The organism is Pseudomonas sp. Y3 TE3536 (genome assembly GCF_053629175.1).
This window is the reverse complement of record NZ_JBRJHU010000001.1, coordinates 5,558,512-5,615,284: the sequence shown is the minus strand read 5'-3', so window position 1 is coordinate 5,615,284 and position 56,773 is coordinate 5,558,512. Positions and strand designations below refer to the sequence as shown.

Below are 56,773 nucleotides of genomic sequence, written 5' to 3'. Positions count from 1 at the left end.
CTTCCGTGGGAATCATCCTGGCAACGCGCAATGGGTTTGGGGCAACGGGGGTCAGTCACGACAGCGAATTGTACCTGTACCACAACCGCTCCAAGGATATTCACGGCAACAATCAGGTGCTCAAAGACCTGCTGCGCAACGTGGAACCCGGGGATATTGTCGCCATCAATCGTCAATCCGCCAACCCCGCAGTATTGAGCACCCTGCTGCCGTCCGTGCACGACAAGGCCTGGTGGACAGTGATGCAGCAACTGACCCAGCGCGGCGCTGTGGTGGTCAACGCGGCGGCCAATGGCAGCAGCAAGACCCTGGCGCAACAAGGGACTCAAGCCAACCAGGGCGTCGACCTTGCCAATTGGCCCTACTTCGACGACTACGGCGACGCCGGAGTCATCTTGATTGGCGCGTGCCAATCGTACAGCGGCAAGCCCCACACGTACTCCAACTACCGCTACCGCCATCGCATGCTCAATGGCTGGGGCGACAGCGTAGTGACCCTGTCCAGAGGTGACTTGCAGGACTTACCGGGTGAAAACAGGGACTACTCCGAGAACTACGCCGGCACCTCCAGTGCAACTCCCATGGTGACGGGCGCACTGAGCCTGATCCAGTCCTATGCCATGGAGCACCATCACGTCTACCTGAATGCCGACCAGATGCACCTGCTGGTCATGGCGTCCGGGTATGAAGACGCCACCGAGCCGGGTACCGATGTACTGCCGATGGGGGCCAGGCCCAACGTGCACGGTGCGTTGGTCATGCTTGATCGCATACTCGGCAACGGCCGCTTCGAACCTTGAGGTGAGGCCGGCAAGCGCCGGCCTCTAACGCATCAGACGCGGAATTGATCCATCAGCGCCTGTTGTTGATTGGCCAGGCTGTTGAGCGACTGGCTGACCCGAGCCGACTCGTTGGCTTGCCCTGACAGCGATTCAGTGACATCGCGAATGGTTGCGACATTGCTGTTGATCTCTTCGGCCACCGCGCTTTGTTCTTCGGCGGCCGAAGCGATCTGCAGGTTCATGTCGGTGATCACCGTCACTGCCTGGCCGATGCGCTGCAGTGCAGTAACGGCCTGGCCGACCTGCTCCACGCCACCCTGGGCCTGGCGATGGCTGTTGTCCATGGCACCGACCACTTCGCGGGTACCGGTCTGCAAGGCCTCGATCACCTGGCGGGTTTCTTCCACTGACTCCTGGGTGCGCCGGGCGAGGTTGCGCACTTCATCAGCGACCACGGCAAAGCCACGGCCGGCCTCACCGGCGCGGGCAGCTTCGATGGCGGCGTTGAGTGCCAACAGGTTGGTCTGCTCTGCAATCGAGCGGATCACTTCCAGCACCGAGCCGATTTTTTCGCTGTTCTGCGCCAGGCCCTCGACTTCGGCCATGGCGTTGTTCATGTCGGCGGCCAAGGCATCGATGCTGTGGGTGGTGCGGTCGATCACGGCCAGGCCCTCGCGGGTGGCCTGGTCGGCCTCGCGGGCTGCCTGCGCAGCCTGGGCAGCGCTGCGGGCAACGTCCTGGGCGGTGGCGCTCATTTCGTGCGAGGCGGTCGCCACCTGGTCAACCTGGCGGTACTGCTGCTCCATGCCAGCGCTGGTCTCGCTGGCGATCGCCGAGGACTGGTCAGCCGTGCCACGGGCGGCCTGCACCGAACGTTTGACCTCGGCAATGGTGGGCTGCAGCTTGTCGAGGAAGCGGTTGAACCAACCGGCCAACTCGCCCAGTTCGTCCTGCTTCTGGTAGGTCAGGCGGCGGGTCAGGTCACCTTCGCCACTGGCGATGTCCTTGAGCATCGCTGCCACGCCCAGAATCGGCCGGGTCACACCACGCGCCATCAGCCACACCAGCAGCAGGCCGGCGATTGCAGCGGCCAGGCCGAGGCCCAGCTCCAGCAAGGTGCCACTGGTGTTCAGTGCATCGAGTTCCTGTTTCAACGTTTCGGCGGGCCCGGTCAGGGCGTTTTCCGGCACGTCCAGAAGCACGCCCCAGGGCTGGGCGCCGGGGATCGGCTCGAAAGCCGCCAACACCTTGAGGCGTTGCTGGTCGTGCAGGATGCTCAGCTTGCCCTCGGCCAGCTTGCGCACCAGTTCGGCGCCCTTGGCCGTGTCGACCTGGTCGAAGCGCTGGGCCAGCTTGCCGGCATCGGCGCTGTAACCGGCCAACAGGCCCACCGGGCTGAGAATGCCCACGGTGGTGCGGCCTTCGTACAGGCTGCGGCTGGCATTCTGGGTCAAGGCCTGCAGGCTGTTGAGGTTGATGTCGATCGACAGGGTGGCGATCACCTTGCCGTTGACGGCCAGGGGGAAGACGATGCTGGTCATCAGCACCCGCTGGCCATCGATGTCATAGAAGTAAGGCTCCACCACGCAGACCTTGCCGCTGCTGCGCGGGCACACCCACCACGTGTTGGCGGGCTGGCCGCTGGGGCCGACCTCGGTATTGGCCATGTCATGTTCAGGCAGGGCCATGGCGGTCAGCTGGCCGGCACGTGGTTGCGACCAGTACAGCGCGAAACGCCCGGTTTCGTTGCTGCCCAGCTCTGGCTTGGCTGTGAACAGGTTGTCCTTGTGGTCCAGGGCGTTGGGCTCGAACACCAGCGACATGCCGAGCAGGTCGGGGTTGGCCTGCAATGCGGCGCGCACTTGGCGGGTCATGTCCTCGCGCAGGTCGTAGGCGTCGAGGAAGCGCTTTTCAGCCTGCTCGCGCAGGAACAGCACCTGGCGGGCGAAGCCGGCGCCGTACTGATAGGCGTCCATGAATTGACGGCGAATGTTCAAGGCTTGCACTTCACCTTGCGACTCGATGCGCCCCTGGGCCGCATCGGTGAGCATCTGCATGCTGCTCGCCTTGACCAGGTCCGAGCTGTGGTCCATGCGGTACAGCGAAAGGCCGACAAGCAGGGTGACGATGCCGGCCAGGCACAGACCGGCGAGCAGGGTGATCTTCCACTGGATGGAAAGTTGTCGCAAAGGCATGGGGCGAATCCCTTGTAATAGTTCTGGCTGTCGACTGTGTCGGCCATCGCGCTTTTTTCTTTATTCAAACGTTCAATTTAAATTAAGGCGGGGGCTGAGTAATGCGCCGCACCATGGCGCTTTTGACATCTGCCGCCCACTGCTTCAGAGTGCGCGCTTTTTTTCTGTCCTTATGAGGTAAGCCAACCATGAATGCAGTGATCGCCGCGGTCGGCATCATGCTGATACTCAGCCTGTCGCGGGTACACGTGGTCATCGCCCTGATCATTGGTGCCTTGGTCGGCGGCCTGGTCGGCGGCTTGGGCATCGAGGGCACGCTGAAGGCCTTCAATGGCGGGCTGGGTGGCGGCGCCACCGTGGCATTGTCGTATGCGCTGCTGGGCGCCTTTGCCGTGGCCATCGCCAAGTCAGGGCTGGCGCACGCCCTGGCCGATCGGGCCTTGGCCATGATCGACCGCCAGGGCCATGCCAATGGCGGCAAGGTGAAGTGGATGATGATCGGCCTGATGCTGGTGGTGGCGGTGTCGTCGCAAAACATCCTGCCCATCCACATCGCCTTCATCCCGCTGCTGGTGCCGCCGCTGCTGTATGTGTTGACGCGTCTGCGCATCGACCGTCGACTGATAGCTTGCGTGATCACCTTTGGCCTGATCACCCCGTACATGTTTCTGCCGGTGGGCTTTGGCAACATCTTCCTCAACGAGATCCTGCTGGCCAACGTCGCCCGCGCCGGGGTCGATGTGAGCGGCGTCAATGTCACCCATGCCATGGCCATTCCGGCGGCGGGCATGCTCGCCGGCCTGTTGTTGGCGGTGTTCTTCAGCTACCGCAAGAAGCGCGACTACGACCTGGCGCGTATCGAGCAGGTCGAGCAGGTCAGCGTGCAATATAACCCGTTGACCCTGATGGTCGCTGGCCTGGCGATCGCGGCGGCGTTTATCGTGCAGCTGTTGCTGGACTCGATGATCATTGGCGCCATGGTCGGGTTCCTGATCTTCTCGCTGTCGGGCATCGTGCGCTGGAAAGACACTGACGACCTGTTCACCGAAGGCATGAAGATGATGGCCATGATCGGCTTCATCATGATTGCCGCGTCGGGTTTTGCCGACGTGATGAAGGCCACCGGCGAGGTCAAGAGCCTGGTAGAGACATCGGCGCAGTGGATCGACCACAGCAAGGGCGTCGGCGCCTTGCTCATGCTGCTGGTGGGGTTGCTGGTGACCATGGGCATCGGCTCGTCGTTCTCCACCGTGCCGATTCTGGCGGCGATCTTCGTGCCGCTGTGCGTGCAACTGGGCTTCGACCCCGTGGCCACGGTGTGCATCGTGGGTACCGCCGGGGCATTGGGGGATGCAGGTTCGCCCGCGTCGGACTCGACCTTGGGCCCGACCTCGGGCCTGAACGTGGACGGCCAGCACCACCACATCTGGGACACGGTGGTGCCGACCTTCATCCACTACAACCTGCCGCTGCTGGCGTTTGGCTGGTTGGCGGCGATGACGCTGTAAGGCGGGGGAGGGCGTCAGCCCTTGTCGGGCGGCGGCGAGATCCTGTTGAGGACTGTGCTGCCGTCCTTGCTGCGGGTCAGGTAGACCGGCAGCACCTTGGGCAGGTTGTTGACCAGGCGCCCGACTTCGCGGGTGTTATAGATGCCGCTGATGCGGATCCGCCCGGTGCTGGCATCGGCCAGCAGCAGCGGGGCGTCGAGGTAGCGGTTGATCACCGGCAACGCCTGTTCCAGGCTCAGGTTATCGAGCACCAGCTTGCCATTGCGCCAAGCCAGGGCATTGCCGTAATCGTCGCTTTGCGCGAGTTGCGGCTCGAAATCGCCCTTGTGATAGCTGGCCTGCATCCCAGGGCCTAGGCGGTAGCCACCGGCACTGCCGTCGCTGGACACCAGCACCGAACCCTCCACCAAGGTGACCTTGACCTGGTCCTGGTACTTCCAGACGTTGAACTGGGTGCCGGTTACCCGGGTCTGGCCGCGGCCAGCGTGGACGATGAAGGGGTGCGCACTGTCGTGCTGGACCTTGAAGAACGCCTCGCCGCGCTTGAGGGTAACCTGGCGCTGGTCCTTGAAGTTGAGGTATGTCAGCTCGGTATTGAGGTTGAGCTGCACCGTGCTGCCGTCGCTCAGCTCTACTGTCTGCATCCGGTCGCTGGCTTCGAAGTGCTGGTAATGGTTGGGCAGCCAACCTTGTTCCCAGCCCATCCAGCCTGCCAACGGCAGTACCGCCAGGGCGATGGCAGCAGCCGAGGCCAGCGGGCGCCAGTTGCGAACGCGTGCGGCCTGGCGTGACGGCGGGTTGAAATCGACCACGGTCGCGTTGCGTGGCAGCAGGTCGGCGGTCTGCCAGATTTCCAGCATCGCTTGGTATTCCTCGGCGTGCCGTGGGTCAGCCGCTAGCCAGCGGGCGAACGCCTCGCGCTCTGCCGCCGTGCAATCATCGGCGTGCAGGCGCATGCACCAATGCGCGGCGGCGTCGGTAATGGCATCGTCTGGGCTGGGATTGAGGCGGTCGTGATTCATTGCGGCTCCGGGTTTTGCGCATTCTACCCTTGCTAGAGGGTTCCCGAGAACCGAGGTAATGGCGAATGACTATCAGTTGTGCCGGTTTTTCGTCGGATTTGCAATGGAATTTCAGCGTTTGAGAACCCTTCGCGGGCAGTGCCGGGGGGCGCTTTACGCCCCCACGCTGATCAGAACTGTGCCGCAGTCAACCCGTACAGGCTCGCGCTGCCGGCCTGGATACTGGCTTCCAGCCCCAGGCTGCGTGGCAACACGCGCTGGAAGAAGAACGCTGCACACGCCAGTTTCGCCTCATGGAAGGCCGGGTCTTGTTCGCGCTTGGCCTGCGCCACGGCGGCCATGCGCGCCCACATGTAGGCGTAGGCGGTGAGGCCGAACAGGTGCAAATACTCCACGGCCACGCTGCTGACCAGGTTGGCGTCCTGGCTTGCGCGTGCCCGCAGCCAGGCGCTGGTGGCTTCCAGACGCGCAACACTGGCTTGCAGGGCTTCGCGGTACAGTGGCGCGGCAACGCTGAAGGCGCGCACCTCGGCGGTGAAACTGGCCAGCGCCTGGCCACCGTCTGCCAGCACCTTGCGCCCGAGCAGGTCGAGGGCCTGGATGCCGTTGGTGCCCTCATAGATCTGTGCGATACGCACGTCGCGCACGCGTTGTTCCTGGCCCCATTCGCGGATGTAGCCATGACCGCCATACACCTGCTGGCCGAGCACGCAGCTTTCCAGGCCATTGTCGGTGAAAAACGCCTTGGCCACGGGCGTCAGCAGTGCCACCAGACGCTGGGCATGTTCGCGTTCTCCGGCGTCTTCGGCGTAGCGGGCCAGGTCCAGCTGTTGCCCCACGTACGCCGCAAAGGCCCGGCCACCCTCGGTAAGCGTGCGCATGGTCAGCAGCATGCGCCGCACATCGCCATGCTGGATGATCGGGTCGGCCACCTTGTCCTTCGCCTGCGGGCCCGTGGCGGCACGGCTTTGCAGGCGTTCGTTGGCGTAGCGTGCGGCGCTCTGGTACGACGCTTCGGCGCAGCCGATACCCTGGATGCCAATGGACAGCCGCTCGTAGTTCATCATGGTGAACATGGCCGCCAGGCCCTTGTTCGCATCGCCGACCAGGTGGCCGATGGCGCCATCGAAGTTCATCACGCAGGTGGCCGAGGCCTTGATGCCCATCTTGTGCTCGATCGACCCGCACTGCACGGCGTTGCGTTCGCCCAGGCTGCCATCGGCATTGACGTGGTACTTGGGCACCAGGAATAGCGAGATGCCTTTAGCCCCCGCCGGTGCGTCCGGCAACTTGGCCAACACCAGGTGGACGATGTTTTCGGTCAGGTCCTGCTCGCCGCCGGTGATGAAAATCTTGCTGCCACTGATGCGGTAGCTGCCATCGGCCTGGGGTTCTGCGCGGGTGCGGATCAACCCCAGGTCAGTGCCGGCGTGGGGTTCGGTCAGGCACATGGTGCCGGCCCAACGGCCTTCATAGAGCGGCGGCAGGTAGCTGGCCTTGAGTGTTTCGCTGGCGTGGGCATCGATTGCCAGGCAACTGCCGGCACTCAAGGCCGAATACAGGCTGAAACTGCAGTCGGCGGCGTAGAGCATTTCTTCGAACAGTACGCCCAGCATCTTCGGCATGCCCATGCCGCCATGCTCGGGGTTGCCGCCCAGGCCAACCCAGCCACCTTCCCGGTAGGTGCGCCAGGCGTCGCGAAAGCCATCCGGGGTGGTGACCTGGCCGGCTTCGAAGTGCACACCCTGCTCGTCACCGTTGCGGCTGAGCGGGGCGATCAGCTGGCTGGTGACCTTGGCCGCTTCTTCGAGGATGGCATCGGCGGTGTCGGCGTCGATGCGCTCGGCCAGGGCGGGCAGGCGTGCCCACAAGGCAGGGCCCTGCAACACATCGTGGAGGATGAAGCGCATGTCGCGCAGTGGGGCGGTGTAGTGGGGCATCGTCGGCTCGAAGAAGTGAGTTATAGGTTGTCTGGCCGTGCCTCTTCGCGGGTAAACCCGCTCCCACCGGTTTAATGCAGTTCCCAAGAACGGCGCTGTTCTTGTGGGAGCGGGTTTACCCGCGAAGAGGCAGTTACAGCCTTAAAGGGCTTTGGCGCGGTCGCGCAGGACGTACTTCTGGACCTTGCCGGTGGAGGTCTTGGGCAGCTCGCCAAAAATCACGGTCTTCGGCACTTTGAACCCTGCCAGGTGCTCACGGCACCAGTTGGTGATGTCGGCTTCGCGGGTGTCTTCCCGGCCAGGCTTGAGCGCCACGAAGGCGCAGGGCGTCTCGCCCCATTTGTCGTCGGGGCGCGCCACCACGGCCGCTTCCAGCACCGCTGGGTGTTTGTAGAGGGCGTCTTCGACTTCGATGGTGGAGATGTTTTCGCCACCGGAAATGATGATGTCCTTGAGCCGGTCCTTGATCTCGACATAGCCATCGGCATGCCAGACTGCCAGGTCGCCAGTGTGGAACCAGCCGCCGCGGAAGGCCTCGGCCGTGGCCTCAGGGTTTTTCAGGTAACCCTTCATCACCGTGTTGCCGCGCATGAAGATCTCGCCCAGGGTGTTGCCGTCGCGCGGCACCGGGGCGAGGGTTTGCGGGTCGGCGACCATGAGGCCGTCGAGCGTCGGGTAGCGCACGCCCTGGCGGGACTTGATGCGCGCGCGCGCTTCCAGCGGCAGCGCGTCCCATTCCTCATGCCAGGCGCATACCGTCACCGGGCCGTACACCTCGGTCAGGCCGTAGGTGTGGGTCACCTGGATGCCCATTTCTTCCACCGCGCCAATCACTTTGGCGGGCGGCGCGGCGCCTGCGACCATGGCCTGCACCGGGTGCTCGATGGCAGCCTTGGCGGCCTCAGGCATGTTGACCAGGGCGTTGAGCACAATGGGCGCGCCGCACAGGTGGGTGACCCGGTGTTCGCGGATCAGGGTGAGGATCTTTTGCGGGTCGACCCGGCGCAGGAACACGTGGGTCCCGGCCAAGGCGGTGATGGTCCAGGGGTAGCACCAGCCGTTGCAGTGGAACATGGGCAGGGTCCACAGGTACACCGGGCGGTGGCCCATGGCCCAAGTCATCTGGTTGCCCAGCGCGTTGAGGTAGGCACCGCGATGGTGGTAGACCACGCCCTTGGGGTTGCCGGTGGTGCCGGAGGTGTAGTTGAGCGAAATGGCCTGCCATTCGTCATCGGGCCATTCCCAGGCAAATTCCGGGTCGCCCTCGGCCAGCAGGGCTTCGTAGTCAAGCGCGCTGACCGCGCGGCCTTCGCCGTACTCCGGGTCATCGACGTCGACCACCAGGGGCGGGTGTTCGAGCAAGGCCAGGGCGGCTTCGATGACCGTGTGGAACTCGCGATCGGTGATCAGCACCTTGGCCTCGCCGTGTTGCAGCATGAAGGCGATGGCTTCGGCGTCCAGGCGAACGTTGAGGGTGTTGAGCACCGCACCGGTCATGGGCACGCCGAAGTGCGCTTCGAGCATGGCCGGGGTGTTTGGCAGCATCACCGCGACCGTGTCGCCACGGCCGATGCCGCGCCCAATCAGGGCACTGGCCAGGCGCCGGCAGCGTTGGTAGGTTTCCTGCCAGTTGCGGCGGATGGCGCCATGGATGACAGCCGGGTAGTTACCGTACACCGCAGCGGTGCGTTCGATGAAGCTCAGTGGGGTGAGGGCGACATGGTTGACGGCAGCGGGCATCAGGCCCTGGGCATAGATCGACATGCGGTAATCCTGTAGGGGAGGCAAGCGCAGCCTGTGCGCGTGACCCCCGGTGGCTGATTGTTAGCTCTGTTCAGGGTGTGGAAAAGCGTACGGTTAGCCGCTTTCCCCTGTCGCAGTTTTACGCGAGTCGCTATGGTAGATGGAATATCGACTATAGCAATATAGTAAAACTACTATAACAACGAGTTGCACGCCGTGGACAAGACCCTGTCTCCCTTGCTCGCCAAAGACCCACAGCCCAGCCTGTTGCTGGCCGCCGATGCCAGGCCGCTGGCCACCAACCCGGCCTTGCAGGCCTTGCTGCACGAAGGCCCGCCGCTGGCGGCCTGGCTACCGGCCAACTGCGCCGCGCTGGTGCGGGCCTGCCTGCGGCAGCACCGGGCAATTGCCGACGTGGAAGTACAGGTTGGCGAGCGCATCGTGCTGTGGACCTTCATCCCAGATGACCAGGGCCAGCAGGTGCTTGGCCGATGCCGTGACGCCAGCGCCGAACGCCAGGGTGCACGCGAGGCCAGCCGCGCCCGGCGCCTGTACCGTTTGATCATCGAGAACACCACGGACCTGATCTCCCGGCACAGCCCTGACGGGCGCTTCCTCGACGCCTCGCCGGCGGCCTTCCGACTGTTGGGCCGATGGCCCGAGCAACTGCGGGGCATGGCCGTGCGGACGTTGCTGCACCCGCGTGAACGCCGCCAGGTGCTGGCCCAGGCTGCTGCTGCCCTGGACCAGGACGGCTACCACACCATGACCTGCCGGGTGCGCCAGGCGGCGGGCGGCTACCGCTGGTTCGAGATCGCCAGCCGCGCTATCCGCGAGACCTACACCGGGGCAGTGGTGGAAATCGTCAGTGTCTCCCGGGATATCACCCTGCGCATCGAGGCCCAAGAAAGCCTGGCCCACAGCGCGCGGCTGGCCACTTTGGGCGAGCTGGCCTCGGGCATCGCCCACGAGATCAATCAGCCGTTGGCGGCGGTGGTCAACTATGCCAACGCCAGCCAGCGCTACCTGCAAGGCCTGGAGCGCGACCCGCAGGCGCGTGAGCGGGTCGGCCAGGGGCTGCAGCGCATCACCGAGCAGGCTACCCACGCCGCGCAGGTGATCCGCCGGCTACGTGTGTTCCTGCGTAAAGGGCCCCGCCGGCTGCAAGCGCTCGACATGCTCGATGTGGCCAATGAAGCCATGCGCCTGTGTGCCTGGGAGGCGGCGCGTGACCAGGTCAGCATCGAACTGCGCATGAGCGCGCAATTGCCGGCGGTGTATGCCGACCGGGTGTTGCTGGAGCAGGTGCTGCTGAACCTGCTGCGCAATGCCATCGATGCCAATCGCGAACAGCAGGGCGAACGGCCCTCACGTATCCTGCTGGGCGCCGTGCGCGAAGGCGACGGCGTGTTGGTCGAGGTGACGGACCAAGGGCCGGGCGTGGCGGCCGAGCGCCTGGATGAAATCTTTACCCCGTTCACCACCAGCAAGGCTGATGGCCTAGGGCTGGGCCTGAGCATGAGCCGCAGCCTCATCGAAGGCTTTGGTGGCAGCTTATGGGCACGTGCGGGCGCGAACGGTGGGTTGGTGTTGTGCTGCCGCTTGGCAGTGAGCAGGGAATAACGGGAGGTCAGGGTGCAAGCGAAGGTGTATGTGGTCGACGACGACCAGGGCATGCGTGATTCCACGGTCTGGCTGCTGCAGTCGGTGGGGCTCGAGGCTCTGTCGTTTGCCGGTGGGCAGGCGTTTCTGGATGCGTGCATCGATGACGGGCCGGCCTGTGTGCTGTTGGATGTGCGCATGCCTGGGCTGGGCGGGCTGGCGGTGCAGCAGTTGATGAAGGAACGGGGCTTGGAACTGCCGGTGATCTTTGTCAGTGGCCATGCCGACGTGCCGATCGTGGTTAGGGCGTTCAAGGCCGGTGCCTGCGATTTCATCGAGAAACCCTACAGCGACCAGTTGCTGCTCGACAGTGTGCAGGCGGCATTGGAGCGGGCAGGGCGCGCGCGTCAGGGCGACCAGGCGTTGGCGCAGGTTCAGGCGCGGGTCGATGGCCTGACGCCACGGGAGCGCGATGTGTTCGTGCCGTTGGCCCAGGGCTTGAACAACCGCGAGATCGCCGAGCGCCTCGGGGTTAGCGTGAAGACCGTTGACCTGTACCGGGGGCGGGTGATGAAACGGCTGCAAGCAGGAAGCCTGGCGGAACTGGTAGGCATGGCGATCGCCTGCGGCGCTGTGCCAGCGTTGAGGTAGGGGCGGCCCACAAAGGTCCGGGCTATGCAAATTCATGAAATTTTGCATAGCACCCTAATCAAAGCTTTGACATTCACTGCCTAGGCAGTAATATTTTTAAACAATTACCCGGGCAGACTCCATGGCGCATTTCTCTCCAGAAAACTTCCAGACCTGTGCCATCGGCATGCTGCTGGGCCGCGCGGCGATCCTCAAGGACCGCATTCTCGACTGGCACCTCGAATCAGAGGGCGTCACCGCCGCGCAGTTCAAGGTGTTGATCATCGTCACCCAGTATCAGGTGGACACCCCGGCCGAGCTGTGCCGCTACCTGGGCCTGGACAGCGGTTCGATGACCCGCATGCTCGACCGCCTCGAGCAGAAGGGCCTGATCCTGCGCAACCGCTGCGCCGACGACCGACGCCAGGTTCGCCTGGCCTTGACCGCCGATGGCCAGCGCCTGGCGGACCGGCTGCCAGAAATCGGTGCGGCAGCGATGAACGAATTGTGCGGCGCACTGCAACCCGAAGAGCTCAAGACGCTCGAGCGCTTGTTGGCCAAGGTGCTGCTCAGCGCTGGCGACCCTTTGACGATCCGCCGCTTTGGCGATCGTTGACCCCTGTTACGCATTATCCAAGGTATTGTCATGGCCACTTCCACAGACACCCCAACCCCTGCCGACGCGCCTGCGCCGTCGCGCAAACGCAAGGCCTGGCTGCTTGGCCTGCTTCTGCTGCTGATCCTCGGCGGTGTCGGCGCCTGGGCCTGGTATTCCCTGGTCGGGCGCTGGCACGAAAGCACCGATGACGCCTACGTCAATGGCAACGTGGTGGAGATCACCCCGCTGGTGACCGGCACTGTCACCAGCATTGGTGCCGATGACGGCGACCTGGTTCACGCCGGCCAAGTGCTGCTGCAGTTCGACCCGTCCGACAGCGAGGTGGCGCTGCAGTCCGCCGAAGCCAAGCTGGCGCGCACGGTGCGCCAGGTGCGCGGCTTGTACAGTAATGTCGATGGGCTCAAGGCCCAGTTGCAGACGCGCCAGGCCGAATTGCAAAAGGCCCAGGACAACTACAACCGGCGCAAGGTGCTGGCCGACAGCGGTGCGATTGCGGCAGAAGAAATCTCCCACGCCCGTGACGACCTGAGTGTGGCCCAGAGCGCCCTGGCCAGTGCCCGTCAGCAGCTCAACACCAGCACCGCGCTGGTCGACGACACCGTGGTTTCCTCGCACCCCGAAGTCATGGCAGCCGCTGCCGACCTGCGCCAGGCTTACCTCGACAATGCCCGCACCACCTTGGTGGCGCCGGTGACCGGGTATGTCGCCAAGCGCACCGTGCAACTGGGCCAACGCCTGCAGCCGGGCACCGCGACGATGGCGGTGATCCCCCTGGACCAGGTGTGGATCGATGCCAACTTCAAAGAAACCCAGCTACGCGACATGCGTATCGGCCAGCCGGTGGAAATCAGCGCCGACCTGTACGGCAGCGCGGTCAAGTACAGCGGCACGGTCGACAGCCTCGGTGCCGGCACTGGCAGCGCGTTCGCTCTGCTGCCGGCGCAAAATGCCACCGGCAACTGGATCAAGATCGTGCAGCGGGTGCCGGTGCGTATTCACCTAAGCCCGGACCAGCTCAAGGACCATCCGCTGCGTATCGGCCTGTCGACGCTGGTGGAGGTCGACCTGCACGACCAGAGCGGCCCGACCCTGGCCCAGCAACCGCCGCAGCAGGCCAGCTACACCACCCAGGTGTACGACCGCCAACTGGTCGATGCCGATAACCTGATCGCCCGGCTGATTCACGAGAACAGCGCATCCGGCAAGACGGCGCAGCGATGAACAACCAGGCTGCCGCCCAGTTCACGCCGCCGAGCCTGTTGCTGACCACCATCGGCCTGTCGCTGGCAACGTTCATGCAGGTGCTCGACACCACCATCGCCAACGTGGCCTTGCCGACCATTTCCGGCAACCTGGGGGTGAGCTATGAGCAGGGCACCTGGGTGATCACCTCGTTCGCCGTGAGCAACGCTATCGCCTTGCCGCTGACGGGCTGGCTGAGCCGGCGCTTTGGCGAGGTGAAGCTGTTCATCTGGGCCACGTTGTTGTTCGTACTGGCATCGTTCTTGTGCGGCATCGCCCAGTCGATGCCGGAGCTGGTGGGCTTTCGTGTGTTGCAGGGCGTGGTGGCGGGGCCGTTGTACCCGATGACCCAGACCTTGCTGATTGCGGTGTATCCGCCAGCGAAACGGGGGATGGCCCTGGCGCTGTTGGCGATGGTCACGGTGGTAGCGCCGATTGCCGGGCCGATACTGGGGGGCTGGATCACCGACAGTTACAGCTGGCCGTGGATCTTCTTCATTAACGTGCCGATCGGCCTGTTTGCCGCCGCTGTTGTACGCCAACAGATGCGCTCGCGGCCGGTGGTGACCAGCCGCCAGCCGATGGACTACATCGGGCTTTTGACGCTGATCGTGGGGGTGGGGGCGTTGCAGGTGGTGCTCGACAAGGGCAATGACCTGGACTGGTTCGAGTCGTCGTTCATCATCATGGGCAGCTTGATCTCGGTGGTGTTCCTGGCGGTGTTCGTGATCTGGGAGCTGACCGATCGGCATCCGGTGGTCAACCTGCGGCTGTTCGTGCACCGCAACTTCCGGGTCGGCACCATAGTGTTGGTCGGGGGCTATGCGGGGTTCTTCGGTATCAACCTGATCTTGCCGCAGTGGTTGCAGACGCAGATGGGTTATACGGCGACATGGGCGGGTTTGGCGGTGGCGCCGATCGGGCTGTTGCCGGTGATCATGTCGCCCTTTGTCGGCAAGTACGCGCACCGGTTCGACTTGCGGCTGCTGGCGGGGTTGGCGTTTCTGGCAATTGGCACGAGCTGCTTCATGCGGGCTGGGTTTACCAGTGAGGTGGACTTCCAGCATGTGGCGTTGGTGCAGTTGTTCATGGGGATTGGCGTGGCGCTGTTCTTCATGCCGACGTTGAGCATTTTGCTGTCGGACTTGCCGCCGCATCAGATAGCCGATGGCTCGGGGCTGGCGACCTTTCTGCGTACGTTGGGGGGGAGTTTCGCGGCGTCGCTGACGACGTGGATCTGGATACGGCGGGCGGATCAGCATCATGCGTATCTGAGTGAGAATATCAGCCAGTTTGATCCGGCGACGCGGCATACGCTGGAGCAGCTTGGGGGGGCCAGTGTGCAGAACTATGCGCGGTTGGAGCAGATCGTGAATGCGCAGGCTTACATGATGTCTACGGTGGACTATTTCATGATGATGACTTGGGTGTTTGCGGGGTTGATTTTGTTGGTTTGGTTTGCGCGGCCGCCGTTTACGGCTAAGGCTGGGCCTTCTGCGGGGCACTGATGGGATAGTAGTTGTTGGTGTTGTTCGTGTTGTTGGTGTTGAAGGTGTGGCAGGGGCCAGTTGCCAAGGCGACGCTTAGTCACCTTTCCGCCCTTACGGCGGGTCACTTTTTGGCAAACGCCCCAAAAAGTAACCAAAAAGGGCTGCGCTCCATCATCCGGCCCCTACGCTGCGCTTCGGGGTCCCCTCGCTCCGGCCTTACTCCCGGGAGGGCCGCGCTGCAGGGCCCATCCTGGGCCCCAGCGCTTGACGGGCATCCTTGCCCGTCACCTCCCTCCGCAAGGCCTGCGCTCGGCCTCCTGAGTCGCTGAAGGTCAAAAGCCAGATCAAGATCAAGATCAAGAGCTGGATCAAGAGCCGGATCAAGAGCTGGGGCAACGTCGCGTGCGATTGTGCGCTTTGGGAAGGGGTGGCATTCCCATGCGTTGGCATTTGTCCTATTGTCGAAAGCCCACTTTCAACAGCATTGGCAGGCCCATGGAGAATGTCATCGTCATTACTGGCGCCAGCCGAGGTATCGGCGCGGCGACAGCCCTGCTGGCCGCTCGGCAGGGGTATCGTATCTGCATCAATTACCACGCGGATGACCAGGCTGCCGAGCGCGTCCTTGGGCAGGTCCGCGCGCTTGGCGCCGAAGCGATTGCGGTGCGGGCCGATGTCAGTGTCGAGGATGAGATCATTCAGCTGTTCCAGCGTGTCGATGAGGCGCTTGGCCCGGTGACTGCGCTGGTCAACAACGCGGGCACCATCGGCCAGCAGAGCCGTGTCGAGGAGATGTCCGAGTTTCGCTTGCTCAAGATGATGAAGACCAACGTCGTTGGGCCCATGCTTTGCGCCAAACATGCGCTGTTGCGCATGGCGCGTCGGCATGGCGGGCAGGGCGGGGCGATCGTCAACGTCTCTTCAGTGGCTGCGCGCCTGGGCTCGCCCAACGAATACGTCGACTACGCGGCCTCCAAGGGCGCGTTGGATACTTTTACCCTTGGCTTGGCCAAGGAAGTGGCAGGCGAGGGCGTGCGGGTCAATGGCGTGCGCCCAGGCTATATACACACCGGCTTCCATGCGCTTTCCGGTGATCCGGACCGGGTCGCCAAGCTCGAACCCGGGTTGCCCATGGGCCGCGGCGGCCGGCCAGAAGAAGTCGCCGAGGCCATTGTCTGGTTGCTCTCGGACAAGGCCTCGTATTCCACCGGCAGCTTCGTCGATTTGGGCGGCGGGCGCTGAGGCGCCTTATCCTTCCAGTAACTGGCCGACCTGCTGGGCCAGTGCTTCGAGGCTGAAGGGCTTGGTCAGCACGCGCATGTCGGTTTCCAGGTTGCCGTTAGCCAGCGCTGCACTTTCGTCGTAGCCCGTGACGAAGAGCACCTTGAGCCCGGTGTAACGCCCGCGCAACGTGTCGGCCAACTGGCGCCCGTTGATCCCGCCCGGCAAGCCCACGTCGCTGATCAGCAGGTCGGGCGCGGGTTGCTCTGCCAAGCCTGCAAGTGCTTGGGGGCCATCTTCGAACATCATTACGTCATGGCCCAGGTCATGCAGCACTTCAGCAATCACCAGGCGCATGGCGCTGACATCCTCGACCACGGCGATTCGCTTTATCGCGCCTGTATTCGAGCGCGGTACCGGTACCGCGGGTTTGAGTACGGCAGGCGCAGGCTGCGCGTGGTGTCTGGGCAGCAGCAAGCGCACCGTGGTGCCTTGGCCCAAGGACGATGCGATGTGCAGTTGCCCGCCGGACTGGCGCACAAAACCGAAGACCATCGACAACCCTAGGCCCGTGCCGCGGCCAAGCGGTTTGGTGGTGAAGAACGGGTCGACGGCGCGGGTCAGGGTCTCATCCGTCATGCCACTGCCGTTGTCTTCGACGCTGAGGCAGAGGTAGTCGCCAGGCGTTAGCTCAAGCTGCGCAGCCTGCTCGCTGGCCAACGAGACATTGCACAGGGCGATACGGACCCTACCCCCGTCGGGCAGAGCATCGCGTGCATTGATGCATAAATTGAGCAGGCTGCTCTCAAGTTGAGGAGGGTCGATATGCACCGTCCAGCAAGGGTCGCTGCACTGGTAGTCGAGTTCGATGTGGGGGCCGGTGCTGCGGCTGATCAGTTCCAGCATGCCGGTGACCAGCACCGCGACGTCGGTGGCGCGTGGCTGCAAGGTCTGTTGACGGGAGAACGCGAGTAATCGATGAACAAGCGCCGCAGCCCGTTGTGCCGCACTATGGGCGCTTTCCAGCAAAGGGGTAATGGTTGCCTTGGGCTGGTCGATGGCCACCCTGTCCCTGGCCAGCTCCAGGGCACCGAGAATGCCGCCGAGCAGGTTGTTGAAGTCGTGCGCAACACCCCCTGTCAGCTGACCTACAGCCTCGACTTTCTGCGCTTGGCGCAAAGCCTCTTCGGCCTTCTGGCTCTGCGCCACGGCCTGTTCGACACGCTGCTCAAGCTCTGCGTTGAGGTCTTGAAGGGCACTCTCAGCGCGCTTGCGCGCTGTCACATCACGGAAGATCACCGCCACCTGATGGTTGTGGGCCGGTTCGATACGGATTGCCGCTAGGCCAAGGCAGCGGCCGGTGGCAAGCAACTCATGCTCGAAGTACAGCGGATTGCCAGTCCGCTCCACGGTGCCGAAGTAGTCCAGCCAGACATGGGCCTCGTCGGGTATCACTTCCCGCAGGGTCCGGCCCACGACATTGGGCAGCCCGGCATGCCTGCAGTAAGCCGGGTTGGCCATCAGGTGTACATAATCGCTCAACGGCCCAAGCGGTCCATCGATGAACTGGATGATGCAGAAGCCTTCTTCCATGTTCTCGAACAGAAAGCGGTAGCCTTCCGACGCCTGCGCGCGTGCGTTCAAGCGCAACAGTTCGCTGTTCAACTGGCTGTTTTGCTGTTCGAGCTGATCGATTCGCTGGCGTAAACCCTCCAGCTCATCGGTTGTATTCAAGCAATCACTGGGCATTCATTTCGCTCCATCGATAAACCACGGGCCGCTAATGCATCAGCAGCTGTGCGACCCTTTCCACGAGTGCCGCCAAGTCAAAGGGTTTGGTCAATACACTGGACGCTTCCAGGGGTTGGCCGTGGCTGAGTACTGCGCTTTCATCGTAACCGGTGATGAACAGCACTTTTATGTGCGGGTGCAGTACGCGGCATCGGTCGGCGACTTGACGCCCGTTCAGCCCACCGGGCAGGCCAATATCGGTGATCAGCAGGTGCGGCTGGGGGCACTGCTCAAGGTACGCCAGCGCGCTTGGGCCGTCGGCGAATGCCTGGACGTCATGGCCGAGCTCTTCGAGTACTTCGCTGATGACCAGGCGCAGGGGCTCCTGGTCTTCTACCAACACGATTTGCCCAGTCGGCAAGCTGTTGCCACTCGCCGGGAGTTGAGCCGGGGTTTCGAAACTGTTCATCGCTTGCCAAGCAAGGTGGCGGGGCAGGTACAGTTCGATCAGCGTGCCTTCATCGGGCTTGGACAGGATACGCATCTGCCCCCCTGACTGGCGCACGAATCCGTAGACCATGGAAAGCCCAAGGCCAGTGCCCTGGCCCATCGGCTTGGTGGTGAAGAACGGATCCACCGCGCGCGCCGCGACCTCTGCCGACATGCCTCGCCCGTTGTCCTTGACCCCAAGGCGCAGGTAATCGCCTGCAGCCAGGTCGAGCCCTTGGGCACGCTGCAAGTCAAGGGTCAGGTTGTCGCCGCTGAGGGTAATTACCCCACCTTCAGGCAGTGCGTCTCGGGCGTTGATGCACAAGTTGAGCAGGGCGTTTTCCAGCTGTGGCGGGTCGATGAACGTTGGCCACAGGTGCTGCGGGAAATGGCTGTGCAACTGGATGGACGGACCGATGCTGCCACGGACCAGCTGCTCCATGCCATTGACCAAGCGGGTGACATCGGTGGGCTGGGGTTGCAGCGTCTGCTGGCGCGAGAACGCCAGCAGGCGGTGCACGACAGCGGCGGCACGCTGCGCCGCGCCACTGGCAACGTCCAGCAAGCTGCCGAGTTGGTCGTGACGCGCCTGTTGCAAGCGTTGCTGCATCAATTCCTGGGCCGCCAGAATGCTACCCAGCAGGTTATTGAAGTCATGGGCGATGCCGCCACTCAGGTGCCCCACGGCCTCCATTTTCTGCGCATGCCGCAGTGCCTCTTCAGCGTTAAGCAGGCGCTGCTGGGCGGCGACGCGTTCGCTGATGTCATACGCGAACAAGTAGGCACCAAGAATCGCGCCATGAGGGTCGCGAAGGCAGTTGAAGCGCAGCTCGTAATGCCGTTGTGCAGCCCCCTTGCCGAAACGCTGGGTTATCGTGAACTGCTCGCCCGCCAGTGCACGCTGCCACATCGGCATGATCACGTTCAGGTCGGTGAGGTTATCGCCCATCAGCGCGGGCACAGAGTCGCCCACTTCCGGGGTGGCGCCATACAAGTAATGAAATTCCAGCTTGGCCTGCCGGTTGATCGCCAGCCAGCGCAAGTTGCTGTCGATCATGTGCACGTTGGCCAGGCTGTGCTCGACCAGCTCGGCAAACAGCTGACGTTCCGCCAGCGCGGCACTGACTCGCTGCTCCAGCTCTTCGTTCAACCGCTGCAGGGCCAGCTCTGCACGACGCCGTTCGGTGACATCCTTGAACAGCACCGCCACCTGGCGCCGCTCAGCGGGTTCGACGCGAAAGGTGGTGACGGACAGGACATGGCCAGTGGCAACCAACTCCTGTTCGAAGTGCAGCGGCTCGCCGGTGCGCAGCACTTCGCCGTAGCGGGCTACCCAAACGTCGGCCTCGTCGGGGACCATCTCGCGCAGTTTTTGCCCGACCACGTTGGGGATGCCGGCATGTTTCGCATACGCTGCATTGGCTACGACATGCACGTAGTCACTCAAGGGGCCATGTGGCCCATCGAAGAACTCAATGATGCAGAAGCCTTCGTCCATGGTGTCAAACAACGAACGATAGAGAATCTGATCGTGTTCCTGGTGGCTCGCCAACTGCGACTCCAGCAGTGCGTTACGGCGCTCCAGGTCTTCGACGTGTTGGCGCAGGGAAAGCAGGTCGCGGGAAGGCATGCCGACGTCCGACGAAATTAAAGGCCCAAACTCTAACGTGTTCACCCCAAGGGCGAAAACACCCTTAACGCAAATGCGCAGCCACGCCCAGCAAGCGATCGATGCGCTCACCCAGTGCCTTGAGCTCGAAGGGCTTGGACAGCACCTCGGTGCGCTCTGCAGGCCAGCCTCGGGCCATGCTGCTGGCAATGTCGTAGCCGGTGATCAGTATCACCGGGGCTTCGCTGGCAAGGCCCCGGTAGGCCTCTGCGAGCTGGTTGCCGTCGATGCCGCCGGGCAGGCCGACATCGGTGATCAACAAGTCAGGCAATGGGCCGTGCTGCAACGCCGCGTGTGCGCTGCGGCCATCCTCGAAAATCTGGACCTCGTGGCCCAGCTCTTTCAGCACTTCGCCGAGTACCAGGCGCAGGGTCGCTTGGTCTTCTACCAGCATGATCCGGTGTGGCCTGTGAAGCGGCCTGGCGTCAGCATGTTCAGGTGCAGTGCAAGGATGCTCGTGGGTGGTGCTTTCGTCCCGGGGCAAATACAGGTGGAGGCTGGTGCCTTGCCCAGGCGTGCTGTCGATGCGTAATTGCCCGCCAGACTGGCGCACGAAGCCATAGACCATCGACAGCCCCAGGCCAGTACCCTGGCCCATGGGTTTGGTTGTGAAGAACGGGTCGAGGGCACGCTGCATCACGTCCTTGCTCATGCCCATGCCAGTGTCGTCCACCCGTATGTGCAAAAATTGCCCTGGCGGCACGTCCAGGCGGCGGGCCTGCTCGTCGTCGAGCTCGGCATTCTCACAGCCAATGCGCAGGGTGCCGCCCAGGGGCATGGCATCGCGGGCGTTGATGCACAGGTTCAGCAGGGCGTTTTCCAGCTGTTGGGGGTCGATGCGGATCGACCACTGACCGGCCAGTGTCCGGTCCTGCAAGTCGATGTGCGAATCGATCGAACTGCGGATCAGGTCGTGCATTCCGGCCACCAACCGCTGTACATCGACCGGTTGCGGCAGCAGTGTTTGCTGGCGCGAAAAAGCCAACAGACGCTGCACCAGCGAGGCTGCACGCAGCGCGCTGTCCTTGCCGACTTCGAGCAGCCTGGCGGTGTCCAGCACGCGACGCTGGCTCAGGCGTTGCCCGGCCAGCTCCAGTGCGCCAAGGATGCTGCCAAGCAGGTTGTTGAAGTCATGGGCAATGCCACCGGTCAATTGGCCGACGGCTTCCATTTTCTGTGATTGGCGCAGCGCTTCTTCGGTTTGGTGCAGGCGTTCCTGCTCGGCAATGCGCTCGGTAATGTCGTAGGCGAACATATAGCCGCCCTGGATGCGCTGCTGCGCGTCGAGCAGCGGGTGGTAGCGGATTTCATAGTGGCGCAGGGCGTCAGGTGGCCCGAGGGCGATAGTTTCGATGAACGCTTCGCCGGCCAGCAGGCGCGGCCACACCGGGGCCAAGCGGCCCATGATGTCCGGTTGGTTGGCCAGAAACTGCGGGATGTAATCGCCGATCTGCGGCACAAAACCGCGAAACCGCTGGAAGGTTTCGCGGGCGGTCCGATTGATCGCCAACAAGCGCATTTTGCGGTCGGCTGCAAACACGTTGGCCAAGCTGCTGTCGACCAGTTCACCGAGCAGCTTGTTGTTTGCCAGCGCGATGTCATCGCGCTGGGCCAGCAGCGATTCCAGCTCTGCGACACGTGCCTGCAGTTGCTCGTAGGAAGCTTGCGTGACTGGCTGCATGGTGTCGAACCGGTGAGCGGATCGGGCAACTATAGTCGCGGCGCAGGCTAACAGCTATCAAAATGAACGAATGATTCGCCCCAGGGTCTCCATGGCCTTTTCGGCGCCGTCATGCCAGGGGCTGCCGTAGTTCAGGCGGATGCAATTACCGAAGCGACGGGTCGGTGAAAAGATGGGGCCGGGGGCGATGCTGATGCCCTGGGCCAAGGCCATGTGGAACAGCTTGAGCGCATCCATCTGCTCTGGCAGTTCAAGCCACAGGAAGTAGCCTCCAGACGGTTGGCTGACCCGCGTCTGCGCCGGGAAGTGGCGAGAAATGGCGGCGAGCATGTTAGCTTGCTGGCCTTCCAGCGCGTAGCGCAGCTTGCGCAAGTGGCGGTCATAGCCGCCGTGTTGCAGGTAGTCGGCGATGGCCGCCTGGGCCGGCATCGATGCGCACAGCGAGGTCATCAACTTGAGGCGCTCGATCTTCTGCGCGAAACGCCCGGCGGCCACCCAGCCGATGCGGTAGCCGGGCGCCAGGCTCTTGGCGAACGAACCGCAGTGCATCACCAGGCCTTGGGTGTCGAAGGCCTTGGCGGGCTTGGGTGCCTGTTGCGCGTAATAGAGTTCGGCGTAGACGTCGTCTTCGATCAGCGGCACCTGATGGCGTGCCAGCAACTCGACCAGCGCCTGCTTCTTGGCCTCCGGCATGCTGGCGCCTACCGGGTTCTGGAAGTTGGTCATGCACCATACGGCCTTGACCGGGTGCTTCTCCAAGGTCTGCGCCAGCACGCTCAGGTCCATGCCTTCGCGCGGGTGAACGGGAATTTCCACGGCTTTGAGTTTGAGCCGCTCCAGCACTTGCAGGCAGGCGTAAAAGGCCGGCGCTTCAATCGCCACCAGGTCGCCGGGTTCGGTCACGGCCTGCAGGCACAGGTTCAGGGCTTCCAGCGCGCCATTGGTGATCAGCAGCTCTTCCATCGGCAGCATCAGCCCGCCGACCATGTAGCGCAGGGCAATCTGCCGGCGCAGTTGGGGGTTGCCGGGCGACAGGTCGGTGACCACCATGCGCGGGTCCATCGCACGGCTGGCACTGGCCAGCGAGCGCGACAGGCGCTGCAGCGGGAACAGTTCGGGGCTTGGGAAGGCCGAGCCGAACGGCACCGTGTTGGGGTCCTTTATCGAGTCGAGGATAGAGAACACCAGCGCGCTGACGTCGACATCGGTGGACTCGCTGACCGGCTGCAAGGCCTGCGGTTCGCAGAACTGGCGCGGTGCATGGGCGTTGACGAAGTACCCCGAACGCGGGCGCGCGCGAATCAACCCGCGCCGTTCCAGCAGGTAATAGGCCTGGAACACCGTGGACGGGCTGACCCCGTGGGTCTGGCTGGCATAGCGCACCGACGGCACCCGCTGGCCAGGGCCTAGCACACCCGAGCGGATCAGTTCGGCAATGTCATCGGCGAATCGTTCGTAGCGTTTCATTCTGGCCTTCTGTCGAAGCCTGGCAGGCAAGGTGGAAAAACAGTGTAAGGGATCAGCGGTTCATCGGTGCGACGAAGCGGCTTTGAGCCACGCTGCGCACGGCAGGTTCGTCACTGTCCTGCACTTCGAAACTCAAGGTTTGCGAACTGCTGGTCGGGCGTTCTGCAAGCATCGCCACCGAGACCGGCAGTTCGCTCATTTCGCCAGCCGGGATGATGAACTCGGTCTTGCCCTGCAGGGTGAAGCCGTCAGCGTCCAGCAGACGCAGGTGATAGCGCTGGGTGCTTTCGGTCTTGTTGATGACCTTGAGCAGGTAGATGTTCTCGATCTGGCCTTGGGCGTTCTCGCGGAACAGGCCGCGGTCCTTGATCACGTCCAGCGACACCATCGGGCGCAGTTGCAAGGCAACTACCAGCGCGCCGATCATCACCACCAGTGCCGCGGCGTAACCCAACAGGCGCGGGCGCAACCAGTGGGTGGTGCCGCCCTGCAGGCTGTGTTCAGACTTGTAACCGATCAGGCCGCGGGCATACCCCATCTTGTCCATGACCCCGTCACAGGCGTCGATGCAGGCCGCGCAGCCGATACAGGCCATTTGCAGGCCATCGCGGATGTCGATGCCGGTGGGGCAGACCTGCACGCACATCGTGCAGTCGATGCAGTCGCCCAGGCCTTGGGCGTGGGCGTCGCTGCCTTTCTTGCGTGGGCCACGGGTTTCGCCGCGGCGCGGGTCGTAGGCCACCGCCAGGGTGTCCTTGTCGAACATCACGCTTTGGAAGCGGGCATAAGGGCACATGTGCAGGCACACCGCCTCGCGCAGCAAGCCGGCATTGATGTAGGTGGCGGCGGTGAAGAACAACACCCAGAACAGCGCGACGCCACCCAACTGCAAGGTGAACAGTTCTGCCGCCAGGGGCCGTATCGGGGTGAAGTAGCCGACGAAGGTCAGGCCGGTGAGCAAGCCGATGGCCAGCCACAGGCTGTGCTTGAGCGCCCGACGGGCCAGTTTTTCCAGGCTCCAGGGGGCAGCGGCAAGCTTGATGCGCTGGTTGCGGTCACCTTCGCTGACCTTTTCGCACCACATGAACAACCAGGTCCAGGTACTTTGTGGGCAACTGTACCCGCACCACACGCGCCCGGCGTAGACCGTGATGGCGAACAGGCCAAAGGCGCAGATGATCAACAGCGCAGAGAGCAGGATGAAGTCCTGCGGCCAGAACGTTGCGCCGAAGATATGGAACTTGCTGCTGCCCAAGTCCCAGAGCACTGCCTGGCGGCCGTTCCAGGTCAGCCAGGCAGTGCCGAAGAACAGTGCGAACAGCGCCCCCGCAAAACCGATCCGCAGGTTGCGGTACAGCCCGGTGAAACTGCGGGTGTGAAGGCCGCTGTCAACGTGGCGTTTGGCAGCTGAACTTGCGGGCGCGGCGATCTCGGTAAAGGGGATTCTATCGTTCATGGCTCGGTGCTCATCAGGCCTCGATCAGGCATGAGCACTATGGCCCCCGAGCTGTTATCAGCACAGGCTCAGGTTTGGCGATAAAAACCGTATCAGATGATCAGCAAAAGCACGCCAGGCCTTAGATTACCGAGCCTGGCACGCTGGTCTTCAGATGCCTGCGGCTATCCACCGCACCCGCTACGGTCAGGGCATCAGCTTCTGCTTCGGTGATCGGCACCCGTTCCCCCGCCAGCACCGCCACCGACATGCGCAGCTGCTCATCGGTGATGATTTCGATGGCAGGGCCATCGCCTTCGAGGTGCACATGGTCGCCGATGAGCGTGCAACGGCGGGTGCTTTCGTCGATTTCAACCGGCATGGGAATGTCCTCTTGGTGGCGGTTACAGGTGTGACCACTGTGCAGAGGTGGTTGCTGCATCGATCCGCTGGGCGGGATGTATCGCACTTGCCGGCGCTGCGCGAGTCAACTATCACAGAGGCAGCCCCAGCGCATTCTGATCAGGAGCGTCACGATGAACCCTTGGTGGCATCCGATTTGGCAAACCATTCAGGCCGAGTTCGCCGACCTCGGCGACGAGCGCGAAGTCACGCGAGTGCTGGTGCGCCTGCTGATGGCGGCCGTGCTGGGTGCGGTGCTGGGTTTTGAGCGTGAGCACAAAGGCAAGTCTGCCGGCGTGCGCACCCACATGCTGGTCTCGCTGGGCGCTGCGCTGTTCGTGTTGGCGCCGAGCATGGCCGGGGCCGACGAGCAGGCGCTAAGCCGGGTGATCCAGGGCATTGTCGCCGGTATCGGTTTTCTGGGCGCGGGTACCATTCTCAAGGGCAACGGCCAGGACACCAGCCACGTGAAAGGGCTGACTACCGCAGCAGGGCTGTGGATGACCGCCGCGATCGGTACGGCCGCTGGCATGGGGCGCGAAGCCACGGCATTGATCAGCACGGTGCTGGCACTGTTGGTGCTGGGCACGATGCCTATGCTGGTGGACAAGGTCGAGAAACAGGATGAGGAGAAACAGAGCGAGGAGGAGGGCAGGAAGCACTGAGGGGAGCCGAAGCTCCCCCCAAAGCGTTGTTGCCTGCTCTTTTTATTATTGAAGACGGCCTTTTGTTGTTTTTGTCAGCCTGTCTTTGTGTCGCGGGCGACCCCCATGCGGGGTCAAGAACAAACGTATTTTTTTGAGCGCTGACCTGCTTTCATCATGACTGATCCGATGCTGACTGCCGCTACCTAGAGGTAGTTTTATTGTTCTGTGTCAGACCGCGGGGCGTACCCCTGAAAAGCGTGTCTACTCCAAAAAAATCTGCTTGCTACGCCTCTGCCGTGTTGTTCTTGTTATGTCAGAGCCGTTACCTGTTGTTTTTATTGGGTGTCACATTTTTTTTGTTCTTGTACCAAAGATATAGCATGGCCCGTGCCAACTTTTTCAAACCCTTTAAAATCAAGCACTTAGGTGTTTTGGTTGAAAACGATCGACCTGAAATTTTGTCGATTTGTTTCCCTGTTACCCGATTTTTTGCTGCGAAACGTGGGGGAGGTAACACTCCACCCACATTCATGTGACACCCGTGTGACTACTGCGCGCTGCGTGCGCGTGCCACCCGCGACCCGTTGGTGCGGCGCAGCACCGTGCTGATGCGTTGCCCTGCGGCGATCAGGCGGCCCAGGTCGATGCCGGTCTCGATGCCCAGCCCCTGTAGCAGGTACACCACGTCTTCGGTTGCGATATTGCCGGTGGCGCCCTTGGCATAGGGGCAGCCACCCAGCCCGGCCACCGAGCTGTCGAATACATTGATACCTTCAAGCAGGCTGGCGTAGACGTTGGCCAAGGCCTGGCCATAGGTGTCGTGGAAGTGCCCGGCCAACTGCTGGCGGGGCACCTGGGCCGACACCACGTCGAACAGCCGGCGAGTATCGCCCGCAGTGCCGGTACCGATGGTGTCGCCCAGCGATACCTCGTAGCAGCCCATGTCATGCAGGGCGCGGGCGACCGGGGCGACCTGTTCGGCGCTGACCTTGCCTTCATAAGGGCAGCCCAAGACGCACGACACATAGCCACGCACGCGCACGCCGTGGCTGCGCGCAGCCTCCATGATCGGCTCGAAGCGCTTGAGGCTGTCGCTGATCGAGCAGTTGATGTTGCGCTGCGAGAACGCCTCGGATGCTGCGGCAAATACCGCCACCTCTTTCACCCCGGCAGCCAGGGCATCCTCGAAGCCGCGCAGGTTCGGCGCCAGGGCGGCATAGGTAACACCGGGGCGCTGCACGATGCCTGCGAACACCTCTGCGGAACCGGCCATCTGCGGTACCCACTTGGGCGAGACAAAGCTGCCGACTTCGATGTAGGCAAGGCCTGCTTCGGTGAGGTCGTCAACCAGGCGCACCTTGTCGGCGACGCTGATGGGCTGGGCTTCGTTCTGCAGACCGTCGCGGGGGCCTACTTCGACCAGACGGACTTCTTTAGGCAAGGGCATGGCGGGTTTCCTGTGGCGGGTCAACGGTTGTCTTTGTTGTTCAAGGTCGCGGCAAGGGCCTGCTCGCAGCGCTCCTGGGCGGTGTCGAGCTCCAGTTGCATCTGATGAATGTCGAGCATCTGCTGCTCCAACTGGGCACGTCGTTCGGCGATTTTCACCAGCATGCTGTTGAGCTGTTTCAGGTTGCCGCTGGTGGGGTCGTACAGCTCGATCAGTTCACGGCATTCGGCGAGGGAAAAACCAATGCGCTTGCCGCGCAGGATGAGCTTCAGGCTGACTTTGTCACGTGCCGAGTAGATGCGTTCCAGGCCACGTCGCTCGGGGCTCAGCAAGCCCTGTTCCTCGTAGAAGCGGATGGCACGGGTGGTGATGTCCAGCTCGCGGGACAGGTCGGAGATGCTGTAGGTCTGGAGGCTCATGCGGGGGCTCGGCGTGGAGTATGGGGCTATCCTGAATGCAGGTTGACGTTTACGTCAAGCAGGGGCGCTATTCAGGCACCCCCACCCGGCGATAGCCATTGGGCGTCTGCCCGCTCAGCCGCTTGAAAAACCGCGCGAAGTAGGTGGGGTCGGTGAACCCCAGGCTATCCGACAATTGCCCAATGCTCATGCGCGTATAAAGAAGGTTGCGCCGCGCCTCCAGCAGCAGCCGCTGATGCACCACCTGCAAAGCCGTTTGCCCGCTCAGTGCCCGGCACAGCTGGTTGAGCTGCAGGCTCGAGACGTTCAGGCGCGCGGCGAAGTCCTCCACGGACAAATGCTCGCGGTAATGCGCCTCGACCAGGCGCAGGTATTGCCCGAGCAACTGCCGGTCCCGTTCGTCACGGTTACGGGGCGCCTGGCCCAGTTGCTGCCGGCGGCTGATCCAGACCATCAATGCGGTCACCAGCGCCTGCAGCATCGTCGCCCGTGCCGGGGCATTGCCCTGGTATTCCTGCTGCAGCGTGTCGATCAGGCTGCGTAAACGCTGGCGGTCCTTGCCCAACGCATAGCACGCCGGCGTGGCCAGCATGCCCAGCGGCGCGCCCAGTTGCTGTTCCAGTTCGGCCACCAGCGCGGTGCCGAAGGTCAGTACATGCCCCTGGATGTCGGCACTGAAGCGAAAGCCGTGCACGGTCAGTGGCGGTACCACCTGGATAGCGGCCTGGCTGATTGAGCTGCGGACACCTTCGATCTCCACCTCGGCCTGGCCACGCTGCACATACAGCAACTGGAACAGCTCGGCATGCTGGTGCGGCTTGATCTCCCAGTGGTGCAAGCGGCTGCGTGCCGGGATCGACTCGCAGTGCAACAGGTCGGTGCCGGGCCACGCCTGGTTTTCGCCGTACAGCTGGAACAACGGAATGCCGGGGAGGGTGGATTTCATGCGGTTTTGCCTGTCCGTTAATCGAACGTTTTTTGTAAAAGTGCAGATTTTGCATGGAATAGCACACTTAACCGGCAGCCTTTGCCAGTAAAAATGCAGGTGTAAACCCTAACAGCAGATGCCATGCCACTGCCAGTTCAGGGCCGGCATCGCCCGACTAGAGACAACAACAATGAAAACTCAGGTTGCAATCATCGGTGCAGGTCCGTCCGGCCTGCTGCTCGGTCAGTTGCTGCACAAGGCCGGCATCGAGACCGTCATCGTCGAACGCCAGACCCCCGAGTACGTGCTCGGCCGCATCCGTGCCGGCGTGCTGGAGCAAGGCACGGTCGACCTGTTGCGTGAGGCCGGCGTGGCTGCGCGCATGGACCGCGAAGGCCTGGTGCATGAAGGCGTCGAGCTGCTGGTCGGCGGGCGTCGCCAGCGACTCGACCTCAAGGCCCTGACCGGTGGCAAGACGGTGATGGTCTACGGCCAGACCGAGGTTACCCGTGACTTGATGCAAGCGCGTGAAGCCAATGGTGCACCGATCATCTACGCGGCGAGCAATGTGCAGCCGCATGAGCTCAAAGGCGAGCGTCCGTACCTCACGTTCGAGAAGGACGGGCAGGTTCACCGCCTGGACTGTGACTACATCGCCGGGTGCGATGGCTTCCATGGCGTTTCTCGGCAGAGCATCCCCGAGGGTGTGCTCAAGCAGTACGAGCGGGTGTATCCGTTTGGCTGGCTGGGCTTGTTGTCAGATACCCCACCGGTCAATCACGAGCTGATCTATGCCCATCACGAGCGGGGCTTCGCGCTGTGCAGCCAACGCTCGCAGACCCGCAGCCGCTACTACCTTCAAGTGCCGTTGGACGACCAGGTCGAAGCTTGGTCCGACGAGCGTTTCTGGGACGAGCTCAAGGCCCGCTTGCCCGAGGACGTGGCGGCGAGCCTGGTGACCGGCCCTGCGCTGGAAAAAAGCATTGCCCCGCTGCGCAGCCTGGTGGTCGAACCGATGCAGTACGGGCACCTGTTCCTGGTCGGCGATGCCGCCCACATCGTCCCGCCTACCGGTGCCAAGGGCCTCAACCTGGCGGCATCGGACGTCAATTACCTGTACCGGATCCTGGTCAAGGTCTACCACGAAGGGCGTACCGACCTGTTGCAGCAGTACTCGCCGCTGGCCTTGCGCCGGGTCTGGAAGGGCGAGCGTTTCAGCTGGTTCATGACCCAGTTGCTGCATGACTTTGGCACGCACAAGGACGCTTGGGACCAGAAGATGCAGGAGGCTGACCGCGAGTACTTCCTGTCGTCGCCGGCGGGGTTGGTGAACATTGCCGAGAACTATGTGGGCTTGCCGTTCGAAGAGGTGGCGTAGGGGTAAAGATCGAGCGCCGCTGGCGCAGCGCTTCGCAGCACAAGGCTGCTCCTACAGTTTGTATCGGGCCGGTGAGTCCACAGGCATAATTGGCCCGAATTAAACTGTAGGAGCAGCCTTGTGCTGCGAAGCGCCGCGCCAGCGGCGCTCGACCTCAAGAGCGAAAAAAATCCATCGCCATGCACTCAAGCCTCTCATCACGTCCCCGGCAACTGATAACCGCCCTGTGCCTGGCCGCCACCGCTGGCCCGGCCTGGGCTGACCAGGTACTACCCCCACCCCCAGAATTGCAGTCCGGCTACCGCAGCGCCTTGCTACCCGTCCACGCCAGCCGGCACATGGCCGCAGCTGCCAACCCGCTGGCCAGCGAGGCGGGGCGTGCGATGCTGCGCGACGGTGGCAGTGCCATCGATGCGGCGATCGCCATGCAGATGGTGCTCACCCTGGTCGAGCCACAATCCAGTGGCATTGGTGGTGGGGCCTTCATCCTCTATTGGGACGGCAAGCGTGTGCAGGCGTTCGACGGCCGTGAGGCGGCGCCTGCAACGGCCACGGAATCACTCTTCCTGCAAGCCGACGGATCGCCGATGCCATTCAGGGCGGCGCAAATCGGCGGGCGCGCGGTCGGCGTTCCTGGCGTGCTGCGGGCGCTTAAACTGGCCCATGAACAGCATGGCAAGCTGCCGTGGCAGGATTTGTTTGCGCCTGCGATAGCGCTGGCGCAAAAGGGCTTTCCAGTCTCTGAGCGTCTACACACCTTGCTGGCAGCTGACCCTTATGTCGCCCGCTCACCCAGCATGGCCCGCTACTTCCTTGGCGAAAACGGCAAGCCACTTCCGGTCGGCACGATGCTGCGCAACCCCGAGCTTGCGCAGACCCTGGCGCGCATCGCCGCGCAGGGGCCTGATGCGTTCTACACCGGCGAGGTGGCCGAAGCGATCGTTGCCCAGGTGCGTGGGCATGCCAATGCCGGGCAACTGTCATTGCAGGACCTGAGCCAGTACCGGGCGCGCGAGCGGGAGCCGGTCTGTGGCCCGTACAAACGGTGGCGTATCTGTGGCATGCCGCCGCCTTCTTCGGGCGGGGTCGCTGTACTGCAGACACTGGGCATCCTTGAAGCGCTACAGCGCGCGTCGCCGCACTATGACCTGGCGAAACGTGCGCCACGCGCCACGTCATCGCCCGCCGGCCTGGAGCCCACGCCGCTGGCGGTTCACATGATCGCCGAAGCCGAACGCCTGGCCTATGCCGACCGCGCCCAATACCTGGCCGACAGCGACTACGTGCCGGTGCCGGTCAAAGCCCTCATCGACCGTGCCTACCTCGCTGGGCGTGCCGCCCAGATCGGCACCTACAGCATGAAGCGCGCCCGCCCCGGTACCCCGCAAGGCGGCGACCTGGCCATGGCCCCCGACCGTTCGCCGCTGCGTATTTCCACGTCGCACCTCTCTGCCGTGGACGACAGTGGCCAGGCCTTGGCCATGACCACGTCAGTGGAGGCGGCGTTCGGGGCGCATTTGATGGTCAAAGGTTTTTTGCTGAACAACCACCTGACCGATTTCTCGTTTTTGCCACAGGAGCAAGGTAAGCCCGTGGCGAACCGGGTCGAGCCGGGCAAGCGCCCCTTGTCGGCCATGGCGCCGACCTTGGTGTTTTCGCGGTCATCGGGTGAACTGGTGGCCAGCCTCGGTTCCCCCGGCGGCTCGCAGATCATCGGCTACGTGAACAAAGCGCTGGTCGGCCTGCTGGACTGGCAACTAAACCCGCAACAAGCCAGCAACCTGCCCAATTTCGGCAGCCGTAATGCCGGCACCGAGGTGGAAGCGGGGCTGACCAGCCCGGCGCTGATCCGGCAACTGGCGGCCTGGGGGCACGAGGTAACGCCCATGACCATGACCAGCGGCATGCAGATCATCCAGCGCACTGGCGCTGGCTGGTCCGGGGGCGCCGACCCGCGACGCGAAGGCGCGGCACTCGGCGATTGAGCAAGCGCGTTGCGGGGTGTGAGGTGGCGTGATAGAACGCTACCTTGCCATTCAGAAGTTGAATACCAAGATGTCTATCAGCGTGAAATCGAATAGAGCACTGTTCGACCTCGACTTGCTGCGCGCGATCGTCGTGGTGGCCGATTGCGGCAGTTTCACCACCGCCGCCGCGCGCCTGCACTCGACCCAGTCCACCATCAGCCAGAAGGTGCGCCGACTCGAAGAAATGGTCGGCCACCGTTTGCTCGTGCGCGGCAACCGTGACGTGCTGCCCACCGACGCTGGGCAGACCTTGCTTGGCTATGCCCGCCATATGCTGGCCTTGAACGACCAGATGCTCGAAGCGCTGGCAGGGGCGATGGTCGGTGTCACCGTGCGCCTTGGCGTGCCCGAGGATTTCGTCGGTGGGCGCACCACCAACGCCCTGTCGGCGTTCAGCCGGCTGCACCCGCAGGTCAAACTGGAAGTGACCAGCGGGCTGTGCCGCGACCTCAGCCAAGCCTACGACAATGGCGAGCTCGACTTGGTGCTGCTGAAGCAGCGGCGCAACAGCCGCGAAGGGGTGGCCTGCTGGCCAGAGCGCCTGCAGTGGATAGACAGTGCGCGCACGCCGGCTTTTGAACTCGACCCGATCCCGTTGGTGACCTTTCCGCCACGCGGGCTGTACCGCGATGACATGATCACCGCCATCGAAGGCATGGGCCGGCGCTGGCGCATCAGTTTTACCAGTTCCAGCCTCAGCGGCATCCAGGCTGCAGTCGCCGATGGCATGGGCATCAGCCTGCTACCGCCGCGGGCGGCAACGCGCGAGCACCGGGTGCTGGGGGGCGAGCAGGGGTTGCCCGAGGTCGACAGCTACGAAATCGTCATCGTCCATCGGCCCACGGCAGACGTGATGGTCAAGGCACTGGCCGAGGTGATGACGCAATTGTTGGCTGGAGGTGGGATCTAAAAGCAATTAGAATCAGTCGCATTCATACCTTTAGCCCGCTAGCGTGCCCTTGAATGACCGACTCCACCCCGGCAGACGAAACCTCCTTCGGCACGCTTTACCGCGACCATCGCAGTTGGCTGGAAGGCTGGCTCTCGCGCCGCCTGGGCGATGCCTGGGAGGCCGCCGACTTGGCCCAGGACACCTTCTTGCGGGTGCTCGCCGCGCACCCCGGGCAGACGCTACCCAGTCTGCGTGAGCCCAGGGCCTATCTACTGACCGTGGGCAAGCGGCTGCTGATCAACCATTACAAGCGACGCAGCCTGGAGCGCGCTTACCTGGAAGCCCTGGCTAACCTGCCCGAAGCGCTGGCGCCCTCGCCGGAGCAACGCTGGATACTGCTTGAAGCCTTGCAGGCCCTGGACGAACTGCTCGACGGCCTGCCACGCGCCGTGCGCCGGGCTTTTTTGTGGGCGCAGTTGGAAGGGGTCGACTACGCAACCATTGCCGAGCGTTTGCAGGTTTCTGAGCGTACGGTCAAACGCTACATGGTCAAGGCGTACGCGCATTGCCTGTTGGTGGCGTTGTGAGCGCGCCCGTCGACGCCCGCGCTCGGCAACTGGCCCGCGAGGCCGCGCAGTGGCTGGCCTTGCAGGACGCTGGCCCACTGGATGATGGCCAGGTCGACGCGCTACAGCGCTGGCGTGCACGCAGCGCGGCCCATGAAGCGCTGTGGCAAAAGGCCGAGGCCCTGCGCACGCAGTTTTCCGCCGTGCCATCGTCGCTTGCGGTGGCCTGCCTGGACCGCCCGAACCCCGACCGCCGCCGGTTGCTGGGCCAGGCCTTGGCGATCGGCACGCTGGCGCCGCTAGCTTGGTATAGCTACCGTCAGCTACCCGTGGACAGCTGGCGCGCCGACCTGCACACCGCCACCGGAGAACGGCGTGGCCACGTGCTGGCAGGGGGAGGGCGCGTGCATTTGAACACTGCCAGTGCGGTGAACCTGTCTGTGCAGGGCGGCCAGCACGTTGTGCAACTGGTACGGGGTGAGATTGCCGTGGACTGCGTCGGCCCGTTGCAGGTGCAGACCGCCCAAGGCGCTGTCTTTGCTACCCAGGCGAGTTTTTGCGTGCGTCAGCAAGGGCAGCACTACCGCGTGTCGGTCAGCGATGGCGCCGTGCGCCTGCAAACGGCCCAGGGCGGCGCGCTGTCATTGCAGGCTGGGCAGAGGGTAACCCTTGCTGCCAGCGGGGCAGGGCCTATAGAGGCGTTCGACGCGCAGTTACCGGGTTGGCAGCAAGGCCTGTTGATGGTCGACAACCAGCCCTTGGGCGATGTATTGCGCGAACTCGACCGCTATCGCCCCGGGCTGCTGCGTTGGGACCCGGCCCTGGAGCGCCTGAGCGTGACCGGCACCTTCCAGCTCGACGACAACGACCGCATCCTTGCCTTGTTGGCTGCCAGCCTGCCGCTGCAGGTGCATTACCGGACCCGCTACTGGGTGTCGCTGACACCGCGTAAGCAACCTGCCTGAGGGTACACCGCACACGTGTAAGTGTTTCAGTCTGTGGCCAAATGGAATACCTGGCGGGCTGCGCAGTCCCAACTGTTACCTGGGTACGACACCCGTCATCCCACGCCATGGAGAACCAACATGAAAGCAGCGCTTTTCGTTGCATTGCTGGCCAGCACCGGCCTTGCGCAGGCCGCCCAGACGGTGGAACTCAAGCTGGCAGGCCCCGACGGCCCAGGCAAGTCGATCGGGACCATCAGCATCGAGCAAAACCAATACGGCACCCTTCTGACCCCTGATCTCAAGGACCTGCCACCCGGCGTGCATGGCTTCCACCTGCATCAGAATGCGTCGTGTGCTCCCGCGGAGGAGAACGGCAAGCCGGTGCCTGCTGGCGGGGCGGGTGGCCACTGGGACCCGGATTCGACCCAGGCGCATAAAGGCCCCTACGATGACAGCGGCCACCGGGGTGACTTGCCGGCGCTGTACGTGGGTGCCGATGGCAAGGCCAGCTATCCGGTGCTGGCACCACGCCTCAAGGCTGCAGACTTCAAAGGCCATGCGTTGATGGTGCATGCCGGTGGCGACAACCACAGTGACCACCCGGAGAAACTGGGCGGTGGTGGTGCGCGGATGGCATGCGGGGTTGTGCAGTAACGGCGGGTAGGAGCAGCCTTGCGCTGCGAAGAGGCCATTGCAGGCACATCATCTGCAACAGCTGTACCGGCCTCTTCGCAGCACAAGGCTGCTCCTACAGGTGGCTTGCAATTAATTGATCGAAAGCGGGCGTGAGCTTCTCGGTGACAGGTGAATCCCGGCGATCATGCAGCGCACCGAGCCCCCGGCCATCTCGATGGTCGGCACATCCAAAGGTACCAGCCGCGCCGAACGCTCGATGCGCTGACGCTGCTCACCTGTAAGGCTGTCGAACGCTTTGCGCGAAAGCGCAAGGATTCGACCATCGCGCCCAGAAAGCTCGATGGCGTTGCCGGCAAACTGGCTGATCTGCTGGTTGCTCAGGTCGATCACATCACGGCCTGACTCGATCAGGCGCATGCGCACCTCCTGTGCACGGCTCGGGTTGGTGAACGTGTCAAACCCCACCAGTGCAAACTCAGTCGCCACGCACATCAGAACGTTGGTGTGGTAAATCGGCGTGCCTTGTTCGTCGGCCGTGTCGAACACCATGGGCTCGAAGTTGAAGTGCGTGCTGAAACGCTCGAGGGCGATCGGGTCGGCGCGGTTGGAGCGGGCGGTATAGGCGACCCTGGACAAATGGTCGAACACCATCGCCCCAGTACCTTCGAGAAACAGCTCGTCCTGTTCCAGCCCGGAATAGTCGATCACATCCTGCACCCGGTACTCATGCTTGAGCATCTCGATGACATCCGCCCGCCGTTCGCGGCGGCGGTTGCGCGAGTACATCGAATAGATCGCGATGTGGCCGCCCGGGTGGGTGGAAAACCAGTTATTCGGGAACACCGAGTCCGGCGTGTTCTGCTCGCCAAAGTCGTCGAACAGGTGCACCCGCACGCCCTCGGCTTCAAGCCGCCCCGCGGCCTGGGTGACTTCGTCGCGCGCCACATCGGCCACGGCCTGCGCGGCGACGTCAGGGTGGGTGCTCTGAAACGAATTGTCTGCCGCTGTTTCCGGGTTGGGGGTGAAGGCGTGTGGCCTGACCATGACCACTGCCGCAGGTGCTTGAATCGAACGCGTTGGAAATGCCATCTGGATTACCGAAATTAAGAGCTGACCGTAGGGTTATGCAACGCGTCGGATGCGGCTTTTGGCAGCGCGGCCGCGGGTGTGGCTGAACAGGTCTTTCGGGTCTTCGTCCACCCAGGGCACCAAGTCGATTTTTGAACCCAGGCCGCGTTTTTCGGCTTCCTGTAGTACATACCGTAGTACGGTGTAGTCTTCGAGTGCGAAGCCCACCGAGTCGAATACGGTTACCTGGCTGTCGCTTTGGCGGCCTTCGGTTTCACCCCGCAGTACACGCCAGAGGTCGACCACCGGGAAGTCGCCTGGCAATTGCTGGATGTCACCTTCGATACGGGTCTGCGGTTCGTACTCGACGAACACCCGGGCTTTACGCAGTACATCGGCATGCAGTTCGGTCTTGCCTGGGCAGTCGCCGCCCACTGCGTTCAAGTGCATGCCGGGTTCGAGCATATCGGGGGTGATGATGGTCGCGTAGGCCTTGTCGGCGGTCACCGTGGTGATGATGTCGACGCCTTTGACCGCCTCGGCAACAGAGCGGGCCTTGCGAATGGTAAGGCCGCTGTACTCCTTGAGGTTGGCGATCAGCTTGGCGGTGGCCAGCGGGTCGGTGTCGAAGGCGACGATTTCTTCGATACCCAGGTGTTTGTGGAAGGCCAGTGCCTGGAATTCGCTTTGCGCGCCGTTGCCGATCAGCGCCATTTTTTTCGCGTTCGGCCGGGCCAGTGCCTGGGCGGCCATCAACGATGTGGCGGCAGTGCGCAGGGCGGTGGCGATGGTCAGTTCAGACAACAGCACCGGGTAACCGGTCGCCACGTCGGCCAACACGCCAAAGGCCATGACGGTATGAAGGTCTTTTGCTGTATTGGCAGGGTGCCCGTTGACGTATTTGAACGCATAGCGATGCGTGTCGGCGACTGGCATCAATTCGATCACACCCACTTCCGAATGGCTGGCAACACGGGCGGACTTATCAAAGTCCTGCCAACGTTTAAAGTCTTCGCGCAGGGCCGCGGCCAGTTCGCCAATGAAGGGCGCTACGCCAATGTCATGGACCAAATCGGACATGGTTGGAACATCAATGAAATACGTCATGCTCTTGCACCTTTTATGCGCGCGCTCTCACCTCAAGGCCTGCAGGGTGAACGCTTAAGATTGTTGAGGGGTTGCCAGCACGAAGAGTTTGATGAAAGGTTGCGTCAAATTGAAGAGAGCAGGTTGCCAGTTTCGTCATCTTTCTAGACAATCTGCGACCCCCGAATAACAATCTGATTAATGGGCAGGCACCATGGACACTGTAGACCGGGAACTGATCGCGCTGTTGCGTGATAATGCACGCACGCCGATCCTCACCCTTGCCAAGAAACTCAAGGTTGCCAGGGCAACGGTGCAGAACCGCATCACCAAGCTTGAGGAACAAGGGGTGATCATGGGCTACACGATTCGCCTCAGGTCAGATGCCCTGGAGCAAGGCGTACGGGCAATTACCAGCATCGGCATCAGCGGCCACCATGCTGCGGAGGTCAAGCACGCGCTGCGCGGGCACCCCAACGTGGTGGCCATCCACACCACCAATGGCCGCTGGGACCTGATGGCCGAGCTGCGGGCGGACACCCTCGAGGCCTTCGACCGAGCGTTGAACACCATTCGCTCGATACAGCACATCGAGAACACCGAGACCAGCATTTTGCTCTCCACCTTCAAGATGTGATCACTGCGATAGCCGGAATGGGCAGGCGCCTGGCGCAAACTGTCACCCCGGCCTTTCACAGTGCAACAAATCCCATTTCGTGTGTGCAGTCTGTAGCGTTCCGATTGACCACAACGGCTGGCAAAATGAAACAGCGTCAGCACCCTGTGTTTCACGTTTAAACGTCTTGCCGGGCATGACCAGATTAATCGGCGTGCACGTGTGATGGGCTTTCATAATTAATTAAGCCTGATGAGAAGTTTCATCGGGGCGTGTATTTCCGTCTGCGTTAATACCCATGCCTGCTGCGCTTGTTATTACAACACGTGTGCACGTGCGTACCAATTAAAGTGCGCAGTGAAGGGATGTGGTTTCACAGAAAAAGAATAAGAGGTCAACTATGCAGCAAACGTGCAACTCGCAAGACGCGACTGGGCAGCCTGGCCGTACGCTGAAGCGACGGCTGGAAAACAGGCACATTCAGCTCATTTCGATCAGTGGTGCGATCGGCACCGGGCTGTTCATGGGCTCGGGCAAGATCATCGCGCTTTCCGGCACTTCGATCATTCTGGTGTACGCCATCATCGGCTTTTTCGTGTTCTGCATCATGCGTGCGATGGGCGAGATGCTGCTGGCCAACCTGCACATGGAGTCGTTCGCAGACCTGGTACACAACTACCTGGGGCCGCGCGCCGGTTTCATCCTCAGCTGGTCCTACTGGCTCAGTTGGGTGGTAGCGGCGGTGGGTGATGTGGTCGTGGTGGCAGGCTTCTTCCAGTACTGGTACCCCGATGTGCCCACCTGGCTACCGGCATTTGCCACGATGTTCCTGCTGCTGGGCCTGAACATGCTGGCGGTAAAGGCGTTTGGCGAGGTCGAGTTCTGGTTCGGGCTGATCAAGATCGTCGCGATCGTGCTGCTGGTGGTCACGGGGCTGGTGATGGTGGCCACGTCCTACACGTCGCCAGCCGGGGTCACGGCGTCCTTCAGCCATCTGGTGGCACCCGGCGTGGTCATGCCCCATGGCATTCTCGGCTTCCTCGCCGGCTTCCAGATCGCGATTTTCTCGTTCGTGGGCACCGAACTGATCGGTACCGCGGCCGCAGAGGCCAAGGACCCGGAAAAGACCCTGCCCAAAGCGATCAACACCATTCCCGTGCGCATCCTGCTGTTCTACATCTGCTCGCTGGTGTGCATCATCAGCGTGGTCTCGTGGGCGAATGTGCCGGCAAACCGCAGCCCGTTCGTCGAGCTGTTCCTGCTGGGCGGCCTGCCGGCTGCGGCCGGCATCATCAATTTCGTGGTGCTGACGTCTGCCGCCTCGTCGGCCAACAGCGGTGTGTATTCGGGGTCGCGGATGCTTTACGGCCTGTCCCACCAGCAACAGGCGCCGACCGCGTTCGGGCGGCTGTCCGGGTCGGGTACGCCGGTCAGGGCGCTGGTGTTTTCGGGGGTGTGCATGGCGATTGCGCTGACGCTGTTGTTCGTGATCCCGGAGGTCATGACGGTCTTCACGTTGGTGTCGACCATTTCGGCGGTGATGATCATCGTCACCTGGTCGCTGATCCTGATGTCCTATTTTGCCTACCGCCGCCAGAACCCCAAGGCGCATGAGCAGTCCAGGTTCAAGCTGCCAGGGGGCAAAGTGACGGCGGCATCGGCGCAGCTGTTCCTGATCTTCGTGTTGTGCCTGTTGGCGCTCGAGCCTGACACACGCACCGCGCTGTATGTGATGCCGCTGTGGTACATCGGCTTGCTGCTCGCCTACCGGCGCCGGGTTAAGGTGTGCGCGCGGCAAGTAGCGGCTACGGCTTCCTGAAACGCAGTGCAGTTGGCCGTGGGGTAACGCCCACGGCCATTGCCGCTTTCAGCTGTCGCGCAGCCAGTCCACCAAGCCCAGAGTGGTCGGGGTAGTGCTGCGGCCATGGGGCACTACCAAGTAGTAGGCCTCGCGGGGTTTGACCACCAGGTCGGTCAGGCGCACCAGCTCACCGGACGCCAACAGGTGATCGACCATTCGGCCCCACCCCAGCGCCACACCATGCCCATGCAGCGCTGCCTGGACGGTGTCGGCGTACAAGTGGCAACGCAGGCTGTAGCGAAGTTTGGGCGGGTGCCCACCCGTTTCGCGGAACCAGGTAGGCCAAGTCATCCAGCCCTCGGTCGTGGCATCGGCATCGAGCAAGTCGGCGCCGTACAACCCTTCTAGTGACTCCGGCAGGCTGTTGCGGGTGAGCCAGTCGGGTGAACACACCGGAAATATTTCTTCCTCGAACAGCTGCACCGCGGTGCCGTCTTCCCAGCGCCCGTTGCCATAGCGCACCAGCAGATCGACATCGTGATTGCGCAGGTCGCCCATGAACATCTGTGTGGCCAGGCGCAGGCGCACGTGGGGCAGGGCGGTGCGCAAGGTGCCCAGGCGCGGCATGACCCGCAGCTGGGAAAACGTCGCGGTGCAGCTCAGCACCAGTTCTTGCTCGTTGCCACCCTCACTGAGCCGGTCGAATACCGAGGCGATCTTTTGCAGCGAGTCGGAAATGACTGCATACAGGGCCTGGCCCTCGCTGGTCAGGCGCACGCCCCGGTGCAGGCGCTGGAACAGCTGGCTGCCGAGGGTTTCTTCGAGCTGCTTGACCTGTTTGCTCACCGCTGCCTGGGTCACGCCCAACTCCTGCGCGGCCAGGGTGAAGCTGTTGTGCCGGGCCACGGCTTCGAATTCGAGCAGTGCCGTCATCGACGGGATGATGCGCCGGTAGCCTTTGTGTTTGTTGCCGTATTCTTGTGTTTTCATGCGACGTCCTGGCAAGGCGCGACGCGCTGGTCCGCGTCGCGCCCAGACAGTGGCAGAAAAACCGCCAGGGTGGTAGTCGCCAGCAGGCCTTCAGTGCTGGCGCTCGGCCACCGCCCGCAGCGTGCGCAACGTCACCACCGGTGCATCCACCACAAAGCGGTTGGCCAGCCACCCCGGCACATCCCCGGCCGGGTCTGCCTTGAGCTGGTACGTGACTTCGGTCTGCTTGTCACCCAGCGGTTTCATCACCCACTGGCCACTAAGGCGCTGCACGCGGATCAGCCCCTCCACTTCGGGGATCTTGCCAGGGTCGGCGCTCAGGTGGCGCAGCAGGGTGCCGTCGTCGCGCTGTTCGGTGGTCACCTTGACCACGATGTCCCGCGGCAGGGTCGGCCACGGCAGGTTGGTGGTCAGGTAGACCCAGGTACTGTCGCCGTCGACCTCCAGCAAGCGCATCTCGGCGCAGGCATACAGCCATTTGCAGGCCACGCGCAGGTTTTCCTGCAGGTCTGTCAACGTGCGTACGCTGGCCTTCATGGTGCTGACACCGCGAAACTGCTGGTAGGGGGAATCGCCGTCGCCGCTGAGGTAGACACGGATGCCTTCCCTGTCGTAGGCCAGGTTCCAGTCGTCGGTCGCCTGAACGGTACTGGACAGCGCCAGCAACAAGGCGGCAAGCAGGCGGTAGCGGTTCATGGTGAGCACCGCGCAGGGCAGGATTGTTCAGTATGAGCGGCAAACAGAAAGCCCGCCAGGAGGCGGGCTTCGGTCCAACAGGCTGGCCTAACTAAACGCTTAGCGCTGTGGGTTGAGCGTCAGGTGCACGTGGCGGTTGACGTCCTTGTACAGCAGGTAGCTGAAGTTGCCTGGGCCACCGGCGTAGCAGGCTTGCGGGCAGAAGGCGCGCAGCCACATGAAGTCACCGGCTTCGACTTCGACCCAGTCCTGGTTCAGGCGGTACACCGCCTTGCCTTCCAGCACGTACAGGCCATGTTCCATGACGTGGGTTTCAGCGAACGGAATCACGCCGCCCGGCTGGAAGGTCACGATATTGACGTGCATGTCGTGGCGCATGTCGGCCATGTCGACGAAGCGGGTGGTTTTCCAGCGGCCTTCGGTGCCCGGCATTTCGATGACGGTGGCGTTGTCACGGTGGGTGACGAAGGACTCTGGCAGGTCCAGGCCTTCAACCTTCTGGTAGTGCTTGCGCAGCCAGTGGAAGGTGACGTTGGCCTTGCTGTGGTTGCGCAGGCTCCATTCGGCGCCTGGGGCGATGAAGGCGTAGCCGCCTTGCTTCAGGGTGTGGTGCTTGCCTTCCAGGGTGATGTCGAGCTCACCCTCGACCACGAACACCACGGCTTCGGCGTTTACGTCCAACTCTGGGCGCTCGCTGCCGCCTTCCGGGGCCACTTCGACGATGTATTGCGAGAAGGTCTCGGCAAAACCGGTCAATGGGCGGGCGATGACCCACATGCGCATCTTGTCCCAGAACGGCAGGTGGCTGGTGACGATGTCACGCATCACGCCCTTGGGGATGACGGCATAGGCTTCGGTGAACATGGCACGGTCAGTCAGCAGCTCGGTTTGAGCTGGGTGCCCACCGTGGGGGGCGAAGTAGGAATGATTCGACATGGACGATCTCGACTTGTTGTTCTCTCCCCGTGCCGTGAACCGCACCGGCCGGTGCGGCGCAGGGGATGTGCCGACAGAATAGGGTCGAGCGCGTGCCATCTACAAATTAAATGTTGGAATACCCGGTATTTGCTTGCTGAATGCTAACTTGGCGCCCTGCGTGCTGCTCCGGCAAGCGGTCGCCCTGGCCGAACAGCTTGTGGCGCAGGGTGCCGTCCTGGTAGTGCAAGGGGTAGCGGCCGCGGCGTTGCAGCTCGGGCACCAGCAGCTCGACGACGTTGGCCAGGTCATCCGGTTGCACCGCGTACGTGAGGTTGAAACCGTCGATGCCGGTCTCGTCCAGCCATGTTTCCAACTGGTCGGCGATGTCACTGGCAGCGCCCACCAGGACCGGGCCACGGCCCCCCAGGCCGACGAATTCGGCCGCTTCGCGCACGGTCCAGCGGCGGTTGGGGTCGGCGGCGGTGAAGGCGGCCAGGGCGGCGCGGCCGGCATCGTTCTCGACATACTCGATCGGTGCGTCGGGGTCGAGGCCGGCGAAGTCGATGCCGGTCCAGCCCGACAGCAGGGCCAACGCGGCGTCCAGGTCGACATAGCCCCGGTACTCGGCAAAGCGGGCTTCGGCCTCTTCACGCGTGGGGGCGACGATCAACAGTGCCTGGGCGTAGATCAACACCTCGTCGCGGCCACGCCCGGCCACTTCGCTGGCCTGGCGAATGCCATCGGCATAGCGGCGCAGTACCGTAGTCGTCGGCCCGCTGATGAACACGCACTCGGCATGCTGCGCGGCAAACTGCTGGCCGCGTGCCGAGGCGCCAGCCTGGAACAACACCGGCGTGCGTTGCGGCGAGGGCTGGCACAGGTGCGTGCCGGGCACCTGGAAGTGGTCGCCGACGTGGCCGATCGGGTGGACCCGGGAAGGGTCGATATAACGGCCGCTGTCACGCTCCAGCACCACCGCGTCGTCGTCCCAGCTTTTTTCCCACAGTTTGTACAGCACCTGCAGGTATTCCTCGGCCAGGTCGTAACGCTGGTCATGGCCCAGTTGGCGGGCCAGGCCCAAATTACGCGCGGCGCTGTCCAGGTAACCGGTGACGATGTTCCAGCCGACACGGCCATTGCTCAGGTGGTCGAGCGTGGACATGCGCCGGGCAAAGGGGTAGGGGTGTTCGTAGGTCAGTGAAAAAGTCACACCAAAGCCCAGGTGCTCGGTTACGCCGGCCATGGCCGGGACCAGCAGCAGCGGGTCGTTGACCGGCACCTGCACACCCCCGCGCAAGGCCGCTTCAGGGCCGCCCTGGTAGACGTCGTAGATGCCCAGTACGTCGGCAATGAACAGCGCGTCGAACAGGCCGCGCTCCAGCAGGCGGGCCAGGTCGGTCCAGTAGCCCAGGCGGTTGAAGGCCACACTGGTGTTACGCGGGTGGCGCCACAGGCCGGGGGACTGGTGGCTGGCGGCGTTCATGCTGAACGCGTTGAAGCGGATCGGGCGGGGCATGGCGGTCAGTCTCCGGTCACGGCAGCACGGAAGCCGGGTAGACCGCATCGGCTACCTGCAACTTGCGCGGGATCAGGCCCAGGCCCTGGAAGGTGTCGGCCAGCTTTTGCTGTTCGGCGACGATCTGTGGGGTGATGGCGACGGCGTTGTAGTTACGGCGCTCGCTGGCCACTTCCAGCACATCGGCCTTGATCCCCAGCTGCGGCGCCAGCAGCGCGGCGACGTCGGCGGGCTTGGCGTTGGCCCATTGGCTGACCTTGCCCAGTTCGGCGAAGAAGGTCTTCAGCAGGGCGCGGTGCTGGTCGGCGAATGCCGCAGTGGACAGGTAGAAGGTGCGGTTATTGGACAAGCCACTGCCGTCACGCAGGTTCTTCAGGCCCGGCTGGCTTTCTGCCGCGGCGAGGAACGGGTCCCACAGGGTCACGGCCTGGACGCTGCCCGATTGCAGGGCGGCCACGGCATCAGCCGCGTTATTGACGTAGGCGGGGGTGATGTCCTGGTAGCTCAGGCCAGCTTGCTCCAGTGCGACGGCCAACAGGTATTGCGCGTTCCAGCCACGGCCGGTGGCTACCCGTTTGCCTTTAAGGTCCTGCACGCCTGTGAGGTGGTCCTGTTCGCGCACCACCAGGCCGATACCGCGCGGGTAAGGTTGCTCGGCGGCCAGGTAAACCACTGGCTTGCCGGCGGCCTGGGCAAAGACCGAGGGGGCGTCGGCGGCGTGGCCGAGGTCGATAGCGCCGGTGCTCAGCGCTTCGAGCAGTTGCGGGCCCGCGGCGAACTCGTGCCAGCTGACGGTCACCCCCTGCGGGGCGAGGGCCTTCTCCAGGGCACCACTGCCCTTGAGAATATTGATGCTGTTGAATTTCTGGTAGCCGATGCGCAAGGTTTTGGCGTCTTCGGCGAGGGCGTTGGACCAGGGCAGCAAAGCGCTGGCGACACTGGCCAACAGGCCGCCGATCAGCAGGCGGCGCAAGGGGGAAAAGGCACGGGTGGGCATGAGGGGGCTCCTGGAATGGGGTGATAATCCGTGCGCCCAGACTAAGGAGGTGGCGTTTGGCTTTCAATTTTTTAATTCCATTTGGTTAGAATGTTTAGTTATTTTTATATCCTTTTTGTAGTTTAGAGGCATGCGCTTGCACATAAGGGCACTGTGCCATCACTTTTTTTTCACATCTCTTTGTTAGGATCCCGATCACGTTTGAGGAGCCTTTTTCATGCCGCACACCCTGCGCAAGCGCAGCACCCGCATCGCCCTGACCGCTACTGCCAGCCTGCTCGCGGCCACGCTTGGCTTCTTTGCCTGGCAGAGTTTCTATCCGGTCCAGGCTGCCAGCGGCTGGGACGTCGAGGTGTTGCACCGCGACGTGGCCAAAGCAGCCTCGTTGCTGCCGCAAGCCGACGGCAGCCTGCTGGTCAGCCGCGAACTGGACGACGGCAAAGGCAGCATCCTCAAGATCACCGCCCAGGGCGACCGGGTCGTGGTGATCGACAACCTGTCCAAACCTGATGGCATGGTCGCCGTCGACGGCGGCTGGGTGTTCAGCCAGGAAGGGGGCTTCGCGCCGGTCAGCCTGTCGCGTGATGGCCAGGTGACCCGGCTGTTCGACGGCGAGAGCGTGCAAGGGCTGTGGAACGAGGGCGATCACCTTTATGCCATCGAGGACCGCAAGGGCAATGGCCGCTTGATGCGCTACGACTGGCGCACTGGCCAGCTTGACGTGCTGCGTTCCGGGCTTACCGAAACTGAAGGCCTGACCCGCTGCAGCGATGGCCGCCTGCTGTATACCGAGAAAGCCAACGGCAAGGTCCGCGCGTTGTCCGAAGACGGCCAGGACCCGGTGGTGGTCGATGGCCTGCGTAACCCAACCTTCCTCTTCTGCGACCAGCGCGGTTTGTGGATCAGCGAAGACAACACGCACCGCGCCCGCTTGCTGCGTATTGACGCTGATGGCTCGCGCCAGACCGTGCTGTCGTTCCTCAAGGCGCCGCAGTCAATCGTCGCCGATGGCAAGGGCGGCTACCTGCTGGCTGAGGGCGGGCGCAACCGCGTGCTGCACCTGACCCCACCGGTGGAGCGCAGCACCGCGCAGCGTGACTGACCAATCGTTCAGCTCGGCAGGCGTTGCTTGCGCCCGGGTAGCAAGCCCAGCACCAGCATGCAGCCGAGCAGGATCACCCCGCCGCCGGCGACCTGCAGCAGGCTCAAGGTTTCATCGAGGAACAACGCCCCCACCAGCACCGCCACCAGGGTGACCACGAACTCTACGCTGATGGCGCGGGTGGCACCGATACGGGCGACCAGGCCGAAAAACAGCACATACGTGGTAGCGCTCATGACCCCGCCGCTGATCAGCAGGTAAAGCCAGTCGCTGGCCTGGGGCACGCTAGGCACGGGCACCACCAGCAACAGCGGCAAGGTCATCAGGCCGCCGGCCAGGAACGCGCCGCCGGTCACCGTCCATGGGTCCTGGCCACGCACGTGCAGGCTGGCGTAGTTGCTGCCGAACGCAGCGCTCAAGGCCCCGAACAGCGACGCGATACAGCCGTGGATGAAGACATCGTTGACCGGTTGGGCCGGAAAGCCCACCAGCATGGCGATGCCGACAAAGCCCAGCAGCAGGCCGATGAGGCCTTGCAGGGTGATTTTCTCCAGCCCCCAGACACGGCCGATGATCATCGAAAACAGCGGGATGGTGGCCACGAAGATCGCTGCCATGGCGGTGCCGATCCGTGGCGTGGCATAAGACATACCGATCAACTGCCCGGCCACGGTAGTGGCGCCGATCACCAGCAGCGGTTTCAGCAATGGTCGCAGGCGCAAGGCACGGCCGCACACCGCACCCAGCACGGCCAAGGTACTGCCGGCAATCAGCGAGCGCAGGCTGACCGCGCCGACCCAGCCAAAGGCGTGCACCGTCTTGAGCACCACCAGAAAAGAAAAGCCCCAGGCAATGGCCAGAAACAGGTAAGCGGCAAGGTCGCGCGGTTGCATGCGGCAGGGTCCGTCCGGGGCAGAGAACGCAGGCTAGCGGGTTGAAGGGCGTGACTACAAGCGCCGCCAGTGGTTTGCCTGTAATGCCCTTTGATGGCTACCCGACCAACAGCGTGCTTCCCTGCATGGCCGCGCTCACGGATAATCCCCTCATTCCAATAAACAGCCTGTGAGTGGGTATGAGTGATTCCGTAGTCAGCCTCGGCCAGCCTGAAATCGAAGGGGTGCGCAAGTCGCGCAAGAACAACCCCGAGAAAACGCGCGAGGACATCCTTCAGGCCGCCATCAACGAGTTCGTCCAGCAGGGCCTGGCCGGCGCGCGCGTCGATGCCATCGCCGAGCGCACCGCCACCTCCAAACGCATGATTTACTACTACTTCGGCAGCAAGGAGCAGTTGTACGTCGAGTGCCTGGTCAAGCTCTACGGTGATATCCGCAAGACCGAACAAAGCCTGGACCTGGAGTCGCTGCCGGCCGAGCAGGCGATCCGTCGCCTGGTGGAGTTCACCTTCGATCACCACGACCGCAATGTCGATTTCGTGCGCATCATCTGCACCGAAAACATTCACTATGGCGAGTACGTCAAGCAGTCGCCGGTCATCCGCGAAATGAGCAGCCTGGTGCTCGAAGCGCTCGGCAGCACCCTGCGTCGGGGCGAGCAGGAAGGTGTTTTCCGTTCCGGGATCGAGGTCATCGACCTGCACATGCTGATGAGTTCGTTCTGCTTCTACCGGGTGTCGAACCGCCACACCTTCGGCGAGATCTTCCAGATAGACCTCGCCGACGACGAGATCAAGCAGCGCCACAAGAACATGATCTGTGACGCAGTCATCCGCTACATCCGCGCCTGAGCGGGGTCATTCGCCCAGCCGTTGCTCGCGTGACGGCGGGTAGCCGAAGTACGCCGCATAGCACTTGCTGAAGTGCGACACCGACACGAATCCGCAGGCCACTGCCACTTCCATCACCGACAGGTCGGAATACTGCAGCAGCCGGCGGCTTTTGGTGATGCGCAATTCCATGTAGTAGCGCCGCGGCGAGGTGCCCAGCTGGGCCTGGAACAGGCGGTCGATCTGCCGGCGTGAGCGCCCACTGTAGGCGGCCAGTTGATCGAGGCTGAGGGTTTCTTCGAGGTTGTTTTCCATCAGCTCGACGATGGTGCGCATGTGCAGGCTCATGGACTTTTTCGCCCCGGGCCCGACCTGGCGATAGCGCGCGCCGGAGAACGACAATATTTCTTCGACGCCTTCGGCCAGGCCATCGCCGTACAGCCTGCGGACCAGGCCGAGCATCAGCTCCATCGCGCCATTGGGGCTGGCGGCGCTGAGGCGGTCGCGGTCGAGGGTGAAGCTGGCCGGGGTGATGCGGGTTTGCGGGCTGCGTTCGGAGAGGCTGGCGCGTTGCTCGGGGTGGATGCTGCACCCGTAGTCGTCCAGCACGCCTGCGCGGCCCAGGAACCAGGCGCCGTTCCACAGGCCGCCCAGGGCCATGCCATGGGCGGCGCAGTCGTCCAGCATGCGGTCGAGTTCAGGGTACTTGAGCGGGGTGCGCAGGCCACCGCAGATGATCAGCAGGTCGAGTTCCTTGAGCGCTTCGGCGGACAGTTCGCTGGCGACCAGCTCCAGCCCCAGGTCGCTCAGCACCCGGTCGCCGTCCAGCGACAGTGGGGTGAACTGGAAGCTGTCGGCGCGCAGCAGGTTGGCCGTGACCAGCACATCCATGGCCACGGTGAAGCTGGCCATGGAGAAGTGTTCGAGCAATACGAAGTCGACCCGATAGGGCGCTTGGGCATTTCCGGTGGTGGACTTTAGCCTCAGCATGTTGCTGGTGCTGGTCTTCTTGCTGAACTGGCGTGGGGTGGGCACTATGGACTCCGCTTCCTGGCTGGCCAGGCGGAGTGTGGCGGGTGGCCGGGGGAAAGACAATCTCTCGGGTGGGCATGTCGTATTTCAGGTCGTGTTCAGGCAATGGGTTGAAGGGTGGTTGTGAGGTGCAGGCGCTGCAAGCCCAAAAACACGCTCCCCGGGAAATCAATCTGAACCCTCAGCGCCCAAGGCAACCCAACCCATTACATGCCAAATGGGAGAGCGCTCATGGAAATCGGAACGATCTGGATCATCATCGCGGCCTTTGTGATCCTGCTGGAAATCTGGGCCATCTGGCACATCATCGGCAGTGACCGCCGCGCCGAGCGCAAGATGCTGTGGGTCGTCTTCGTGGTCTATGCGCCGTTTCCCGGCCTGTTGTTCTGGGCGTGGCGCGGGCCGCGAGCGGTGAAGGGCAGGGCAGTGCTGCAAGAAAAGTGATGGCCATGGCACCAGGCGCGGGGGCGCCTGGTGCGGTCACTGCTCGCGGCTCAGGGCACGATGCTGAAGTGAATGGCCTGGCCCAGGCCGTCGACCATCAGGCTGCCGTGAAACTTCACCCGCGACACCACACGCAGGCTTTTGAGCTCTTCGTGTATGCGGTCGCGAATCTGCTTTTCGGCTTCATCGACACGGGCTGCCGTGGTGCCTTGGTAAAGCTGGACCACGCCTAGCAGGGTGGTTTCGATGTGGTCCACGGTGTCCCAGCCGATTTTGCGCAAGTGCAGCCGGGCGCGGGCGGCCTCGTCGTCATCGCCGTCATGCCGTGGGTTAATGGTGTAGGCAAGTTGAAAGTGGTGCTTGGTCATTGTCGCTTTCCTTGTTGCGGGCAGGCCTCCGTGCCGGGTTTTGCACTCTAGCGGCAGGCAGACGCCGCTGAAAACACACACGTGGTTCAACACGCTGACCGCGTCATGTGAAAAGTCCTACAGCGCTTGACCTCAAGCTAACTCGAGGTCTGATACTCGGCGGCACTTTTCTCCGTGCGAGTATTCACCGTGTCCCGTTCAGCACCTTTCCAGCTGTCCAACCCTGCAGGGCTGTATGACCCCAGTGGCAATGCCTATTCCCATGTCGCAGAAGTGCCTGCCGGCAGCCGTTTGCTGTATATCGCCGGCCAGGGCGGCGAGGACGTCAGCGGGCATCTGTCGCCGGCATTCGCCGACCAGGCCCGACAGGCCCTGGCCAACCGCGAGACGGCCCTGGCCTCCAAAGGCGCCAGCCTGGCACAGGTGTTCAAGCTGACCTTGCTGATCGTCGATCACAGCGAGGCGCGTCTGCAGCAATGGGTGGCCGAGGCTGACAGGGCCTGGGGCCCGCTCATGAAACCGACCTGCACACTGATACCCGTGCCTCGGCTAGCGCTGGGCGGCATGCTGGTGGAGATCGACGCGGTGGCAGCGCTGTAGCGGCTGCCACTCGGGGGTGGCGCCAGGGAAACACTCTGTTGTATATCGGTAGCTGCAGGGCCGATATAACAACAATAACCCTCTCAGAGGTGACCCCACCATGAGCACCGGCACCACCACGCTTACCGACCGCAAGGCCAGGGCCTGGCTCTGGCCCGCACTGTTCAGCCTGGTGGCCTTCGCTGCCAATTCGGTGTTTTGCCGGTTGGCACTGCGCGACGGGGCCATCGACCCCGCATCGTTCACGGTGGTGCGGCTGGCCAGTGGTGCGCTGTTCCTCATGCTGCTGATACGGTTGCGCAAGCCCGCAATCCCCCAGGGCGGCAGTTGGAGAGGCGGCCTGGCGCTGTTCCTTTATGCATTCCTGTTTTCTGCGGCGTACTTGCAACTGGGCGCTGGCGCGGGTGCGTTGCTGTTGTTCGGCGCTGTGCAGATCACCATGTTTGGTTTTGCCGCGTACAAAGGCGAGCGCATCACCCCGCGGATGCTGCTGGGCATGCTCATCGCCTTCGCTGGCCTGTTGGTGCTGTTGTTGCGCGGTGCCGAGGCGCCACTCTTGCCCAGCGCCTTGCTGATGGCCGCCTCGGGCGTGGCGTGGGGCGTCTATTCGCTGTTGGGCAAAGGCTCACCCAGGCCGTTGGCGGATACCGCCGGCAACTTTGCCCGAAGCCTGCCATGCCTGGTGCTGCTGGCACCCGTGCTGTGGGTCGATGGCGGCACGCAGTTGACCGCACCCGGTTTACTGTATGCGCTTGCCTCGGGCGTGCTGGCCTCGGGGGCGGGTTATGCCGTGTGGTACGGCGTGGTCAGGCAGGTCAGCGCACAACAGGCGGCAACGATGCAGCTCAGTGTGCCGGTGATTGCCGCAGTGGGCGGGGTTTGCCTGATTGGTGAGCCGCTGTCGTTGCGCTTGCTAGTGGCGTGTGTCGTGGTGCTGGGCGGCATCGCGCTGGCGCTGGCACCACGCCGTTAAAAGAAGCTGCGCTGCGCCTTGAGCGTGACGACGCTTTCGCAATACGTGTTGATCCCCGAATACGCATCACAACCGCCGCCACTGAGGTTGGAGTTGCTGTAGATCAGGTTCAGGTCGATGCCCAGCCAAGGCCGCGACAGTTCCAGCGACCAGTCGGAAAAGGCATTCACCTGGCTGCCATCGCCAATGGTGAACGGCGTGCCCAAGCGGTGATGGGCGAGTTTGACGGTGAGGTCGACGTCGAACAGCGGCAATTGGCCGAAGTCGGCGAAGAGGGTGCCGGTGCGGTTGTCGGGGTTGTCGCGCAGCGCCCCGCCAAAGCGGCTGCCCAGCACCGACACGCCGCCGTACAGCGCGTAACTGTCGGGGCCTGCGACAGTGGGCTGGCTGTAATGAATCAAACCCACCTCGTAACCCAGGCTGCTGTCGAAGTGGTGCTTGTAGCCCAGGTAGCTGTCCAAGCGCAGGGTGGAGTTTGGGGTGACGCCCATGCTCGGGGCGTATTGGCCCAGGTACCAGCCACTGCGGTGGCTGAGGTCGAGGCCACCATGGAATGCGCCGATGGCGCTGGGCGAAATCAGCCCTTGGGCCATGCTGCGGGAGGGTGTGGTGCCTAGCGTGAAGTCGATATCGCCCAGTTCGCGTTTCATTTGCTGGGCCAGCAGCAGGGGGCTGAAGAGCAGTGCAGCACTCAGCAACAGAAGGGGCCTGGTCATGGTCTCCGTCCTGGAAGGCTTGCGGTTGAGCGGTAAAGGATACCTGCGCAGGCGGGAGGAGGGAACCGTTGGCTATGCCCTTCAGCCTTTGGTCGAAGGGTCAGCGTCGGCGGCTTCAGTGACTACAGGCAGGTCGTTGGCACGCTGGATCACCCGCCGTTGCTGTTCATAGTCGTCCAGCGACAGGCCACGGCGCTGCAAGGCTTCCAGTTGCAGTTGGCGGGTTTCTTCGGCGCTGTACGGGCGCAGTTCGGGGTGGCTGGCACAGCCGGCCAACAGGGCGATGGCGGTAGCGGCCAGGGCAGTGAGCGAGAGGCGGGCCAGGGTATTCATCGGGTAGCTCCGGGGTGCGGGGATTCGCCAAGTTCGAATCAATGGCGCTAGGTTATTGGGCCGGGCCGATCAGTAGAAATTGCCTCGTTCGATAGTCACTATCGATACAACCATCAGTGCGAAAAGTTAGCGCCCTCTCTGCTGGTCAAACGGATTGCCATTGCTACCCTTAACCCACGCGGTCTGACCTCATGGGGATTAGCGATGCGCATGCCATTGATTGCCGTCCTTTCGGCGCTGCTGTGCCTGAGCGCTGCACCTGGCCGGGTGCTGGCACAAGATGTACCCGCGCCGGCCCCGGCCCCACAAGCCGACACGCTCGCGGCCAAGGAGGCGGTGTTCACCCAGGAGCAACTGGACCAGATGCTCGCACCCATCGCGCTGTACCCCGACGCGTTGCTGGCCCAGGTGCTGATGGCCGCCACCTACCCGGGGCAGGTGAGTGAAGCCGTGACCTGGTCCAAGGCCAACCCCAAGGCCTCTGGCGACGATGCGGTCAAGCAAGTGGCGAAACAGCCGTGGGACCCGAGCGTGCAGGCGCTGGTGGCCTTCCCGCAGTTGCTGGCGACCCTGGGCCAGGACCCCGTGTGGGTACAACGCCTGGGCGACGCCTTTCTCGCGCAACCCGACGATGTCATGGCCGGCGTGCAGCGCTTGCGTCATCAAGCGCAGGCGGCCGGCAACCTGCAGAGCAACCAGTACCAGAACGTGACCGTGCAGGCGGCTCCGGCGGCAGCGCCGGCTTCCAGCGGTGGTAGCAGCAAGCAGGCTGCCCCGGCCAGCAGCCCGCCCACCACCATCATTATCGAGCCGGCCGACCCGCAAGTGGTGTACGTGCCCAGCTACAACCCCACCACCACCTACGGCACCTGGGCTTACCCGGCCTCGCCGCCGGTGTACTACCCGCCACCGCCGATGTACTACGCCGGTTCCGCGCTGGTGGCGGGCCTGGCCTTCGGTACGGGCGTGGCGATTGTCAGTTCGCTGTGGGGCGACTGTGACTGGGGCAACAATGACATCGACATCGACGTCAACCGCTACAACAACATCAACGGCAACAACCGCATCACCAACAACCAGAACAAATGGCAGCATAACGCCGCGAACCGCGAGGGTGTGCCTTACCGCGATGCCCGCAGCCGCCAGCAATATGGTCGCCAGCTGGACGGTGCTACCCAGCGTACCGCGTTCCGTGGCGACGACGCCCAGCGTGCCCAGGCACGCAACAACGCCAGGGCTTCAATGGACCGGGCTGGCATCGAGCGGCCGGCCACCAGCAACCGCCAGGCCCGCCAGCAGGTGCGCGAGGCGCAGGCGGGCAATTCGGTCGGCAATCGCATGCAATCGCGTAACGACGCGGCACGGCCAGCCGACCGCCGACAGGACACACGTAATACCCAAGGCCGGCAGCAGAACAACCAGGTCAACTCACGCAGACAAGGCGAAGGCAAGGCGCGGCAAGGGGCGCAGAACCGCCCTGCCAATACCGCAGGCCGGGCGCGTAACAATGCCTTCGATGGCGTGCGCTCGCCGTCGCGCACCAGCGCGCAGGCCAGCCGCGGCCGCACCAGCCAGTCGTTCGCCCAGCGGCCGAACGCATCGCGTGCCGCCGGGCACCAGATCTCCCGGCCCAGTGCGCCTGCACGCCGCGGGGGAGGTGGCCGTCGATGAACCGTCCATTACTCGGGGCATTGCTGCTCACTGCAGGCCTGGCCTGGTCATCCCTGGCCGCTGCGCAAGACGCTTTTCCGACACCGGAGAAGGCCGTGGAGGCCTTCGTCGCGGCGCTGGGCCAAGAGAAAGCGGATGAAGCGCGCTTGGGCCAACTGCTGGGCGATGATTGGCGTACCTACATCCCGCGTGGGGGTGTGCAACGCAGTGATGTGGACACGTTCCTGGAGCAGTATCGCGCGCAGCACAGCATCGACATGACGGCCCAGGGCAAGGCCATACTGGCGGTGGGCAGTGATCACTGGACGTTGCCTATACCCCTGAGCAAAAGCAGCCAGGGCTGGCGTTTCGACCTCAAGGCCGGCAGTGCCGAGATCCGCGCCCGGCGCATTGGCCGCAACGAACTGGGCGCCCTGCAGTCGATGCTGGCGTACCACGACGCGCAGATGGACTACGCCTCACAAGACCGCAACGGCAATGGTGCGCTGGAATACGCGCAGAAAATTTTCAGCGAGCCTGGCAAGCATGACGGCCTGTACTGGGACGATGAAGGTGATGGGCAGGTCAGCCCGCTGGGGCCGCTGTTCGGCCAGGATGTGGTGGGTGACGACTGGTATGGCTACCACTTCCGCATCCTCGATGCGCAAGGCCCTTCGGCCCCCGGTGGCGCCTACAGCTACTTGATCGGCAACCAGATGAGCCGCGGCTTTGCCCTGATCGCCTGGCCAGCGAAGTATGACGACACAGGGGTGATGAGCTTCATGATCAGCCATGACGGCCAGGTCTTCGAGAAAGACCTCGGGCCACACGGGGACAGGCTGGCCAAGGAGATGAAACGCTTCGACCCGGATGACAGCTGGAAAGAGGTCGATACCACGGCGATCGAGTGAGCACGGCGCATCCCTGCGCCGCCGCCTTCAGTGTGCGCGCGCCGCGCGCACCTCGCTGGCGGTACACCCGAAGCGCTGGCGAAAGGCCCGGGTGAACTGCGCCTGGTCGGCAAAACCCCAGCGAAACGCCAGTTGGCCGATAGACAGATGGCAGTGCGGGTCGCACAGCTGGCGATGCACTGCCTCCAGGCGCTGTTGGCGCACCCATTCGCCCAGGGTATAGGGCGTGATCGAGAACAGCTTGTGCAGGTAGCGCAATGACAGGCCGCAGGCCGTGGCGACGGCTTGCGGTGACAGGTCGGGGTCGCCGAGGTTTTGCAGCACATAGTGCTCGACACGGGTCAGGTGCAACGTGCTGAGGTTGGAGCCTTCACTGCCCAGCACCCGTTCGTCCTGCTGCAAGGCCAGCAGCAGGGTCGCACTGGCCTGCTCCAGCAACAGGTGGCGGGCGGCTGCGGGGCTGGCGTCGAAGTGGCGCGCGCAGAGGTCCAGTTGCTCGACAAAGATGCGCCCAAGGCCTTGGCTGGCGTCGAAGCAGTGGCGGGTGTAACGCTTGTGCCCGAGCAAGTTGGCCTTGAGCGCGCGTTCAGGCAGTTTCAGCACCCACAGGTCGTTCTCGGCCCGGTAATGGAAACGGTAAGGCGCGTCGCCGCGCTCGACGATGAAACCGCCCGGGCGGCAGCTCACTGGGTGGCCATCCTGCTCGAAGTGCACCTCGCTGCGGCTGGGCACGGTGACCAGGTAGAACGCGTCAGTGTCCTGGCCGATGTGCGCCTTGCTGCGGGAATAGCCAAGCTGGCTGGAGCGCAGGCGTGACAGGCTCAGCGGCGTGCTGGGGGTGCTCCAGCGCTGCAGGTGGCCATTGAAGGGTTGCTCGGCGGCAAATTCCAGGCTCAAGGGGAAGTAGGTGTCGTTGATGGCTTCGGCCCAGCGTGCCTGGCGTTCGGGTTGCGGCCAGCCGTGGGTCGACAGTTCTGTGGGCATGGGTTGTCCTTTTTCAAAGAGGGCAGCATTGAAAAAAGGAACTGCAGGCAAGCTACTCAAGCAGCTCTTGTTATTGTGCAAAAACGCCCGGCAGCGCAACGCTGCCGGGCGGGTGTCACGCCCATGATCGGCGCGTGCCGACCCTTTGATCAAGCCCCGCGTGTCACCCGGTACGTGGCCGAAGGTTCCAGGCAGGCCTGCCAGCCTGGCGGCACGACGATGTTGGTGGTGTCCTCCTCGATCACACAGGGGCCTTGCACCGTCTGCCCGGGCAGCAGGTGGTTACCGTTGAACACCGGGGTGTGCTGCCACTCGCCGTCGGCACTGAACAGCATCGGGCGCTCGCCCGCTGGGACTGCAGCAGGTGGCTTGGCCGGCCCCTGCAGTTCTGGCTGCGGTGGGCGCGGCAGGTGACCGATCACCGAGCACTCCAGGTTGACCAGTTCTACCGGGCTGCCGGGCTCACTGTACGAGTACAGCGTCTGGTGGCGAGCGTGGAAGGACTCGATCAACGCTGCCAGCCCGTCGCTGTCCAGGCTGTGGCGCTCCAGCTCCACGCTGCACTCATGGATCTGCCCGCTGTAGCGCATTTCCAGGGTGTAGTGGCAGCTGCTGGCCTGGTCGCCGAAGCCGTCTTCACGCAGGTTCGCCAAGCCTTGCTGGCGCAGTTCGGCCAGGGCCTGGTTGAGCTGCGCGAGGTCGGCGTGTTCGGCGTCCAGGCGCATCGACAGGCTGGTGAGCTGATCGTAGCGCACATCCGAAAGGATCTGGCCGAAGGCGCACAAGCCAGAGGCCACCTTGGGGATCAACACGGTGTGCATGCCAATTTCTTCGGCCAGGCGCACCACGTGCATACCCGCTGCGCCACCCGCGCCAATCAGGGCGAAGTCGCGCGGGTCGTGGCCGCGTTCGATGGAGACACGGCGGATGCCGTTGACCATGTTCAGGTTGACCAGGGTGGTAATGCCAAACGCGGCGCGCTCAACACTGATGCCCAGCGGTTCGGCGATCTTGCTGCGGATGGCCTCCAGCGCAGCCTGGCGATTGAGCGTAATACTGCCGCCCAGCAACGCACGGTCTGGCAGGTAGCCCAGGGCCAGGTTGGCGTCGGTCACGGTGGGTTCACTGCCGCCTTTGCCGTAGCACACCGGGCCAGGCTTGGCGCCCGCACTGCGGGGGCCGACCTGCAGCATGCCGAACTCGTCGAGGTGCGCGATGGAGCCACCGCCGGCACCCAGTGTCTCCACCTGGATCATCGGCACGCCGATGCGCTGGCGCAGGAAGTCCACATCCTTGCTGAAGTTGGTGCGCCCGGCATTGGTCAGGGTGATGTCGAACGAGGTGCCCCCCATGTCCACGGTGATGACGTTGTCGATGCCAAACGGGCGGGCGACCGAGAGCCCCGCCTGGGGCGCCGAAGCCGGGCCGGAGTTGATGGCATTGACCGCGCGCTCACGCATCAGGTGGCCGGGCGCCAGGCCACCGTTGGACTGG

At 63.4% G+C, this 56,773-nt stretch carries 51 protein-coding genes and 1 pseudogene (2 of these 52 running past the window's edge); 24 read left to right on the top strand and 28 right to left on the bottom strand.

Annotation, left to right across the window (positions count from 1 at the left end):
* Positions 1-800, top strand: partial view of a S8 family serine peptidase gene (locus AB7M33_RS25095; protein WP_454243908.1) — the final stretch only. Its footprint begins 1,117 nt before the window's first position; only the last 800 of its 1,917 coding nucleotides appear in the window; its start codon lies off the left edge, out of view; the stop codon is at positions 798-800.
* Positions 801-832: 32 nt separating this feature from the next.
* On the opposite strand, the gene AB7M33_RS25090 is transcribed toward AB7M33_RS25095, so the two are convergent.
* The gene (locus AB7M33_RS25090) at positions 833-1,588 is read right to left on the bottom strand and encodes a methyl-accepting chemotaxis protein (RefSeq protein WP_454244258.1); all 756 of its coding nucleotides are present in this window, start codon (positions 1,586-1,588) and stop codon (positions 833-835) included.
* 102 nt (positions 1,589-1,690) lie between these two features.
* Positions 1,691-2,656, bottom strand: a pseudogene (locus tag AB7M33_RS25085) (HAMP domain-containing protein); the annotation flags it as partial.
* Positions 2,657-3,165: 509 nt separating this feature from the next.
* Between AB7M33_RS25085 and AB7M33_RS25080 the strand changes: the two are divergent.
* Positions 3,166-4,485: a Na+/H+ antiporter family protein gene (locus AB7M33_RS25080; protein ID WP_027593561.1), complete on the top strand. Its 1,320-nt coding sequence runs from the start codon at positions 3,166-3,168 to the stop codon at positions 4,483-4,485.
* Between the two features lie 14 nt (positions 4,486-4,499).
* On the opposite strand, the gene AB7M33_RS25075 is transcribed toward AB7M33_RS25080, so the two are convergent.
* From AB7M33_RS25075 to AB7M33_RS25065, 3 genes are all read right to left on the bottom strand, one after another.
* On the bottom strand, positions 4,500-5,507 hold the full coding sequence (locus tag AB7M33_RS25075) for a FecR family protein (RefSeq protein ID WP_274886961.1): 1,008 nt from the start codon (positions 5,505-5,507) through the stop codon (positions 4,500-4,502).
* A 170-nt stretch (positions 5,508-5,677) separates the two neighbouring features.
* Entirely contained in the window at positions 5,678-7,447 is a 1,770-nt protein-coding gene (locus tag AB7M33_RS25070) for an acyl-CoA dehydrogenase C-terminal domain-containing protein (RefSeq protein ID WP_454243907.1), read from the bottom strand.
* A 141-nt stretch (positions 7,448-7,588) separates the two neighbouring features.
* Positions 7,589-9,211: an acyl-CoA synthetase gene (locus tag AB7M33_RS25065; RefSeq protein WP_238213319.1), complete on the bottom strand. Its 1,623-nt coding sequence runs from the start codon at positions 9,209-9,211 to the stop codon at positions 7,589-7,591.
* A 195-nt stretch (positions 9,212-9,406) separates the two neighbouring features.
* Here AB7M33_RS25065 and AB7M33_RS25060 point away from each other — a divergent pair, with 195 nt between their 5' ends.
* The 6 genes from AB7M33_RS25060 to AB7M33_RS25035 all read left to right on the top strand — a co-directional run bounded on the left by AB7M33_RS25060 (position 9,407) and on the right by AB7M33_RS25035 (position 16,015).
* On the top strand, positions 9,407-10,813 hold the full coding sequence (locus tag AB7M33_RS25060; RefSeq protein ID WP_454243906.1) for a sensor histidine kinase: 1,407 nt from the start codon (positions 9,407-9,409) through the stop codon (positions 10,811-10,813).
* Positions 10,814-10,825: 12 nt separating this feature from the next.
* Complete coding sequence (locus tag AB7M33_RS25055; RefSeq protein WP_454243905.1) at positions 10,826-11,443, top strand: response regulator transcription factor; 618 nt, start codon at positions 10,826-10,828, stop codon at positions 11,441-11,443.
* Between the two features lie 121 nt (positions 11,444-11,564).
* Complete coding sequence (locus AB7M33_RS25050) at positions 11,565-12,038, top strand: MarR family winged helix-turn-helix transcriptional regulator (protein ID WP_099429125.1); 474 nt, start codon at positions 11,565-11,567, stop codon at positions 12,036-12,038.
* A gap of 30 nt (positions 12,039-12,068) precedes the next feature.
* The gene (locus AB7M33_RS25045) at positions 12,069-13,262 is read left to right on the top strand and encodes an HlyD family secretion protein (protein WP_099429126.1); all 1,194 of its coding nucleotides are present in this window, start codon (positions 12,069-12,071) and stop codon (positions 13,260-13,262) included.
* Complete coding sequence (locus AB7M33_RS25040; protein WP_454243904.1) at positions 13,259-14,791, top strand: DHA2 family efflux MFS transporter permease subunit; 1,533 nt, start codon at positions 13,259-13,261, stop codon at positions 14,789-14,791. Before AB7M33_RS25045 ends, AB7M33_RS25040 begins: the two co-directional genes overlap by 4 nt.
* Positions 14,792-15,268: 477 nt before the next feature.
* A complete protein-coding gene (locus AB7M33_RS25035) occupies positions 15,269-16,015 on the top strand; it encodes an SDR family oxidoreductase (protein WP_027593552.1) in 747 nt (248 codons plus the stop codon).
* Between the two features lie 6 nt (positions 16,016-16,021).
* Here AB7M33_RS25035 and AB7M33_RS25030 read toward each other — a convergent pair whose 3' ends face one another.
* The 6 genes from AB7M33_RS25030 to AB7M33_RS25005 form a co-directional block, all read right to left on the bottom strand.
* On the bottom strand, positions 16,022-17,743 hold the full coding sequence (locus AB7M33_RS25030; RefSeq protein WP_454243903.1) for an ATP-binding protein: 1,722 nt from the start codon (positions 17,741-17,743) through the stop codon (positions 16,022-16,024).
* Positions 17,744-17,774: 31 nt separating this feature from the next.
* Positions 17,775-19,844 carry a PAS domain-containing protein gene (locus tag AB7M33_RS25025; RefSeq protein ID WP_454243902.1) on the bottom strand — a complete coding sequence of 690 codons (2,070 nt, stop codon included), beginning with the start codon at positions 19,842-19,844 and terminating at the stop codon, positions 17,775-17,777.
* A 64-nt stretch (positions 19,845-19,908) separates the two neighbouring features.
* On the bottom strand, positions 19,909-21,564 hold the full coding sequence (locus AB7M33_RS25020) for an ATP-binding protein (protein WP_454243901.1): 1,656 nt from the start codon (positions 21,562-21,564) through the stop codon (positions 19,909-19,911).
* 57 nt (positions 21,565-21,621) lie between these two features.
* Positions 21,622-23,031, bottom strand: a complete 1,410-nt coding sequence (gene mapR / locus AB7M33_RS25015; RefSeq protein ID WP_027593548.1) for a GntR family transcriptional regulator MpaR — start codon at positions 23,029-23,031, stop codon at positions 21,622-21,624.
* Positions 23,032-23,083: 52 nt separating this feature from the next.
* Entirely contained in the window at positions 23,084-24,487 is a 1,404-nt protein-coding gene (gene ccoG / locus AB7M33_RS25010) for a cytochrome c oxidase accessory protein CcoG (RefSeq protein ID WP_099429130.1), read from the bottom strand.
* A gap of 121 nt (positions 24,488-24,608) precedes the next feature.
* Entirely contained in the window at positions 24,609-24,848 is a 240-nt protein-coding gene (locus AB7M33_RS25005) for a DUF3203 family protein (RefSeq protein ID WP_027593546.1), read from the bottom strand.
* Positions 24,849-25,002: 154 nt separating this feature from the next.
* Between AB7M33_RS25005 and AB7M33_RS25000 the strand changes: the two genes are divergently transcribed.
* Complete coding sequence (locus tag AB7M33_RS25000; RefSeq protein WP_027593545.1) at positions 25,003-25,533, top strand: MgtC/SapB family protein; 531 nt, start codon at positions 25,003-25,005, stop codon at positions 25,531-25,533.
* Between the two features lie 529 nt (positions 25,534-26,062).
* Here AB7M33_RS25000 and AB7M33_RS24995 read toward each other — a convergent pair.
* The 3 genes from AB7M33_RS24995 to AB7M33_RS24985 form a co-directional block, all read right to left on the bottom strand.
* The gene (locus AB7M33_RS24995; protein ID WP_454243900.1) at positions 26,063-26,962 is read right to left on the bottom strand and encodes a hydroxymethylglutaryl-CoA lyase; all 900 of its coding nucleotides are present in this window, start codon (positions 26,960-26,962) and stop codon (positions 26,063-26,065) included.
* Positions 26,963-26,982: 20 nt separating this feature from the next.
* Positions 26,983-27,381 (bottom strand): MerR family transcriptional regulator, encoded by a 399-nt coding sequence (locus tag AB7M33_RS24990; RefSeq protein WP_027593543.1) that lies wholly within the window; start codon positions 27,379-27,381, stop codon positions 26,983-26,985.
* Positions 27,382-27,448: 67 nt separating this feature from the next.
* Positions 27,449-28,327, bottom strand: coding sequence for a helix-turn-helix domain-containing protein (locus AB7M33_RS24985; protein ID WP_099454378.1), 879 nt, complete (start codon positions 28,325-28,327; stop codon positions 27,449-27,451).
* A 172-nt stretch (positions 28,328-28,499) separates the two neighbouring features.
* Between AB7M33_RS24985 and pobA the strand changes: the two genes are divergently transcribed.
* The 6 genes from pobA (at position 28,500) to sodC (ending at position 34,773) form a co-directional block, all read left to right on the top strand.
* Positions 28,500-29,687 carry a 4-hydroxybenzoate 3-monooxygenase gene (gene pobA, locus AB7M33_RS24980; protein WP_265968888.1) on the top strand — a complete coding sequence of 396 codons (1,188 nt, stop codon included), beginning with the start codon at positions 28,500-28,502 and terminating at the stop codon, positions 29,685-29,687.
* A 179-nt stretch (positions 29,688-29,866) separates the two neighbouring features.
* On the top strand, positions 29,867-31,672 hold the full coding sequence (gene ggt, locus AB7M33_RS24975; RefSeq protein WP_454243899.1) for a gamma-glutamyltransferase: 1,806 nt from the start codon (positions 29,867-29,869) through the stop codon (positions 31,670-31,672).
* 70 nt (positions 31,673-31,742) lie between these two features.
* Positions 31,743-32,624 carry a LysR substrate-binding domain-containing protein gene (locus AB7M33_RS24970; RefSeq protein WP_085274280.1) on the top strand — a complete coding sequence of 294 codons (882 nt, stop codon included), beginning with the start codon at positions 31,743-31,745 and terminating at the stop codon, positions 32,622-32,624.
* Between the two features lie 53 nt (positions 32,625-32,677).
* The gene (locus AB7M33_RS24965; RefSeq protein WP_085274256.1) at positions 32,678-33,193 is read left to right on the top strand and encodes a sigma-70 family RNA polymerase sigma factor; all 516 of its coding nucleotides are present in this window, start codon (positions 32,678-32,680) and stop codon (positions 33,191-33,193) included.
* On the top strand, positions 33,190-34,137 hold the full coding sequence (locus AB7M33_RS24960) for a FecR domain-containing protein (protein ID WP_454243898.1): 948 nt from the start codon (positions 33,190-33,192) through the stop codon (positions 34,135-34,137). The genes AB7M33_RS24965 and AB7M33_RS24960 overlap by 4 nt, the downstream gene beginning before the upstream one ends.
* Before the next feature lie 120 nt (positions 34,138-34,257).
* Positions 34,258-34,773: a superoxide dismutase [Cu-Zn] SodC gene (gene sodC / locus AB7M33_RS24955; RefSeq protein ID WP_454243897.1), complete on the top strand. Its 516-nt coding sequence runs from the start codon at positions 34,258-34,260 to the stop codon at positions 34,771-34,773.
* Between the two features lie 111 nt (positions 34,774-34,884).
* Here sodC and ctlX read toward each other — a convergent pair whose 3' ends face one another.
* Positions 34,885-35,844 carry a citrulline utilization hydrolase CtlX gene (ctlX, locus tag AB7M33_RS24950; RefSeq protein ID WP_177323884.1) on the bottom strand — a complete coding sequence of 320 codons (960 nt, stop codon included), beginning with the start codon at positions 35,842-35,844 and terminating at the stop codon, positions 34,885-34,887.
* 33 nt (positions 35,845-35,877) lie between these two features.
* Positions 35,878-36,930, bottom strand: coding sequence for an ornithine cyclodeaminase (locus AB7M33_RS24945; RefSeq protein ID WP_099429136.1), 1,053 nt, complete (start codon positions 36,928-36,930; stop codon positions 35,878-35,880).
* A 193-nt stretch (positions 36,931-37,123) separates the two neighbouring features.
* Between AB7M33_RS24945 and AB7M33_RS24940 the strand changes: the two genes are divergently transcribed.
* Both AB7M33_RS24940 and AB7M33_RS24935 read left to right on the top strand, forming a co-directional pair.
* A complete protein-coding gene (locus tag AB7M33_RS24940; protein ID WP_027593533.1) occupies positions 37,124-37,546 on the top strand; it encodes an Lrp/AsnC family transcriptional regulator in 423 nt (140 codons plus the stop codon).
* Positions 37,547-37,925: 379 nt separating this feature from the next.
* Positions 37,926-39,344, top strand: a complete 1,419-nt coding sequence (locus AB7M33_RS24935; RefSeq protein ID WP_027593532.1) for an amino acid permease — start codon at positions 37,926-37,928, stop codon at positions 39,342-39,344.
* Positions 39,345-39,392: 48 nt separating this feature from the next.
* Here the strand turns inward: AB7M33_RS24935 and AB7M33_RS24930 are convergent, their stop codons facing one another.
* From AB7M33_RS24930 to AB7M33_RS24910, 5 genes are all read right to left on the bottom strand, one after another.
* Positions 39,393-40,316 (bottom strand): LysR substrate-binding domain-containing protein, encoded by a 924-nt coding sequence (locus tag AB7M33_RS24930; protein WP_454243896.1) that lies wholly within the window; start codon positions 40,314-40,316, stop codon positions 39,393-39,395.
* A 90-nt stretch (positions 40,317-40,406) separates the two neighbouring features.
* Positions 40,407-41,012, bottom strand: coding sequence for an START domain-containing protein (locus AB7M33_RS24925; RefSeq protein ID WP_027593530.1), 606 nt, complete (start codon positions 41,010-41,012; stop codon positions 40,407-40,409).
* Positions 41,013-41,111: 99 nt separating this feature from the next.
* Complete coding sequence (locus AB7M33_RS24920; RefSeq protein WP_027593529.1) at positions 41,112-41,948, bottom strand: bifunctional allantoicase/(S)-ureidoglycine aminohydrolase; 837 nt, start codon at positions 41,946-41,948, stop codon at positions 41,112-41,114.
* Positions 41,949-42,054: 106 nt separating this feature from the next.
* Positions 42,055-43,446 (bottom strand): LLM class flavin-dependent oxidoreductase, encoded by a 1,392-nt coding sequence (locus AB7M33_RS24915; RefSeq protein ID WP_454243895.1) that lies wholly within the window; start codon positions 43,444-43,446, stop codon positions 42,055-42,057.
* 16 nt (positions 43,447-43,462) lie between these two features.
* Entirely contained in the window at positions 43,463-44,443 is a 981-nt protein-coding gene (locus AB7M33_RS24910; RefSeq protein ID WP_027593527.1) for an aliphatic sulfonate ABC transporter substrate-binding protein, read from the bottom strand.
* 217 nt (positions 44,444-44,660) lie between these two features.
* Between AB7M33_RS24910 and AB7M33_RS24905 the strand changes: the two genes are divergently transcribed.
* Positions 44,661-45,545, top strand: coding sequence for an NHL repeat-containing protein (locus tag AB7M33_RS24905; RefSeq protein WP_099429141.1), 885 nt, complete (start codon positions 44,661-44,663; stop codon positions 45,543-45,545).
* Between the two features lie 8 nt (positions 45,546-45,553).
* On the opposite strand, the gene AB7M33_RS24900 is transcribed toward AB7M33_RS24905, so the two are convergent.
* The gene (locus AB7M33_RS24900; RefSeq protein ID WP_454243894.1) at positions 45,554-46,438 is read right to left on the bottom strand and encodes a DMT family transporter; all 885 of its coding nucleotides are present in this window, start codon (positions 46,436-46,438) and stop codon (positions 45,554-45,556) included.
* A gap of 179 nt (positions 46,439-46,617) precedes the next feature.
* Here AB7M33_RS24900 and AB7M33_RS24895 point away from each other — a divergent pair, with 179 nt between their 5' ends.
* Entirely contained in the window at positions 46,618-47,289 is a 672-nt protein-coding gene (locus AB7M33_RS24895) for a TetR/AcrR family transcriptional regulator (protein WP_027593524.1), read from the top strand.
* Between the two features lie 6 nt (positions 47,290-47,295).
* Here AB7M33_RS24895 and AB7M33_RS24890 read toward each other — a convergent pair whose 3' ends face one another.
* Complete coding sequence (locus AB7M33_RS24890; protein WP_027593523.1) at positions 47,296-48,303, bottom strand: GlxA family transcriptional regulator; 1,008 nt, start codon at positions 48,301-48,303, stop codon at positions 47,296-47,298.
* 228 nt (positions 48,304-48,531) lie between these two features.
* Here AB7M33_RS24890 and AB7M33_RS24885 point away from each other — a divergent pair, with 228 nt between their 5' ends.
* Positions 48,532-48,744 carry a PLDc N-terminal domain-containing protein gene (locus AB7M33_RS24885; RefSeq protein ID WP_027593522.1) on the top strand — a complete coding sequence of 71 codons (213 nt, stop codon included), beginning with the start codon at positions 48,532-48,534 and terminating at the stop codon, positions 48,742-48,744.
* A gap of 50 nt (positions 48,745-48,794) precedes the next feature.
* Here the strand turns inward: AB7M33_RS24885 and AB7M33_RS24880 are convergent, their stop codons facing one another.
* Positions 48,795-49,112, bottom strand: a complete 318-nt coding sequence (locus tag AB7M33_RS24880; protein ID WP_099429144.1) for a hypothetical protein — start codon at positions 49,110-49,112, stop codon at positions 48,795-48,797.
* Between the two features lie 189 nt (positions 49,113-49,301).
* On the opposite strand from AB7M33_RS24880, the gene AB7M33_RS24875 reads away from it, so the two are divergent.
* On the top strand, positions 49,302-49,712 hold the full coding sequence (locus AB7M33_RS24875) for a RidA family protein (RefSeq protein WP_454243893.1): 411 nt from the start codon (positions 49,302-49,304) through the stop codon (positions 49,710-49,712).
* Between the two features lie 100 nt (positions 49,713-49,812).
* On the top strand, positions 49,813-50,685 hold the full coding sequence (locus AB7M33_RS24870; protein ID WP_454243892.1) for a DMT family transporter: 873 nt from the start codon (positions 49,813-49,815) through the stop codon (positions 50,683-50,685).
* Here the strand turns inward: AB7M33_RS24870 and AB7M33_RS24865 are convergent.
* Together AB7M33_RS24865 and AB7M33_RS24860 are read right to left on the bottom strand one after the other, a co-directional pair.
* Entirely contained in the window at positions 50,682-51,401 is a 720-nt protein-coding gene (locus AB7M33_RS24865) for a TorF family putative porin (RefSeq protein WP_238213421.1), read from the bottom strand. The two genes, AB7M33_RS24870 and AB7M33_RS24865, sit on opposite strands and share 4 nt — an antisense overlap.
* Positions 51,402-51,482: 81 nt before the next feature.
* Positions 51,483-51,734: a hypothetical protein gene (locus tag AB7M33_RS24860; protein WP_186680130.1), complete on the bottom strand. Its 252-nt coding sequence runs from the start codon at positions 51,732-51,734 to the stop codon at positions 51,483-51,485.
* Between the two features lie 204 nt (positions 51,735-51,938).
* On the opposite strand from AB7M33_RS24860, the gene AB7M33_RS24855 reads away from it, so the two are divergent.
* Together AB7M33_RS24855 and AB7M33_RS24850 are read left to right on the top strand one after the other, a co-directional pair.
* Positions 51,939-53,405: a DUF3300 domain-containing protein gene (locus AB7M33_RS24855; protein ID WP_454243891.1), complete on the top strand. Its 1,467-nt coding sequence runs from the start codon at positions 51,939-51,941 to the stop codon at positions 53,403-53,405.
* A complete protein-coding gene (locus AB7M33_RS24850; protein WP_454243890.1) occupies positions 53,402-54,295 on the top strand; it encodes a DUF2950 domain-containing protein in 894 nt (297 codons plus the stop codon). The genes AB7M33_RS24855 and AB7M33_RS24850 overlap by 4 nt, the downstream gene beginning before the upstream one ends.
* A gap of 27 nt (positions 54,296-54,322) precedes the next feature.
* On the opposite strand, the gene AB7M33_RS24845 is transcribed toward AB7M33_RS24850, so the two are convergent.
* Positions 54,323-55,279, bottom strand: coding sequence for an AraC-like ligand-binding domain-containing protein (locus AB7M33_RS24845; RefSeq protein ID WP_454243889.1), 957 nt, complete (start codon positions 55,277-55,279; stop codon positions 54,323-54,325).
* A gap of 149 nt (positions 55,280-55,428) precedes the next feature.
* On the bottom strand, positions 55,429-56,773 hold the 3' portion of the coding sequence (capA, locus tag AB7M33_RS24840; protein ID WP_454243888.1) for a caprolactamase subunit alpha. 740 nt of this gene lie beyond the right edge of the window; the window shows 1,345 of its 2,085 coding nt (coding positions 741-2,085); its start codon lies beyond the right edge, outside the window; the stop codon is at positions 55,429-55,431.

Coding starts and splice junctions, on each gene's coding strand:
- AB7M33_RS25090 (WP_454244258.1), bottom strand. CDS start 1,588: ATGGAGCAGCAGTACCGCCAGGTTGACCAGGTGGCGACCGCCTCGCAC.
- AB7M33_RS25080 (WP_027593561.1), top strand. CDS start 3,166: ATGAATGCAGTGATCGCCGCGGTCGGCATCATGCTGATACTCAGCCTG.
- AB7M33_RS25075 (WP_274886961.1), bottom strand. CDS start 5,507: ATGAATCACGACCGCCTCAATCCCAGCCCAGACGATGCCATTACCGAC.
- AB7M33_RS25070 (WP_454243907.1), bottom strand. CDS start 7,447: ATGCCCCACTACACCGCCCCACTGCGCGACATGCGCTTCATCCTCCAC.
- AB7M33_RS25065 (WP_238213319.1), bottom strand. CDS start 9,211: ATGTCGATCTATGCCCAGGGCCTGATGCCCGCTGCCGTCAACCATGTC.
- AB7M33_RS25050 (WP_099429125.1), top strand. CDS start 11,565: ATGGCGCATTTCTCTCCAGAAAACTTCCAGACCTGTGCCATCGGCATG.
- AB7M33_RS25045 (WP_099429126.1), top strand. CDS start 12,069: ATGGCCACTTCCACAGACACCCCAACCCCTGCCGACGCGCCTGCGCCG.
- AB7M33_RS25040 (WP_454243904.1), top strand. CDS start 13,259: ATGAACAACCAGGCTGCCGCCCAGTTCACGCCGCCGAGCCTGTTGCTG.
- AB7M33_RS25035 (WP_027593552.1), top strand. CDS start 15,269: ATGGAGAATGTCATCGTCATTACTGGCGCCAGCCGAGGTATCGGCGCG.
- AB7M33_RS25030 (WP_454243903.1), bottom strand. CDS start 17,743: ATGCCCAGTGATTGCTTGAATACAACCGATGAGCTGGAGGGTTTACGC.
- AB7M33_RS25025 (WP_454243902.1), bottom strand. CDS start 19,844: ATGCCTTCCCGCGACCTGCTTTCCCTGCGCCAACACGTCGAAGACCTG.
- AB7M33_RS25020 (WP_454243901.1), bottom strand. CDS start 21,564: ATGCAGCCAGTCACGCAAGCTTCCTACGAGCAACTGCAGGCACGTGTC.
- mapR (WP_027593548.1), bottom strand. CDS start 23,031: ATGAAACGCTACGAACGATTCGCCGATGACATTGCCGAACTGATCCGC.
- ccoG (WP_099429130.1), bottom strand. CDS start 24,487: ATGAACGATAGAATCCCCTTTACCGAGATCGCCGCGCCCGCAAGTTCA.
- AB7M33_RS25005 (WP_027593546.1), bottom strand. CDS start 24,848: ATGCCGGTTGAAATCGACGAAAGCACCCGCCGTTGCACGCTCATCGGC.
- AB7M33_RS25000 (WP_027593545.1), top strand. CDS start 25,003: ATGAACCCTTGGTGGCATCCGATTTGGCAAACCATTCAGGCCGAGTTC.
- AB7M33_RS24995 (WP_454243900.1), bottom strand. CDS start 26,962: ATGCCCTTGCCTAAAGAAGTCCGTCTGGTCGAAGTAGGCCCCCGCGAC.
- AB7M33_RS24990 (WP_027593543.1), bottom strand. CDS start 27,381: ATGAGCCTCCAGACCTACAGCATCTCCGACCTGTCCCGCGAGCTGGAC.
- AB7M33_RS24985 (WP_099454378.1), bottom strand. CDS start 28,327: ATGAAATCCACCCTCCCCGGCATTCCGTTGTTCCAGCTGTACGGCGAA.
- pobA (WP_265968888.1), top strand. CDS start 28,500: ATGAAAACTCAGGTTGCAATCATCGGTGCAGGTCCGTCCGGCCTGCTG.
- ggt (WP_454243899.1), top strand. CDS start 29,867: ATGCACTCAAGCCTCTCATCACGTCCCCGGCAACTGATAACCGCCCTG.
- AB7M33_RS24970 (WP_085274280.1), top strand. CDS start 31,743: ATGTCTATCAGCGTGAAATCGAATAGAGCACTGTTCGACCTCGACTTG.
- AB7M33_RS24965 (WP_085274256.1), top strand. CDS start 32,678: ATGACCGACTCCACCCCGGCAGACGAAACCTCCTTCGGCACGCTTTAC.
- sodC (WP_454243897.1), top strand. CDS start 34,258: ATGAAAGCAGCGCTTTTCGTTGCATTGCTGGCCAGCACCGGCCTTGCG.
- ctlX (WP_177323884.1), bottom strand. CDS start 35,844: ATGGCATTTCCAACGCGTTCGATTCAAGCACCTGCGGCAGTGGTCATG.
- AB7M33_RS24945 (WP_099429136.1), bottom strand. CDS start 36,930: ATGACGTATTTCATTGATGTTCCAACCATGTCCGATTTGGTCCATGAC.
- AB7M33_RS24940 (WP_027593533.1), top strand. CDS start 37,124: ATGGACACTGTAGACCGGGAACTGATCGCGCTGTTGCGTGATAATGCA.
- AB7M33_RS24935 (WP_027593532.1), top strand. CDS start 37,926: ATGCAGCAAACGTGCAACTCGCAAGACGCGACTGGGCAGCCTGGCCGT.
- AB7M33_RS24930 (WP_454243896.1), bottom strand. CDS start 40,316: ATGAAAACACAAGAATACGGCAACAAACACAAAGGCTACCGGCGCATC.
- AB7M33_RS24925 (WP_027593530.1), bottom strand. CDS start 41,012: ATGAACCGCTACCGCCTGCTTGCCGCCTTGTTGCTGGCGCTGTCCAGT.
- AB7M33_RS24920 (WP_027593529.1), bottom strand. CDS start 41,948: ATGTCGAATCATTCCTACTTCGCCCCCCACGGTGGGCACCCAGCTCAA.
- AB7M33_RS24915 (WP_454243895.1), bottom strand. CDS start 43,446: ATGCCCCGCCCGATCCGCTTCAACGCGTTCAGCATGAACGCCGCCAGC.
- AB7M33_RS24910 (WP_027593527.1), bottom strand. CDS start 44,443: ATGCCCACCCGTGCCTTTTCCCCCTTGCGCCGCCTGCTGATCGGCGGC.
- AB7M33_RS24905 (WP_099429141.1), top strand. CDS start 44,661: ATGCCGCACACCCTGCGCAAGCGCAGCACCCGCATCGCCCTGACCGCT.
- AB7M33_RS24900 (WP_454243894.1), bottom strand. CDS start 46,438: ATGCAACCGCGCGACCTTGCCGCTTACCTGTTTCTGGCCATTGCCTGG.
- AB7M33_RS24895 (WP_027593524.1), top strand. CDS start 46,618: ATGAGTGATTCCGTAGTCAGCCTCGGCCAGCCTGAAATCGAAGGGGTG.
- AB7M33_RS24885 (WP_027593522.1), top strand. CDS start 48,532: ATGGAAATCGGAACGATCTGGATCATCATCGCGGCCTTTGTGATCCTG.
- AB7M33_RS24880 (WP_099429144.1), bottom strand. CDS start 49,112: ATGACCAAGCACCACTTTCAACTTGCCTACACCATTAACCCACGGCAT.
- AB7M33_RS24870 (WP_454243892.1), top strand. CDS start 49,813: ATGAGCACCGGCACCACCACGCTTACCGACCGCAAGGCCAGGGCCTGG.
- AB7M33_RS24865 (WP_238213421.1), bottom strand. CDS start 51,401: ATGACCAGGCCCCTTCTGTTGCTGAGTGCTGCACTGCTCTTCAGCCCC.
- AB7M33_RS24860 (WP_186680130.1), bottom strand. CDS start 51,734: ATGAATACCCTGGCCCGCCTCTCGCTCACTGCCCTGGCCGCTACCGCC.
- AB7M33_RS24855 (WP_454243891.1), top strand. CDS start 51,939: ATGCGCATGCCATTGATTGCCGTCCTTTCGGCGCTGCTGTGCCTGAGC.
- AB7M33_RS24850 (WP_454243890.1), top strand. CDS start 53,402: ATGAACCGTCCATTACTCGGGGCATTGCTGCTCACTGCAGGCCTGGCC.
- AB7M33_RS24845 (WP_454243889.1), bottom strand. CDS start 55,279: ATGCCCACAGAACTGTCGACCCACGGCTGGCCGCAACCCGAACGCCAG.